Below are 47566 nucleotides of genomic sequence, written 5' to 3'. Positions count from 1 at the left end.
AAAGGGACCGTGGAACGGATCGGGCGTGGGCCAGTCGCGGGCCTGCAGCGCGCGCACGGCAGGCGCGATGATGTCGATCTCTTCACGGCCGCAGGTGCCGCCATCGCCGTTGTGCGGGTTGAAGCCCGCCACCGCCACCTTGGGGGCCGCCATGCCGCTGGCCAGCAGCGCGCGGTAGATCAGCTCGGCCGCCTGCGCGATGCGCTCCTGGCTCAGATAGCCGGCCACGTCCCTGAGCGGCACATGCGAAGAAATGCGCGAGGTCCACAGATCGCCCAGCGTATTGAATTCGCAGAAATAGCCAGTCACACCCAGGTGCTCGGCAAAGTGGTGCAGCTCGTCCTCATGGCGCAGGCCGCCCAGCTTCATGGCCTGCTTGTTGAGCGGCGCAAAGCAGATGGCGTCGATCTGGCCGGCCTGGGCCGCGTCCATGCACCGGTCCAGCACCTGCAGCACCGAGCGCCCGCCTGCGGCTTCGGCACGGCCCTGGTGCACGGCATCGGGGGCCACCGTGTCCAGGGCCAGGAAGGCGGGCAGGGCGGTATCGGTGCGGCCCCGTGCATGGGCCATGCTGGCGATGGGCGCGGTGGCCACCTGCAGGCCCGCGATGCGCTGGCCCTGCTGCCACAGCCAGGGGTCGCCGGCCAGCACGATGTTGGCCTTTTGCATGGCCTCGGGCCGCGCCAGCAGGCGTGCGATCAGTTCGGCGCCAATGCCGGCGGGATCGCCCAGGGTCAGGGCGACGACGGGAAGTTCGGATGCGGGCATGTGCGGCTCAGTCGATCTTGATGTGGTTCTTGCGGATGATTTCGCCAAAGCGCTGGTACTCGGCGTTGTGCAAGGCGATGAACTCGGCCTGGCCCATGGGCTGCAGTTCGGCGCCCACGGCCTCCAGGCGCGTGCGCGTCTCGGGCATGGCCAGCACCTTGTTGACCTCGTCGTGCACCCGGGCCTGCACGGCGCGGGGTGTGGCCGCTGGCATGTAGATGCCGTACCAGGCGCCTATCTCCACGCCGGGCAGGCCGGCCGCGTCCTTGAACATCTCGGCCGCGATGTGCTGGGTGCTGCCCGTGCCGCTGCTGGCGAAGTTGATCCTGCCGGGCTCCTTGCGGGCCAGGGCGACCAGTTCCTGCACCGAGTTCGCGGGCAGGTTGTTGCCCACCACCAGCACATTGGGCACTGCGCCCACATAGGCCACGGGCACCAGGTCGCGGTTGCTGTCGTAGCCCAGCTTGAGCAGGTGCGGGGCAATGGCATGGGCCGTGACCACGCCCATCACCATGGTGTGCCCGTCCGTGGACTTGGCCGTCATGTCCACGGCCAGGGTGTTGGAGACGCCGGGGCGGTTTTCCACGATCACCGGCTGGCGCAGCAGCGGCGCCAGCCGGTCGGCAACGGCGCGTGCCATGGCATCCGTGCCGCCGCCCGGGGCCGAGCCCACAAGCATGCGCACGGGCCGCGTGGGCCAGTCCGGCGGAGTTTGGGCCAGGGCGATGGCGGGCAGCAGGGCAGCTGCGGCCAGCAGCAGGGGGCGGCGTTGCATGTCTTGTCTCCGGTGCTTTTGTTGTGGACCCATGCTAGGCAGATGATTGATTGCCGTAAACTGAAAGTTGCTGATGAATCAATAACCTTGGGTAATCAATTCGCGGGATATTGCTATGGGCTCCATCGACCGCAGGGACAGCACGCCGCAACTGCTCAACCGCCTGCGCATGCGGCAGGTGGCGCTGATGCTGGCCATCGACCAGAAGGGCACGCTGCGCGGCGCCGCAGCCGAGCTGGGACTGAGCCAGCCGGCCGCCACCAAGATGCTGCATGAGCTGGAAAGCGCGCTGGGCCTGCCCCTGTTCGACCGCGTGGGGCGCGGTCTGCAACTGAATGCCGCCGGCGAGCGCGTGACGGGCTACTTCCGCCACCTGCGCGGCGGCATGGAGGCGCTGAACCGCGAGCTGCAGGAACTGCGCGAAGGCAGCGCGGGGCGGCTGGCCGTGGGCAGCATCATGGCGGCCTCGCCGGGGCGGCTGACACAGGCGCTGCTGGCGCTCAAGCGCCAGTGGCCGCTGCTGTCCATCGAGGTGGCCGTGGACACCAGCGACCGGCTGCTGGCGCAGTTGCAGGACGGCGTGCTGGAGGTGGTGGTGGGCCGGCAGACCGGGCAGGCCGATCCCGCCCATCTGTTCCGCACGATTGATGACGAGGCCCTGTCCATCATCGTGGGCTGCAGCCATCCGCTGGCGCGTGCCCGCAGCCTGGGCTTTGCGCAGCTGCAGGCCCATGGCTGGGTGCTGCAGCCGCCCGGCAGTCCCATGCGCGCACTGATCGACCAGGAATTCCAGGCCCATGGCCTGCCGCTGCCGCGCGGCCTGATCGAGACGGGCTCCATCCTCACCACCATGAACCTGGTGCGCAACTCCGACCTGATCGCCGTGATTCCGCAGGCCGTGGCCCGGGACAGCGCCGCGCACGGTATGGTCCGCATCCTGCCCTATCGCATGCGCCGCAACCTGCAGGCCTACGGCAGCCTGGTGCGCCGCGACCGGCCGCTGAGCCAGGCGGCCGCCAGCTTTCTGGCGCTGCTGCACGGGCAGGAGCCGCCACCGGCATCCGCGCCCTAGCCGATGTACCGCGCCAGATGCGGGCTGACCCGCTTGCAGTAGCTCTTGCAGACGCGGCGCAGCACTTGTGCGGTGTCGGTGACGCCGGGCGACGGGCTCTTGGGGTACCAGGTGGTGATGCGAAAGGAGGGCGGCGTGGGCAGTTCCAGCTCCACCAGCTCCCCGCTTTCGAGCTGCGGCGCCACCAGCATGCCGTGCATGATGGCGACGCCCAGGCCCTCGCGCACCAGCGAGACCAGGGCCGCCAGCGAGGGCGATCCCGAGATGCGCAGATCGCTGGAGACCATGCCGCTTTGCACGGCCAGCTGCTGTGCCATGGCCACGGCCTGCTCGTAGGGGCCGGTGCCGCGCATCTGGGTCAGCAATTGCTTGCCCAGCGCCTTGTGCAGTCCATCCTTCCTGGGCACCAGGCCCCGCCTGGCAATCCAGTGCACGGGCACTTCCAGCAGGTTCTCGACCACGGCGAACTGGGGGTCCACCCCGCTGCCGGTGCGCACGATCAGGTCCAGGTCGCGCCGCATCATCTGCTCCGACAGGTGGGTGCTCAGATCGACGGTCAGGTCCAGCTCGATGTGCGGCAGGCTGGCACCCATCGCCTTGACGAATTCGGGCAGGAAGGTGTGTACCGCCGTCTCCAGCACACCGACCCGCAGGCGGCAGCCGATGGCGTCGTCGGACCTGGCGGCACGCTCCAGGGTGCGTGTGGCTTCGATGACGGCTTCCGCATGCCGCAGCAAGCGGGCGCCGGCATCGGTGATCTGCAGCGTCTTGCGGTCCCAGTGGAACAGGGTCACGCCCAGGTCCGACTCCAGCCCGCGTATGCGCATGGAGACGGCGCCGGGGCTGGCATGCACCAGTTCGGCCACGCGGCGCACGCTGCCGATGCGTGCCAGCAGCACAAAGGTTTCAAGAAAACGGATGTTCATGGGGGGGCTGCGCGGGCTGCAGTGGCTGTTCAGTTTTCCTGGGGGAGGCTGCGCACAATTCCTGAATGGACCGGTGGCCTGCTGCTTTTTACATTGGGGGGCATCTCCATTCAATAGAGGCTCCCCCATGACGCATTGGACCCATCCGACCGAATTCCGCCAGGAGGTGCGCGCCGGACGCTTTCGCGGGCAGACGGCCGGGCAGTGCCCCGGCTACACCCAGGGCAACCTGGCGATACTGCCGCGCGAGTGCAGCGAGGAGTTCCTGCGCTTTGCCCGGCTGAATCCCAAGTCCTGCCCGCTGATCGGCGTGACCGAGCCCGGCAGCAGCCGCGTGCCCGAGCTCGGCGATATCGATCTGAAGACCGATCTGCCCTCGTACTGGGTGTTTCGCGATGGTCACAGGGCCGAGCAGGTGAATGACCTCACGGGCCTGTGGCGCGACGACCTGGTGGGCTTCGTCATCGGCTGCTCCTATTCCTTCGAGGACGCGCTGCGCGATGCCGGCGTGCCCGTGCGCCATATCGACGAGGGCCGGGGCGCTCCCATGTTCATCACCGACATTGCCAACGGCCAGGCGGGCCGGTTCGGTGGCCGGATGGTGGTCAGCATGCGGCCCATGACGGCCGCCCAGGCCATCCGTGCGATCCAGGTGACTTCGCGCTTTCCCAGCGTGCATGGGGCGCCCGTGCACCTGGGCGACCCCGCGCAGATAGGCATTGCCGATATCGAGCGGCCGGACTTCGGCGAGCCCATGGCGCTCAAACCCGGGGAGATCCCCGTGTTCTGGGCCTGCGGCGTGACGCCCCAGCAGGCCATACGCTCGGCGGCCCTGCCATTCGCCATCACGCACGAGCCGGGCCACATGCTGGTGACGGAGTTGCGCAACAGCCATCTGGCCGCGTTCTGACGGCCTGCCTGCCTGGCACGGGGCCCGCTTCGGCGGGCCTTTTTCTTTGCGTTGCCGGCCGGCAAGGGGCCGCTCCTGTTCAGTTTTCGTGAACAGAGGGGGCGAAAACTTCTCGATGGACGCGGTCCAGGGGCACTTTTAGATTGGACGCCAGTGGTGGGCACCGGCGGAGGGCCGTGCTCCAGGCCACGGTTTTCCTGACTTCAACTTCGAGACAAACGGGTTCCGACACCATGCAAGAACGCTCCACTTCCCATGACAGGCGCTGGCAATTCTGGATAGACCGCGGCGGCACTTTCACCGACATCGTGGGCAAGCGGCCCGATGGCAGCCTGGCCACGCACAAGCTGCTGTCGGAAAACCCCGAGCAGTACCGCGACGCGGCCGTGGCCGGCATCCGCCACCTGCTGGGCCTCAAGCCCGGCGAGCCGGTCACGCCGGACCTTGTGGAGTGCGTGAAGATGGGCACCACGGTGGCCACCAATGCGCTGCTGGAGCGCAAGGGCGAGCCCACGCTGCTGGTGACCACGCGGGGCTTTCGTGATGCGCTGCGCATTGCCTACCAGAACCGCCCGCGCCTGTTCGACCGGCATATCCAGCTGCCCGAGCTGCTGTACAGCGATGTGGTGGAGGCGCTTGAGCGCGTGGATGCCCGTGGGGAAGTGCAGCAGGAACTGGACGTGCTGCACCTGCACACCGCGCTGCTGCAGGCCCATGCACGGGGCCTGCGCAGCGTGGCCATCGTCTTCATGCATGGCTACCGCTACATGCGGCACGAGCAGATTGCGGCGCGCATTGCGCGGCAGGCGGGATTCACGCAGATCAGCACCTCGCACGAGACCAGCCCCCTGATGAAGTTCGTGAGCCGGGGCGACACCACGGTGGTCGATGCCTACCTCTCGCCCATCTTGCGCCGCTATGTACAGCAGGTGGCTGGCGAGATGCCGGGCGTGCGGCTGTTTTTCATGCAGTCCTCCGGCGGGTTGGCCGATGCGGGCAGCTTCCAGGGAAAGGATGCCATCCTGAGCGGGCCGGCCGGCGGCATCGTGGGCATGGCCCGCACGGCAGGGCTGGCCGGGCACGACAAGGTCATCGGCTTCGACATGGGCGGCACCTCCACCGATGTCAGCCACTACGCTGGCGCCTTCGAGCGCGAGTTCGAGACCCAGGTGGCCGGTGTGCGCATGCGCGCGCCGATGATGAGCATCCACACGGTGGCCGCCGGTGGCGGCTCGGTACTGGCCTATGACGGCTCGCGCTTTCGCGTGGGCCCGGAGAGCGCGGGCGCCAACCCCGGCCCCGTGAGCTACCGCCGTGGCGGGCCCCTGGCCGTGACCGATGCGAACGTGATGGTGGGCAAGGTCCAGCCCCGCTACTTCCCCAGCGTGTTCGGCCCGGCCGCCAACGAGCGGCTCGATGGCGAGGCCGTGCGGGCGCGCTTCGATGAACTGGCGGTGCAGACGGGGCGCAGGCCCGAGGAAGTGGCCGAAGGCTTCATCCGCATCGCCGTGCAGCAGATGGCCAACGCCATCAAGAAGATCAGCGTGGCGCGCGGCTATGACGTGACGCGCTACACGCTGCAGTGCTTTGGCGGCGCGGGCGGCCAGCATGCCTGCCTGGTGGCTGATGCGCTGGGCATGACCCGTGTGTTCGTGCATCCGCTGGCCGGCGTGCTCAGCGCCTACGGCATGGGCCTGGCGGACCAGACCGTCATCCGTGAACAGGCGATGGAGGTGGCGCTGTCTGCGGCGGCCTTGCCGCTGATCGCGGAGTCGCTGGATTCGCTGGGCGACGCGGCCAAGGCCGAGCTTGAGCGCCAGCAGGTCGGCGCCAGTCCTGTGCAGGTGCGCTACAACGTGCATGTGCGCTATGAGGGCACGGATTCCGCCCTGGCCGTGCCCTTCGGCGGGTTGGACGACATTCAGGCGGCCTTCGAGTCGGCCTATCGCCAGCGGTTCGCCTTCCTGATGGCGGGCAAGGGCCTGGTGGTGGAAGCCGTTTCCGTCGAAGCCGTGATTGCGGGCGATGCGCCCAGCGAGCCGGTGCTGCAGGAGCATCCGCCGCGCGAGCATCCGCGCCGCGAAACCGTGCGCATGTACTCCGACGGTGCCTGGCATGACGCGGCCCTGGTGGTGCGCGAGGACCTGCGGCCCGGCGACGCCATCCCCGGCCCGGCCATCATCGCCGAGCGCAATGCCACCACGGTGGTCGAGCCCGGCTGGCTGGCGCGGCTCACGGCGCTGGACCATCTGGTGCTGGACCGCGTGGTCGCGCGCAAGGTCGAGTACGCGGCCGGCACCTCGGTGGACCCGGTGCTGCTGGAGGTCTTCAACAACCTGTTCATGAACATCGCCGAGCAGATGGGCCTGCAGCTGCAGAACACGGCCTACTCGGTGAACATCAAGGAACGGCTGGACTTCAGCTGCGCGCTGTTCGACGCCGAGGGCCACCTCATCGCCAATGCGCCGCACATGCCCGTGCACCTGGGCTCCATGGGCGAGAGCATCCAGACGGTGATCCGCAAGAACGCCGGGCGCATGGCCCAGGGCGATGTCTATGTGCTCAACGACCCCTACCAGGGCGGCACCCACCTGCCCGACATCACGGTCATCACGCCCGTGTACGTGGCCGACGAGGCCTCCCCCACCTTCTACGTGGGCAGCCGGGGGCACCATGCCGACGTGGGCGGCATCACGCCCGGTTCCATGCCGCCGTTTTCCACGCGCATCGAGGAAGAGGGCGTGCAGATCGACAACTTCAAGCTGGTCGATCGCGGCGTGCTGCGCGGCCAGGAGATGGTCGAGCTGCTGCAAAGCGGCGAGTACCCGAGCCGCAACCCGCACCAGAACCTGGCCGACCTGAAGGCCCAGATCGCGGCCAATGAAAAAGGCGTGCAGGAGCTGCGCAAGATGGTGGCCCAGTTCGGCCTGCCCGTGGTGCAGGCCTATATGGGCCATGTGCAGGACAACGCCGAGGAGTCGGTGCGCCGCGTCATCACGCGGCTCAGGAACGGGCAGTTCACGCTGCCGCTGGACAACGGCGCGCAGATCCGCGTGGCCGTCACCGTGGATACGGCGGGCCGCAGCGCGGTCATCGACTTCTCGGGCACCAGCGCCCAGCAGACCAACAACTTCAATGCGCCGCGCGCCGTGTGCATGGCGGCCGTGCTGTACGTGTTCCGCACGCTGGTGGACGACGACATCCCGCTCAACGCGGGCTGCCTCAAGCCTTTGAAGGTCATCATTCCCCAGGGCTGCATGCTCAACCCCAATGCACCGGCCTCGGTGGTGGCGGGCAATGTGGAGACCTCCACCTGCATCACCAATGCGCTGTTCGGCGCGCTGGGCGTGATGGCGGGCAGCCAGCCCACCATGAACAACTTCACCTTCGGGAATGCGCGCCACCAGTACTACGAAACCATTGCCGGCGGCAGCGGCGCGGGCGCGGTGCTGGACGCCGAGGGCCGGGTGGAGCGCGGGTTCAACGGCACCAGCGTCGTCCAGACGCACATGACCAATTCGCGCCTGACAGATCCGGAGGTGCTGGAGTTCCGCTTCCCCGTCATGCTGGACAGCTATGCCATCCGCGAAGGCTCGGGCGGCAGCGGGCGCTGGCAGGGGGGCAGCGGCGGTGTGCGGCGCGTGCGTTTCCTGGAAGCCATGACGGCCAGCATCCTGTCCAACGGACGCCTGAACCCGGCCTTCGGCATGGCGGGCGGCCAGCCGGGGCAGCCGGGCATCAACCGTGTGCTGCGCGCCGATGGCCAGGTCGAGGCGCTGGAGCATATCGGCGCCGTGCAGATGCAGCCCGGCGATGTGTTCGAGGTCTGCACGCCGGGGGGCGGCGGCTACGGAACGGCGGCCTGACACGCCGCCTGCAGGGGTCTGTCCGGGTGGTGGATGAGGGCCGCCCGGCCAGGCCTGGTTCATCACCGATGCAATGCCATTGAAGGCAAGACGCTTCTGCATACCGAAGCGCAAGGAGACTGAAAAATGACAAGCCTTGACAATGCCAAGCCCCTGGCTGGCGAACAGTCGCAGGGCAGCTGGCTGGGCCAGCTCGAACCCCGGGAAAAACGTGCACTGACGGCCTCGTTCGGCGGCTACGCGGTCGATTCCTTCGACTACTACACGCTGCCCCTGGTCACGCCGATCCTTCTGTCGCTGTGGGGCATGAGCAAGACCGAGGTCGGCCTGATCGGCACCTCGACCCTGGTGGCCTCGGCCATCGGCGGCTGGATGGCCGGCATCCTGGCGGACCGCTACGGGCGTGTGCGCGTGCTGCAGTGGACCATTCTCGTGTTCGCCCTTTTCACCTTCGCCTGCGGCCTGGCGCAGACGCCGGGCCAGTTGCTGCTGGCCCGCACGCTGCAGGGGCTGGGCTTTGGCGGCGAATGGGCCGTGGGCTCGGTGCTGATCGCCGAGACCATACGGCCGGCTTTCCGTGGCAAGGCGGTGGGGCTGGTGCAAAGCAGCTGGGCCATAGGCTGGGGGGCGGCCGTGCTGGTGTCCATGGCGCTGTTCTCGTTTCTGCCGCCCGAGATTTCATGGCGGGCCATGTTCCTGCTGGGTTTGCTGCCGGCCTTGCTGATCCTGTTCATCCGCCGTTCCGTCAAGGACCCCGAGGTCTACCTGAAGACCCGCGCCGCCGTGGGCCGGGGCGAGCGCAGCGGGCACTTCCTGGACATCTTCAAGGGCGGCATGCTCAAGACCACGGTGCTGGCCAGCCTGATGTTCACGGGCATGCAGGGCGGCTACTACGCCATTGCCGTGTGGCTGCCCACCTTCCTGAAGAACGAGCGCCACCTGACGGTGCTGGGCTCGGGCGGCTACCAGTTCATGTTCATCTTTGGCGCCTTTGCAGGCTACCTGTGCGGTGCCTACGCTTCCGACCGGCTGGGCCGGCGCCTGGCCTTCACGCTGTTCGCCATCGGCGCAGGCAGCCTGGCCTATGCCTATACGCTGATGCCCATCACCGATGCCTGGATGCTGGTGCTGGGCTTTCCGCTGGGTTTTTTCATGTCGGGCATCTTCAGCGGCGCCGGAGCCTTCCTGGCCGAGCTGTTCCCCAACGAACTGCGCGGCTCCGGCCAGGGCTTTTGCTACAACTTCGGCCGCGGCATCGGGGCCACCTTCCCCGCGCTGGTGGGCGTGTTCAGCGACCGGCTGGGCCTGTCGCTGGGCACGGCCATCGGCATCTGCGCCACGGCCGGCTACGTGATGGTGGTGATGTTCGCCATGTGCCTGCCGGAGACGCGAGGCCGGGATCTGGCCGCGCAGTGAAGCGCTGGCCAGACCGGCCACGGCACGCTCAGTAGCTGCCCATGTAGTCGCGCTTGCCGACCTCGACACCGTTGTGGCGCAGCAGGGCATAGGCGGTGGTCACATGGAAGAAGAACTGCGGCAGGCCGTAGTGCAGCAGATAGGCGCTGGCGCTCAGCTTCTTCTCCTTGGGCGTGCCGGGGCGCAGCACGATCTCGCGGGACTCGCTTTGCGCGAACTGCTCGGGCGCGAATGAGCCCACATGGTCCAGCGCCTTGGTGATCAGCGCCTGCAGGTCGGCAAAGCTGGTCTGCGTGTCGGGCCACGAAGGTACCTCGGCGCCGGCCAGGCGCGAGGCGATGCCCTTGGCGAAGTCCGCAGCAATCTGCACCTGGCGCACCAGCGGGAACATGTCGGGGAACAGGCGGGCCTGCAGCAGGGCGTCGGGATCGATGTTCTTCTGCGCGGCGTGTTCCTCGGCCTTTTTGAGCACGTCGGACAGGGCCTTCAGCATCTGCTGCAGGACGGGAATGGAGGCGGTGTACAGGGGGCTGGTCATTGCGGGCTCGCTAAGAATTGTGAAGGGCTGGCAATCGCATGCATCTGCATCCATCGCCAGCCGGCACAGGCTAACAGCAACTGCTTTCACTTGCCGCCTGCGCTAGCATGCGCGCCATGCAAATCCCTGAAGCCGCTCCCTCGTTCGCAGGCCTTGGCCAGGCCGGATTCGGCGCCGCCATCTTCGACATGGACGGCCTGCTCATAGACTCCGAGCCCTTCTGGAAGCGTGCCGAACGCGAGTCCTTTGCCGAGGTCGGCATCGACATCACGGCCGAGATGTCCCGCGTGACGGCGCCCATGACCACGGCGCAGGTGGCCGCGCACTGGTATGCCCACCGGCCCTGGCAGGGGCCCAGCCAGCGCGAGCTGGAGAGCCGCGTGGTCGCGCGCGTGGCGGCCCTGGTCAGCGCGCATGGGCAGGCCCTGCCCGGCGTGCGCGAAACTCTGAGCGCCTGCCGCGCCCAGGGCTGGCGCGTGGCGCTGGCCTCGAACTCTCCTTTGTCTTTGTGCCACCACACCCTGGATGCGCTGGGCCTGCGGCCGGCGTTCGACGCCATCGTCTCGGCCGAGCAGGTGGTGCGCGGCAAGCCCGCGCCCGACATCTACCACTTCGCGGCGCAACGCCTGGGCGTGCCGGCCGGGCGCTGCCTGGTGTTCGAGGACTCCGTCTCGGGAACACATGCGGCGCGGCAGGCCGGCATGACCGTCATCGCCGTGCCGTCCGAGGACCAGTGCTTCGACGGGGCGCAGCCTGCGCCGCACTGGGTGGTGCCCACGCTGGTGGCGCTGCATGGGGCAGCGGGCCGGTAAGGCATCCGCAGCACCCGCATCGCATGGCGCGTGCCGGCCGCAAAGGTGTTGATGAGAACCATTCTCAGTACAATCGCCGCCCGTGCCGTTCTTCTTCGTCCTGTCCGTTTCCCATGCTGGCGTGCCTGCCCGCGTCCAGACCGCCGTGCCGGGAGCCTGCCCGTGAGCGCGCGCGTGCCAGGCGCGGACGATGATGCCGCTCCCTCTCTGCTGGCCCGCGTGTATGCGCGCTGGCACCAGCCTCTGCGCCGCCTGCTGGGCCGGCAGATGCGCAACCGCGAGGATGCCGAGGATGCGGTGCAGGAGGTCTTCGTGCGCTATGCGGCCTCGGGCAAGGCCCTGCCGCCCGAGGAGCAGGAACCCTATCTGCGCGTGATCGCCCGCCATGTCTCGCACGATGCCTGGCGCCGCTCGGCGGGCGCGCCGGGGCGCGAATCGGTCTCGCTGGATGAACACATGGAACTGGCGCAGCAACTGCCGGCCGGCGAGGGGTCGGACCCCCTGCAGGCGGCGCACCACCGCGAGCGGCTGGGCCGGCTGGAGCAGGCCATGGCCGAGCTGCCCGAGCGCCGCCGCGAGGCCTTCGTTCTGCACAGCATCGACGGGCTCACGCAGACCGAGGTGGCGCAGCGCATGGGCATTTCGCGCCGCATGGTGCACAACCATGTGACGCTGGCCATGGCCTATTGCGAACTGCGCGTGCAGTACGGCAGCGCCGAAGACATGCGCCTGATGCAGGGCTTGCTGGCGCAGGCCGCGACGGACGGGGAGGGCCGGGAATGACGCTGACCCCGAAACGCCTGCAACTGCACGCCCGCGCCGCCGACTACTTCGCCCGCCGCCGCGAAGCCGACTGGACCGGCGCCGACGAGCGCGAACTCGACGCCTGGCTGGCCGCCGACCCGCAGCACCGCAGCATCTTCGAGAGCTTGGGGCGCACGGTGCTGGACCTGCAGCAGTTGCGCAGGCCGGCGCTGGCCTGCGACGCGGCTGCTGCGCCGCAAGCCAGGGCGAGCGGGCCGCGTGCGCAGACACAGGCCCACTTGCCCGCGCCGGCACGTCAGCGCACACGCCGCGGCCTGATGCCTGCGTTGCTGTCGGTGGCTCTGGTCACGACGCTGGCCGTGGGCGGGGGCTGGTATGCCTGGGACAACCACGCAAGCCATGTGATCGAGATGGCCACCGGCCCCGGCGAGGTGCGCGAGGCCGAACTGCCCGATGGCACGCGGGTCACGCTGAATTTTTCCTCCAGGCTGCAGGTGCGCTACTACCCGCGCCGCCGCGAGACGGTGCTGGACCAGGGCGAGGCCTTCTTCCAGGTCGCCGCCGACCGCTCGCGGCCCTTCACCGTGGACAGCGGCGCCAGCCAGGTCCGGGTGGTGGGCACGGCCTTCAATGTGCGCGCCGGGCCGCCAGCGCTTGTGGTGAAGGTGCTGGAGGGCAAGGTGGAACTGCGGCCCGACCGCCATGCGGCGGACGGTAGGCGCCTGCTGCTGGGCGCGGGTGCCGGCATGTCCGTCGATGCCCGTGACGGCACGCAGCATCCGCTGGCGGCCGGCACGGACACGGTGGGCGACTGGCGCAGCGGCCAGATGGTGTTCCAGCAGGCAACGCTGGCCGAGGTCGCCGCCGATCTGTCGCGCTACCTGGGCCAGCCCGTACGGGTGGATGGCGATGCGCGGCTGGCCGCGCTGTCCGTGTCCGGCGTGGCGCTGACCGGCAAGCCCGAGGTGTTTCTGCGCTCGCTGCCGCACTTGTTGCCGGTGCGTGTGCAGGCCGATGCGCAGGGCGGCTGGCGAATCTCGGCGCATTGAGTGCCTTGTCTATTTGTAAATTAATGTAAACAACCCGCTTTCTCGGTTCGGCCACGTTCCCACTTTGGCGCGGTAGCGGGTTTTACCTTCATGGAGGCCGGGTTTTCTCGCGCCTCCATGGTTGCCAGCCAGGCCGCTGCCCAGTGCACAGCTCAGCCAACAACCGCGACGGCCGCGCACGCGCGTGGCGGGTGGACGCTCAACTGTCTGCCTGCCACCCACCGCGCACACCGCGACAGCGGGCAATGGACACAGTGCAGCAGGAGCAGGGATGCAAGCAGGAAAAGAACACGGCAGCGCCGCCATGGGCGCGGGCATTTGGGGAGGAGAGTTTCAGCACAGGGGCAGGCCATGGCAGCGGGCAAGGATGCCGTCGCTGGTGGCCGCAGCCCTGGTTGCGCTGGCGCAGCCTGCGGTGCAGGCGCAGCAGCCATCGTCCGTGCAGGCGGGGCAGGCGGGCCAGGCAGGGGAGCTGGCCTTCAGCATCGCGCCCCAGCCGCTGGCGGGCGCGCTGCGCCAGTTCACGCAGCAGGCCCAGCACCAGGTGCTGTTCGATCCGCAGATCGTTGCAGGCCGCACTTCGCCGGCCTTGCAGGGCCGCTTCACGCCGCGCCAGGCGCTGGACCGGCTGCTGGCCGGAACGGGCGTGACCGTGATCGACGCCGTGCCGGGCGCCTACACGCTGAAGGCGCCGCTCAGGGAGCCGTCGCCGGCAGCCGATGCTGCGCTGGGCACGGTGCTGGTCACGGCCCAGGCGCACGCTGGCGATACCACGGAGGGTTCGGGCTCCTATGCGGCCTCGCGCGTGTCGCTGGGCAAGGGGCAGAGCGTGCGCGAGACGCCGCAGTCCATCTCCGTGGTCACGCGCCAGCGCATCGAGGACCAGGGCCTGGTCTCCGTGGGCGACGTGATGCAGCAGACCACGGGCGTGACGGTGGACTACGCGGGCTCGGGTGGCCTGGGCGGCACGGCCAACAGCTTCTACGCGCGGGGCTTCCAGATCAGCAATGTCCAGATCGACGGAGCGGCGGTGGATGCCTTCAGCCAGGGCACCTTCGACCCCAACATGGCCATGTACGACAGCGTGCAGGTGATCCGCGGCGCGGACGGCCTGTACAGCGGCAATGGCGAGCCCGGCGGCTCCATCAACCTGGTGAGAAAGCGCCCCACGGCCCAGCCCCAGGTGCTGGCCTCGGCCTCGGTGGGCAGCTGGAACCAGCGCCGGGCCGAACTTGATGTGGCGGGTCCCCTGGCTGCCGATGGCCGGGTGCGCGGCCGCGCCGTGCTGGCGCACAGCGACCGCGAGTTCTTCTATGACTACGCCGATGCGCGCAACACCTTGCTCTACGGCATCGTGGAAGCCGATCTCACGCCGGCGACCAAGCTGACCCTGGGCGGCAGCTACGACAAGTCGGCCAGCCTGCCCTGGCGCGGTGGCCTGCCGCGCGCGGCCAATGGCGACGATCTGCACCTGCCGCGCCATACGGCACTCATGGCGGGCTGGGGCCATTACGACAGGACCAACAAGGAGCTGTTCGCCCAGCTGGAACAGAAGCTGGAGGGCGACTGGCGCGTCCGCGCCCATGCCAACTATGTCAAGGTGGACAGCGACAGCCGGTTGGCCGACGTCACCGGCGCGGTCGATCCGACGACGGGCCTGGGAGCCACGCTCAACGGCTTCTCCAACGACTTCTATTCCACCAAGAAGGCGTTGGATGCCAACGTCAGCGGAACGTTCTCCCTGCTGGGGCGCAGGCACCGGCTGCTTTTGGGCGCGGACTGGGCCAAGATCCGTGACACGCAGGACACCTTTCTGTCCGAGGTGGACATGCCGGGGGGCATCAACGTGTTCGGCTTCGACCCGGGCGCCATTCCCCTGCCCAGCTTCGTCTGGAAGACGCGCAGCTTCGCGGGCTATGGCGCCACGCAGAAGGGCCTGTACGGCCGGCTCAACCTGAGCCTGACGGACCGGCTGACGGCCATCGTCGGCGCACGCCGCGCCAGCTATGCAACGCAGACACCCTGGCTGCGCTTCGACCAGGCCGGCAATCTCACCAGCCGCATCGTGTCGTCCAATAGCGAGAGCGGTATCTTCACGCCCTATGGCGGCCTGGTCTACGACATCGACGACCGCTGGACGGCCTACGGCAGCGTCGCCGAGATCCACAAGTCCCAGGCCGACAAGCTGGGTGGGCCCTTGCCAGGCACGCCGCTGGACCCCATCAAGGGCCGCAATTTCGAGCTGGGCGCCAAGGGCGAGTTCAACGAAGGCCGGCTGATGGCCTCCATGGCGCTGTATCGCATAGAGCGCAATGGCGAGGCCGTGGCCGATCCCTCCTACCCCAACACCGACATCGGCGACGCGGGCCTGAACTGCTGCTGGCTGAGCAAGGGCAAGGTGGTCAGCCAGGGCGTGGAAGGCGAGATCTCGGGCGAGCTGGCGCGCGGCTGGCAGCTGTTTGCCGGCTACACCTTCAACCGCAACCACAACAAGACGCCGGGCATCGAAGGCATCTACCACTCCGTTACGCCCAAGCATCTGTTCAAGCTGTGGAGCACCTACCGCCTGCCCGGCGAGCTGTCGCAATGGACGATTGGCGGCGGCGCCAATATCCAGAGCGCGCATTTCGTCAGCGGCTCGGCCAAGGCCTTCAATCCTGACTCGGGCAAGTTCGATGGCGCGGCCGTGCCCTTCAAGTTCAGCCAGGGCGGCTATGCCGTGTGGAATGCCAGCGTGCAGTACCGCATCAACCGCAACTGGCAGGCCGTGCTCAACCTGAACAACCTGTTCGACAAGGTCTACTACCGCACGGTGGGCACCAGCGGTGGCAACAACTGGTATGGCGAGCCACGCAATGTGATGCTGACGCTGCGCGGTAGCTTTTGAAGACCCCCTGAGGCGCTGCGCGCCTTCCCCCTGAAGGGGGACGACACTCTCGGTGCGAGGCGGCTCTTCCTCGGTGTCTCTGGTTCTGGAGCGCGCCGGTTTGCGAAGGGGAGGGCATCAAGGCCTAATCCTTATAGAATGAGAATCTTTCTCATTCATGTGGCGCACGCCTGCACGTGCTGCCGCACCAGGAGCCTGTCTTGCCCGCCGCCCCCGCCGCTTTGCACCAAGAGGTCGATACGCTGTACCGCGTCCACCATGGCTGGCTCCAGGGCTGGCTGCGGCGGCGATTGGGCAATTCCACGGAGGCCGCCGATCTGGCGCAGGACACTTTCATGCGCCTGCTCACGCGCGGCGAGCCCATTGCCGCACGCGAGCCGCGTGCCTTTCTGACCACGGTGGCGCAGGGCGTGGTGGCCAATTTCATGCGGCGCAGGCAAATCGAAGAGGCGTACCTGGCCACGCTGGCGCATTTGCCCGAGCCGCAGGTGTCGGGCCCCGAGACGCGCGCCATCCTGCTGGAGACGCTGGTCGAGCTGGACCGCCGCCTGGACACGCTGGCGCTGCCCGTGCGCCGTGCCTTCCTGCTGTCGCAGCTCGACGGCATGAAGCAGGCCGACATCGCGGCCGAGCTGCAGCTGTCGCTGGCCACCGTGCAGCGCCATATCGCCAAGGCCGCGCACTGCTGCTTCTTCGGCGGCTGAGCGCCAGCCCATGACCGAATTCCGCCACGCATCCACCGGCCTGCCCGTTTTTGAAGGCCCACCCGTTTCAGAAGCCGTGAGCCTGCAGGCCGTGCAATGGCTGGTGGCCCTGCAGGCCTGCGATGCCGGCGAGGACACGCAGGCCTCGTGGCGGCGCTGGCGTGCCGATCATCCCGACCATGAGCGCGCCTGGCGGCACATCGAGGCCTGCGGCCTGCACCTGCGCGATCTGCCCGCACCGCTGGCGCATGGGGCGCTGCAGCCGCGCCGCAGCCGTGCGCGCGGCCGGCGCCAGGCCATGAAGCTGCTGGCCCTGGCCGCGTTCACGGGCAGCAGCGCCTGGTGGCTACAACGCGGCGATTGGCGCGAATGGTCGGCCGACCACCGCACGGCCACCGGCGAGCGCCAGGCACTGACCCTGGCCGATGGCACGCGCATCCACCTGAACACGGCCAGCGCCATCGACGTGCGCTTTGACGCCAGCCAGCGCCTGCTGCGGCTACTGGGCGGCGAGGTGCTGGTCACCACGGCCAGCGACCCGCAGGCCCGCCCCTTTCTGGTTGAAACCGCGCAAGGGCGGCTGCGTGCGCTGGGCACGCGCTTTGCGGTGCGCCAGCGCGATGGCGCCAGCCATGTGGCCGTCTATGAGGGCGCGGTCGAGGTGCGGCCGGCCGACGCCCCGCAGGCCGTGCGCATTCTGGCCGCGGGCGAGCAGGCCGGCTTTGACCGCCTTGCCGTGGACGCGCCCCAGCCCGCCGACGAACTGGCCGCCGCCTGGAGCACAGGCCTGCTGGCCGCGCGGGACATGCCGCTGACCGACTTCATTGCCGAGCTGGCGCGCCACCGCAGGGGCCGCCTGGCCTGCGATCCCGCGCTCGCCTCGCTGCGCGTCTCGGGCATGTATCCGCTGGACGAGACCGACCGCGTGCTCGACATGCTGGTGCGCACCCAGCCCATCGAGCTCACCGGCTTTGGCCGCTACTGGCTGACCGTGCGCGCCCGGCAGAACCGGACATGAGCCAAGACAGGTCGGATGGTTGTTGTTGCGAATTGTTGCAATTTGACTGATGCCTGGACCCGTTGGCATGAGGTGTTTTCTTTTCTCGCGTGGCAAGTCCTGAAGAAGCCACTTTTCAGGGAAGAGATATTTCATGGTCCAACGACTTGCTCACACTGCGGCACCGGCCTTCCGGCGCCATTCGCTGGCACTGGCTGCCAGCACCACGCTGGCGCTGTGCGCCGTCAGCGCAGCCCTTGCGCCGCAAACCGCGCAGGCCCAGGCCCAGTCACCCTCCGAAGTGCGCAGCTACGCCATACCGGCAGGCCCGCTGGAGGGCGCGCTGGCCCGCTTCGCCCAGGAAAGCCGCGTCATGCTGTCGTACACGGCGGCCGACATCACGGGCAGGCGCAGCGCGGGCCTGAGTGGAAACCATGCAGCGCCTGCGGCCCTGGATGCGCTGCTGGCCGGCACGGGGCTGGCCGCCCATGCGCAGCCCAATGGCGGCTATGCGCTGCGCCCCTTGCCCGAGGTGCGCACATCGCGCGGCCAGGCCGCCGCTGGGGCAGAGGCGGGCCTGCCGGCCGTCATGGTGACCGACACGCGCATCCGTGACGGCGTCACCGAAGGCTCGGACTCCTACACCAGTGGCACGGTCACGCTGGGCAAGACCGCGCAGGCGCTCAAGGACATTCCGCAATCGGTCAGCGTGCTCACGCGCCAGCGCATGGACGACCAGGGCATGACCAGCCTGCCCGACGCCATCCACAACGCCACCGGCATGGTGGCTGTGCAGGGCGTGGGCGCAGGCCTGGCCATCAATGCGCGCGGCTTTGCGGTGGACTCGCTGCAGTACGACGGCCTGCCGTTCACGCGCAATACCTACAGCCTGGGCAACTGGGAGCAGGAGTCGCTGGTGTTCTATGACCGCGTGGAAATCCTGCGCGGCGCGGCCGGCCTGCTGCAGGGTGCGGGCAGCCCCGGCGGCGCGATCAACCTGGTGCGCAAGCGCCCGGGCCGCGAGCGCTCCGTGGTCTTCACTGGCAAGCTCGGCTCCCATGACCACTACGGCCTGCAGATGGATGCCAGCACGCCGCTCAATGCCGAAGGCACGCTGCGCGGCCGCGTGGTGCTGGACGGGGACTACAGCCACGGGTTCACCGAATACACGCGCGACCGCACGCGCAACATCTACGCGGCGCTGGACTACGACATCAGCGCCAGCACCACGGTGGGCCTGGCCGTGGGGCAGCGCCACAGCCGCTCGCGCCCCATGATCGTGGGCCTGCCGCGCTTTGCCGACGGCAGCGACATCGGCCTGCCGCGCTCCACCTACACAGGCGCCATGTGGAACCGCGCAGGCAATGACCAGAACATGCTGTTCGCCGACCTGGAACACCGCTTCAATGCGGACTGGCGCTTCAAGATGGTGGGCATGGCCATGAACGAGAAGAACACCAACGTGCACCAGCGCGCCGTGGGCCCTATCAAGCCCGATGGCAGTGGCATGAGCTACGGCGATTTCGGCGTGGACTTCAACAACCAGCAGCGCGGCCTGGACATGTCGCTGTCGGGCCGTTTCAAGGCGCTGGGCATGGAGCAGGAAGTGCTGCTGGGCGCCAACTACGCTGGCTACACCACCAGCGACCGCTTCGTGCGCGCCTGGACCGCGGGCGGCAACATCTTCGATATAGACCACAACCGCCCCTGGCAGGACATGGAAAGCATCGCCGCGCGTGGCGCGGATGTGCGCAGCAACTACGACATCACGCAAAAGGGCCTGTACGGCACCTGGCGTGTCAGGCCCACGCAGGCGTTCACGCTGATCGCCGGGGGGCGCCTGGGCTGGAATGACTTCGCCTACCGCGCGCAATCGGGCGATTCTTCCACCAGCAAGACCACGGGGCGTTTCATCCCCTACGCGGGTGCCGTCTATGCGCTCAACGACACCTGGTCGCTGTACAGCAGCTACTCCACCGTCTTCGAGCCGCAGACCGCGCGCACCGTGCAGGGCGACCTCATCAAGCCGGTGCAGGGCCGCAACTACGAGGCCGGCATCAAGGGCGAGATGGCCGACGGCCGCCTGAACATGGCATTGGCCGTGTTCCGCTACGAGCACAAAAACCGCGCCGTCAACGACTACGACAGCGGCTTTGCATGCGATGACTGGTACTGCTCGCGCTCCTCGGGCAAGGTGCGCAGCCAGGGCCTGGAGGCCGAGGTCTCCGGCAAGGTCGCCACAGGCCTGGAACTGGCGGCCGGCTACACCTACAACACCACGCGCTACCTGTCCGACCCCGACTACCAGGGCCAGATCTTCAACACCTGGACGCCCCGGCACATGCTGCGCCTGTGGGGCAGCTACCGCCTGCCGGGCGAGCTGGGCCGCTGGACGGTGGGCACGGGCGTGAATGCGCAGACCGACACCCTCAGCTCCGACCGCGCCTTCCGCCTGGCAGGCTTTGCGCTGTGGAATGCACGCGTGGCCTACCAGGTCTCGCCCGAGCTGAGCGTGGCGCTCAACGTCAGCAACCTGCTGGACAAGCGCTACTACGTGCCTTCTTACAACACGGTGTCGGGCAACAACTACTACGGTGCGCCCAGGTCGCTGTTGCTGACGCTGCGCTACGCGCCGCGGATCTAGCGCGTGTTATGCGGCAGCGGCCGCCGTAACGCCAAACTCCTCGCTGTCCGCCTGGGCACCGTCGTCGAACACCAGGCGGCGCTCTGGCCAGCGCATGGCGGCGAGCTTGAAGCGCTGCTGCGGGTCCTCGCCGGCCAGGCGGGCGTTCCAGCGGCCGCCGACCGAGTAGTCCACGCAGAACACATTGCCGCGCCGGCCGTGCCAGGACAGCGGACCGGTCTGGCCGAACAGGTTCTCGGCCTGCGCGCCGTGGAAGGACGGGCCGCCCCGGTTCAGGCGCCGCCAGTAGTGGCCCACGACCACGGCCTGGGCATCCTCGTATTCGTTCCACCAGGCCACGCGCTCGACGAAGCGCCACTTGCCGCCCGCGTAGAAGGGATTGCGGCATTCGCGCTCCACGCCCGAGGTCAGCACCTTCAGCGGATTGACCATGGCCTTGGCCAGTTCGCTCTCGCTGTGCGCGGGCAGGAAGGGCGGCAGCCAGTTGCGGTCTTCCAGGTCATGCGGCCATTGCTGGCGTTCGGCACGCATGCGCTCGGCCACCTTGTTGACCTGGGCCTGCTGGGCGGCCAGGGCCTCGTAGTGGTCATAGGCGCTGCGTGCGCTGCCCAGCGGCAGCTCGCGCGCCATGGCGATCTGCTGCGGGCGCCAGGCCGCATGGACCACGCGCAGGTCCTCGCGCTCCATGGCAATGGGCAGGCGTTCCAGCAGGGCCAGGGTGTCAGGGATATCGCACAGCGGCATGCGCGCGAACGGCGCGTACTTGGGCGTATCGGAGGCCACGCGGCTGTCGAAGAACCAGCCGGAGCCGTCCTTGGCATCCTCGCGCAGCAGGTTGATTTCATGGTTGCCGAGCACGGCCAGCGCATGGCCCGACTCCAGCATGGGCACGACGCGGGCGAGCACGCCCGGGCTGTCGGGCCCCCGGTCGCAGAAGTCGCCGACGAAGACCAGGCGCCGACCCTGGGGATGGCGGCCCAGCGCGTCGTAGCCCAGGTGCCCCAGCAGCTGGTCCAGCGCCTCGGACTCTCCATGGATGTCGCCGACGATGTCGAGCGGACCGGGGGGCAAGGGCTGGACGAGGCTCATGGCGAAGAGGCGCGAAAGACGGCGAAGGCGTGGAAAAACGACATTATTTGCACAGACCCGCCGCGCCCGCCAGCCCCGTGTGCGACAGGGGTATGTCAGCGTCGTTGCAGGCGCACAAAGCTGTAGGGCAGCCCGTTGGCGGCCACATGGCGGCTGCGTGACGCTTCCTGCCACTCGGGGCCGAGCGTGGGGGCGAAGGCATCGCCTTCGTAGTCGCGCTCTATCTCGGTCACCTCGATGCTGTCGGCCAGCGGCAGGGCCTGGGCGTAGATCTGGGCACCGCCCATGACCCAGACGTCGGCCGATGCCTGGAGGCCCAGCGCCATGGCCTGCTCCAGGCTGGTGGCATGCAGCACGCCGGGGGCGGCCGGCTCGGGCGCCCAGTCCGCCTGTCGCGTGACGACGATGTTGGTGCGCCCGGGCAGCGGCCTGAAGCGGGCCGGCAGCGAGTCCCAGGTCTTGCGGCCCATGACCACGGCCGAGCCCTGGGTCAATTGCTTGAAGTGCGCCAGGTCCTCGGGCAGGTGCCAGGGCATGGCATTGTCCTTGCCGATGACGCCGTTGGCGGCGCGTGCGTAGATGAGATGGATGGCCATCGGACGGGTCTTTCTGCAGCCTCAGACGGCCACGGGGGCCTTGATGGGCTCGTGGTGCTGGTAGCCGACGACCTCGAAATCCTCGTACTCGTAGCCGAAGATGGAGTCGGGCCGGCGCTTGATCTGCAGCGTCGGGTAGGCGAAGGGCTGGCGGGCCAGCTGGGTCTCGACCTGGGTGAAGTGGTTGTTGTAGATATGGCAGTCGCCGCCGGTCCAGATGAAGTCGCCCACCTGCAGGTCGCATTGCTGGGCCAGCATGTGGGTCAGCAATGCGTAGCTGGCGATGTTGAAGGGAACACCCAGGAAGATGTCCGCGCTGCGCTGGTACAGCTGGCAACTGAGCTTGCCGTCGGCCACATAGAACTGGAAGAAGGCGTGGCAGGGCATGAGCGCCATCTGCGGCAGGTCGGCCACGTTCCAGGCGCTGACGATGATGCGGCGGCTGTCCGGGTTGCTCTTGAGCTGCTTGACCACTTCGGCGATCTGGTCGATGTGGCCGCCGTCCGGCGTGGGCCAGCTGCGCCATTGCACGCCGTAGACCGGGCCCAGGTCGCCGTCCTCGCGTGCCCATTCGTTCCAGATGGTGCAGCCGCGCTCCTGCAGCCAGCGCACGTTGCTGTCGCCGCGCAGGAACCACAGCAGTTCCAGGATGATGGATTTGAGGTGCACCTTCTTGGTGGTGACCAGCGGAAAGCCTTCGGACAGATCGAAGCGCATCTGGTGCCCGAACACGCTGCGCGTACCCGTTCCGGTACGGTCGGTCTTGGACACGCCATGTTCGTAGACATGGCGCATGAAATCTTCGTACTGTGAGCGGGCAGGGCGGGGCGCGGCAGTCATGTTCATGGCGGGGATTATCCCTTGATGAATACGGCGCCTTGTCCGACGGTATCCATGCCCCTCGAAACAAGGTTTGCAACCCCCGGTGCGAAAATGACTGCCGACGGGCGCCGGTGTCTTGCCTGGGCTTTCACACCGGCGCCATGGTTTTTTCGCATCCGCTTTGACAAGGAGCTTGCGCATGTCTTCCATGCTCTCCCCCTGGCAGGCCGGAATCGCACTGGGTGCCGCCATGCTGGCGCTGACAGCCTGTGATCCGCGCTCTCCCACCGTTCCCACTCCCAAGGCCGTGCAGTCCGTGGCACTCGATGTGGCCGCGCCCGCGCCCGCATTGACGCTGAACTTTCCCGAGCGCACGCGCCTGCCGTCCACCGCCAAGGCGGGGGAGCCCGGCCTGGACAGCCTGGCCGAGTACCTGGGCAAGTACCCCTATGACGGCACCAACTACCTGGAGCAAGGCGTGCTGGCCGAGCGGCTCAAGGCGCTGCTGGGCACCAGCTACCCTACCCTGCTGAGCAATATGCGCACCGTGGGCCCGCTGACCAAGGAAGGCGATGTGTGGAGCATCGTCGGCCTGCGCCCCCACCAGGGCGGCGAGGAGATGGGAGCCATCGTGATCGATCCCGCGCGCAACGCACTGCGCGTGTGGCTGCTGACCGATGGCAAGCAGACCGACTTCTCCGACGCGGCCGGTGCCGACATCGCCTGGCCCAGCCAGGTGCAGAAATCCTTTGCCGTGGTCGAGAGCAACAAGCCCGCTTCCTGATCTGCGCCTGGCCGCACCGGGCCGAGTTTGGCCGAGTTTGGCCGCACCTGACGGCGTTTGAATGCAAGAACGGGCAGCGCCGCGCTGCAGCCCTGCCCGTTCCTGAAAAGCCGGCGCTGCCCGATCAGGCGCGCGCCAGGATGCAGCCGGGATTCATCAGGCCTTGAGGATCCAATGCCTGCTTGATGGCGCGCATCATGCCCAGGGCCACGGGCGACTGGTACTTTTCCAGCTTGTCCACCTTGAGCGCGCCCACGCCGTGCTCGGCAGAGAACGAGCCGCCGAATTCGGCCACGGCCTCGTAGACCAGGTGGTTGACCAGGTGCTCGCGCTCATTGAGGAAGGCCTTGGCGTCGCCGCCCTCGGGCGCCTGCACGTTGTAGTGCAGGTTGCCGTCGCCCAGGTGCCCGAAGTTGACCAGGCGCACACCCGGGATCTCGCGCTGCAGCACGGCATCGGTGTGTTCGACGAAGGCGGGAATGCGCGATGCCGCAATGGAGATGTCGTGCTTGATGTTCAGGCCCTCCTCGGCCTGGGCCAGCGGAATGCTTTCGCGGATGTGCCACAGCTCATGGGCCTGCGACAGGCTTTCGGCCACCACGGCGTCAAGCACGCAGCCGTCCTCGAAGGCCAGCTCCAGCAGCGCCTCGAAACGCTCGCGCGCATGCTGCTCGGACTCGCTGTCCGAGTTCTCGACCAGCACGTAATAGGGCGGCGCGCCGTCCAGGCCCGCAAAGGGCACGCGCAGCTGGGGCATGTGCTTGATCACCAGGGACAGCGCGAACTGGCCCATGACCTCGAAGCCCGTCAGGCCCGCGCCCAGGTACTGGTGCGCCATGCCCAGCAGGCGCACGGCCGCTTCCATGGAGGGCACGGCGGCGAAGGCCGTGAGCTGGGCCGCAGGCTGGGGGAACAGCTTCATGGTGGCGGCGGTGATGATGCCCAGCGTGCCTTCGCTGCCGATGAACAGGTCGCGCAGGTCGTAGCCGGTGTTGTCCTTGCGCAGGCCCTTGAGGCCGTCCCAGATCTCGCCCTGCGGGGTGACCACTTCCAGGCCCAGGCACAGCTCGCGCGTGTTGCCGTAGCGCACCACCTGGGTGCCGCCCGCGTTCGTTCCCAGGTTGCCGCCAATGGTGCAGCTGCCTTCGGCGGCCAGCGACAGCGGGAACAGCAGGCCCTCTTTCTCGGCAAGCTCCTGCAGGCTTTGCAGGATGCAGCCTGCCTCGACGGTGAAGCTCAGGTTGTCGCGGTCGATGTTGCGCACGGCATTCATGCGCGTGAGGCTGAGCACCACCTGCGTGCCGCTGTCGTCCGGCGTGGAGCCCACCGACAGGCCGGTGTTTCCGCCCTGGGGAATGATGCTGGTGCCCGCGGCCGCGCATTCGCGCACCACGGCGGCCACCTCGGCCGTGCTGGCCGGGCGTACCACGGCCAGGGACTTGCCGCGCACGCGGCGGCGCCAGTCCTGTTCATAGGCCACGAGGTCGCCCTCGGTGAGGACATGGGCTTCGCCGACGATCTGGCGCAGGCGTTCAAGCAGTGCAGTCATGTTGCAACTTCTTTCAAAGACGTGAAGGCATGAAAACGGGGACTCAGCCGCCGGCCGCCTGGGCCGCGCGGCGCGCGCTGCGCTGGCGCCAGCGCACATGCAGGGCGCAGGCGGTGAACAGCATCAGGCACAGGAAAACTTCGAGCAGCGCCAGCCAGCGGCCGGGCGCCGGGTCGCTCCAGGCGCGCACCACGCCCTCGGTGAAATAGATCCACACCAGCAGGCTGACCCAGCGGTAGGTATACATGCGGTGCTTGAGCAGGCCGATCAGCGGAATCGCCAGCGGAAGGGCCTTGAGCACCAGCCAGGAGCCCCCTGGCCGCATGGGCGCCAGCCACAGTTCCCAGGCCAGGCTCAGCACGATCAGGCCCATGAGGCTGGAGACCGCCAGCCAGCGGGTGGCGGCGACATCGGCGCCGGGGCGAGAAATGGAATCAGTCATCGGGGTGGCATCATATCGGCCATGGTCTTGTCCTTTGAACATGTGATTGCTTGGATGGTCACGCGCGTTCCCGTTTCAGGCACGCGCGTTGCAGCGGAGATATGGCGATGAGCGGCGGCCCCGGGCAGGAGCCTGCCGGTGGCCTGGAGGACGGTGCCGTTGCACTGCCCGCGCCCGAACAGGAGCGCAGCCTTTCGCTGATGGAGCGGCCCGAGCCTGTGGTGCCCCCATCCTGGCGCGAGCGCCTGCGCTGCTTTCCCTGGCGCAATACCGCGCACACGCTGCGCGAACGCTTTCGAGAGGACCGGCTGGGCGTCACCGCCAGCAGCCTGACCTTCACCACGGTGCTGGCCCTGGTGCCGTTCTTCACGGTGGCGCTGGCGCTGTTCACGGCGTTTCCCATCTTCTCGCGCGTGCAGATCGTGCTGGAGCGCTGGCTGATCGACAGCCTGATCCCCGAGACCATTGCGCGCCAGGTGCTGGGCTATCTGACGCAGTTCGCCTCCAAGGCCAGCCAGCTGGGCATGGCCGGTTTTTCCATTCTGGTGATCACGGCGGTCGCGCTGATCCTCACCATAGACCGCACGCTCAACAACATCTGGCGCGTGCGCCAGCTGCGGCCGCTGGGCCAGCGCGTGCTGATCTACTGGGCCGCGATCACGCTGGGCCCGCTGGTGCTGGGCCTGAGCCTGGTGCTGTCGTCCTATGTGATGTCGGCCTCGCGCGGGCTGGTCAATGCGCTGCCCGAGGGGTTGCGCTTCATCTTCGATTCCATCGAGTATTTGGCGCTGGCCGCTGGCATGGCGGGCCTGTACCACTACGTGCCCAATACGGCGGTGCGCTGGCGCCATGCCTGGGTGGGCGGCCTGTTCGTGGCCACCTGCATGGAGCTGGCCAAGAAGGCGCTGGGCCTGTACCTGGCCTCGGTGCCTACCTATTCGGTCATCTACGGCACCTTTGCCACCTTGCCGATCCTGCTGATCTGGATCTACATGGCCTGGATCATCGTGCTGCTGGGCGCCGTGGTCACCGCGTATCTGCCCATCGTCATGGCCGGCGTGCAGCGCATGCCCGGACAGCAGGGCTGGCAGTTCGAGATGGCCGTGGAAATCCTGCAGTACCTGGAGCAGGAGCGCGAGTCGCCCGCCAAGGGCCTGTATGCCAGCGATCTGGCACGACGCCTGCATGTGGACTGGCAGCAGATCGATCCGGTGCTGCAGGCGCTGTCCGTGCTCGACTGGGTGGGAACGGTGCAGGCGCCTGGCGTTGCGGCGGGCAGCGAGGGCACCGAGCCCCGCTACATGCTGCTGGTGGACCCGCAACACACGCCCTTGGCCCCCCTGGTCGAACGCCTGCTGCTGGCGCCTTCCGCGGCCGTGCAGCCGCTGTGGGAGCGCACGGGCCTGGCGGGCATGACGCTGGCCAGCCTGCTGGAGAGCCGGCCCCGGCCGTAGTGCCCGGCGCGGCGCTTTAGAGTGCAATGCGTCCGGTGAGGATGTCGCGCCACATCACCCAGTCGCCGCGAAAGCTGTACAGCGGGCGCTTGAAGCTGGCGGGCCGGTTTTTCTCGAAGCCGAAGTGCCCTATCCAGGCAAAGCCGTAGCCGAACAGCAGGCCGCCGAGCAGGAACCCGAAATTGCCGGTCAGGAACAGCGCGAACAGGCACAGCAGCGCCAGCGTGGAGCCGACGAAGTGCAGGCGCCGGCAGGTACGGTTGCTGTGTTCCTGAAGGTAGAACGGATAGAACTCGGCAAAGCTCTTGAACTGGCGCGGGTCCACGGCAGCCTGTGCGGCGCCGGGCAGGGGAGCGGAAGCGTGTGACATGGCAGGCCTTCGCGTGCGTGGGGTGGCTTCAACTTATACGCCGCTGCCTGGCCTTTCACCATCGGAGGAACCCGCGCGCCCGGGTTCGCAAAAGCTGCCCCGAGAGAGACAAAAGCTGCCGCATTTCGCCCAGCGCGTCGCCACGGTGTCGCCCTCTGGCGGCATGCAGGCGCATGATGTCTGCCGGGCCGGCGCCGACCGGCATGGAGTTTTTTTCGATGCCTTCCTCGTGCATGACCGACATCCCCGCATCCTTGAACGAAATCCGCATTCCCACACCGCAGGGCAGCATCTACGTCAGGCGCTGGCAGGCGCCGGCGGCCGGCGAAGGCGAACAAGGCCCGGCGCGCGCGCCCATCGTGCTGTTGCACGACTCGCTGGGCTCGGTGGCGCTGTGGCGCGATTTCCCGCAGCAATTGGCCGAGGCCACGCGCCGCGATGTGCTGGCCTATGACCGGCTGGGCTTTGGCCAGTCCGATCCCTATCCGGGCACGCTGGGGCCGGGCTTTGTGGCCCGGGAGGCAGAGACCGTGTTCCCGGCCGTGCACCAGGGGCTGGGCCTTGGGGATTTCATTGTGCTGGGCCACAGCGTGGGCGGCGGCATGGCCGCCATGGTGGCGGCCCGATATGGCGCGCAGTGCAAGGCGGTGATCACGGAGTCCGCCCAGGCCTTTGTGGAAGATCGCACCTTGCAGGGCATTCGCGCGGCCCAACAGGATTTCGCCCGGCCCGGCCAGCTTGCGCGCCTGGAGAAATACCACGGCGACAAGGCCGCCTGGGTGCTGTCTGCCTGGGTCGATACCTGGCTGTCCCCGCCTTTTGCAGACTACCGGCTGGACGAGGCGCTGGAGCGCGTGCGCTGCCCGGTGCTGGCCATCCATGGAGAGCTCGACGAGTTCGGCTCCCTGGTCCATCCCGAGCGCATCCGCGACCGCGCCAGCGGCCCGGTGGAGGTGGAGATCGTGGCCGGCGGCGGCCACGTCCCCCACCGCGAGCAGCCCGAGCGCATTGCCCAACGCATCGCGCGTTTCCTGGCACGGGTCTGATCCCGGGCGGGCTTCATGGGCCCGCCTGGGCGGACGCCGAGAGTTCCGGCGGAAACAGCGCCTTCTTGATCACGGCGTGCACGCCCCAGTTGCCGTCCACCACCTGCGTCACGGCGAAGTCCACGGCCACGGAGATCAGCGATACGGCCTCGTCCTCGTCCAGCCCGTGGGCCAGCATCAGATAGCGCCTTGCCTTGTGGAAGGCGTCACGCATGGCGCCTTCCAGCGATGACTTGCGATAGACCTGGGACTGCGCCTGGCTGCCCAGTTCGGCCAGGTGGTCGGTGAAGCTGAAGCCCTGTATCACCCATTCGGAGCCGGTCTCCAGGAAAGGGTGGTCCAGCTCTGCAAGGAAGCGGTTGTCCAGCGCGGCGCGCTTGTGCACCCGCAGCTCGAAGCTGCCGGTCAGCGAACATTCGATGGCCGTGCCGCACAGTTCCGAGTCGCCTTGGGATGCATGCGGGTCTCCCACCGAAAACAGCGCGCCTGGCACCGATACGGGCAGGAAGAGCGTCGCGCCCTTGCCGGCGCGCCAGTTGTCCAGGTTGCCGCCGAAGTAGCTCGGCGGTATGGAGTCGATCAGGCCGGCCTCTCGCGGTGCCACGGCCAGCATGCCGAAATGCGGACGCAGCGGCACGCGTGCCTTGTCCAGCACACCAAAGCGCCGGGTGATGGTGGCGGGGTCCACGGGCACGCCCGGGTAGTCGATGGTCGGATGGACCACGCCGAACGGGTCGGTCTGCGGCGTCCAGCGGTAGTTGTAGACAGCGCGGGCCGTGGGCTCCTCGGGCAGTGCGTGGTCGATTTCGTAGATGGTGACCACTTCGCGCTGGCGGGGCTCCGTGATCTGGTCGCGGTAGTGAAAGCCCCACCAGGCGGCGGCGTTGCTGCCGAAGACACGGCCGTGGTGGGCGGGGCTGCAGCTGGGGCGTGGCTGCACGTCGAGGATGCGTATCTCCAGCAGGTCGCCGGGTTCGGCCTCATGCACATAGATGGGGCCGGTGCAGATGTGCACGCCGAAGCCCTCGCCCGCGCCGCGGCCGTAGATCGAGGCGTCCATCGGGCCCGCGCCGCGCCGGTCCACGGCCTTCTGGGCCGCGGTCCAGTGGAACACGCTTTCGGCGCCCGGATCGCCCTCGATCATGCGTTCCCAGTCGTCCGAGGCATGCTGGGTCAGCGTCTCCATGGTCACCACGTCACCCGAGCGCACCGAAAGCACGGGCTTGAGCGAACGGCTCAGGTAGCCCCAGTGCACGGTCTTGTCGGAGACCGGAAGGTAGTAATGCTGGGGCGACGCACCGCCATTGTCTGCGTGCGCCGAGCGCTTGGGCACAAGGGCCAGCGCCTGGGCGTAGCGTGCATGGTCGCGCAGCAGGGCCTGGAACGGGCTGTGTGCCAGGCGCGCTGCGGCCGGTTCTGCACCCTGCGCAGCGCTCTCGGCGGGCGAGGGGCGTCCGCGCTGGCCGGGCGGCGCATCCTGCACGCGCGCCGGACTGGCGCGATAGGCCTTGGGGGACAGACCATAGCGGGCCGTGAAAGCGCGGCTGAAGTTGGCGGCATCGCCAAAGCCCCAGCGAAAGCACAGCTCGGCAATGGAGAAATGCTGCAGCGAGCGGTTGCTCAGGTCCATGCGGCAGCGCTCCAGCCGGCGTTCGCGCAGGTAGGTGCTGAAGCTGGTGGCCGCCCCCTTGAACAGCTTTTGCAGATAGCGTGTGGACAGCCCCTCGGCGTCGGCGATGGCATCGATGGACAGCTCGGCATCGCCCAGCCGGGTTTCGATGGCGCGGCAGATGCGGCGCAGATGGCCAAGCTGCACGGCGCTTGGCGGCTCGGTCGCCTCGGCCTGCTCCTGGTCGGGATTGCCGGCGCGCGGTGTCAGGCAGGTGACCAGCATGTCGGTGAGCGTGGCCTCCACCGACAGCAGATCGTCCTGTGCCAGTGTGTCGATCTGCTCTGCCAGTGAGGCCGCCATTGCCATGCACATGGCCCCCACACCGCCTGTCCCGCCGATGTGCCTGGCCTCGGGCGGGCACGAGCGCAGCAGGCGCAACAGAAAGCTCGAGGACTCCAGCCGCGCAAGCAGCAGGCGGCCGTCGCCGGGCAACTGCAGCTGCCAGTCCCGGTCTGACTCCAGCAGCAGGGCCGAGCCGGCCTTGATCGGGAACGCGGCGTCCTCGATCACCGCATCGGCGCTGCCTTGCAGCAAGGCGCACAGCAGCAGGCCCGGGCCGCGCAGCCGCTTGGCCACGGCCTGCAGCGTCAGCGGCGAGGTGGCCAGCGTGATGAACACCGATCCCAGTGACGAGCTGCGCAGCGCCAGGTGGGTGGCCGGTGGCGTGGGCGCTTCGCCATGGATGTCTGCCCTGGACAGCGCCTCATTGAGCGCAGCCTGCCGCAAGGCATCGGGAAATGCGTGGGTGGAAAAGCGTCTTGGATCGTCGTGCATCAGGGGCGAACTATGAACGCCCGCGTACAGCCTGTCCAAGCCCGGCGCACCGGATGGCAGTCGCGACAAGTTTTTGTGCGCGCAGGAACAACCGGCCTGGACATGCTCGCCTGGACACTGGCGCTGCCGGCACCGATCCACAACAGCAGGAGTATTTTCGATGACCATCCCCCACCAAGAACATATCTGCGGCCCGGGCTGCCAGCACGGTGCCTCGCCAGCCGATGAGAAGCTGATCCGCGAGGAATTCCAGGTTGCACGCCGTTCCTTCCTGCGCGACGCCATGGTGGTCGGTGGCGGCGCGGTCTCGGCCGGCGCCATCAGCGGCGCGATGGCACCGTCCCGGGCCTTTGCCCAGGGCGCGCCTGGCGCCCGGGCCGGCCAGGGCATGGCCAGCCACTACTACATTCCCGCCTCTGCCAGCACCGTGCTCTGGGGCTACTTCAGCAGATCGGCCAAGCCGGTGGTCGAAGTCGAATCGGGTGACTACGTGACCATGGAGACGCTGACCCACCATGCCAATGACGATGCCGAACGCATGGTCCGGGGCGACCCTGGCGCCGAGAGCGTGTTCCACTGGGACAGCCAGCGCAAGAACGTCGATCGCCGGGGCGCCGGTCCCATGGATGCCAAGAACGGCGCAGGCGGAGGCCAGGGCGTGCACATCTGCACGGGGCCGGTACGCATCAAGGGCGCCCAGCCCGGCGATGTGCTGGAAGTGCGCATCATTGATGTGGTGCCACGCCCCTCGGGCAACCCGCAATTCAAGGGCCGGACCTTCGGCAGCAATGCGGCGGCGAACTGGGGCTTTCACTATGGCGACACGCTCACCGAGCCCCGAAAGCGCGAGGTGGTCACCATCTACGAGGTGGATGCGACCGGCGAGCGCAACTGGGCCCGCGCCGTCTACAACTACCGCTGGACGCCGCAGACCGACCCCTTCGGCGTGGTCCACCCGACCATCGACTATCCGGGCGTGCCCGTGGACCACCGCACGATCAGCAAGAACGAAAACGTGCTGCGCAATATCCGCGTTCCCGTGCGCCCGCACTTCGGCACCATCGGCGTGGCGCCGGCCGAGGTGGAGATGGCCAGCTCCATTCCACCCAACCACACGGGCGGCAACATCGACAACTGGCGCATCGGCAAGGGGGCGACCATGTATTTCCCCGTGGCCGTGCCAGGGGCCAACTTCACCGTGGGCGATCCGCATGCCTCGCAGGGGGACTCCGAGCTGTGCGGCACGGCCATCGAGTGCTCGCTGACCGGCACCTTCCAGCTGGTCCTGCACAAGAAGGCGGACCTGCCTGGAACGCCGCTGGCCGAACTGGCCTATCCGCTGCTCGAAACCCAGGACGAATGGCTGCTGCATGGCTTCAGCTACGCCAACTACCTGGCGGAGCTGGGGCCTGATGCGCAAAACCAGATCTTCAAGAAGTCTTCCGTGGACCTGGCGCTGCGCGACGCCTATCACAAGATGCGTCACTTCCTCATGACCACCCAGGGATTGGGAGAGGACGAGGCCATCTCGCTGATGTCGATTGCCGTGGACTTCGGCATCACCCAGGTGGTGGATGGCAACTGGGGCGTGCACGCGCTCGTGAAAAAGAGCATCTTCCCCGCGCGCGGCGCGTGAGTGCGTCCGGGCCCTGCGGGCAGGACCCGGCCGGGCTCAGCGTGCCAGGAAATCCCGGATGGCGAACAGCGTCTGGTCGGGCGCCTCGGTCATCTGGTTGTGGCCGCTGGGCAGGTGCACGATGCTGACCTGGCGCTGCGCGCCCCGGGCCGCCTCGATCAGGCCCTTGGCGGCCTTGGGCGGCGTCATCTGGTCCTGCTCGCCCAGGGCGAACAGGACCGGGCATTGCAGCGCCGCCATGGCCGCCTCGCCGCCCGCGTAGCTGTCGCAGGCCTTGAAGCCGGTGTGCAGCAGGTTGGTGCGGTCATTGCTGGCCAGCACGCGCCGGCCCAGCGCCATGCCGGCGCCGAATACCCAACTGCCTGCGCCGCTGGGTGGCGCCAGCGTGGCGCGCGAGAACACATTGACCATGCGGATGGCCTGCTCTGGCGTGCTCAGTGCGGAGTCCAGCAGGGCGGGCGAGACCTTCATCGGATAGGCCGTGCCCACCAGCGCCAGGTGGCTGACGCGCGCGCCCAGCCGCGCGGCCGCTTCCATGGCGATCAGGCTGCCCCAGCTGTGGCCGACCAGCGCGGCCTTCCCGATGCCTGCCGCATCCATGAGCTGGCCGATGAAATCCGCCGCTGCCTCCACGCTGGCGGGCGCGTCACCTGCGCTGCGGCAGTGGCCGGGCAGATCTATGGCCAGCACGTTCCAGCCGTGGTTGGCCAGGTAACGGCTTTGCAGGGCCCAGACGCTGTGGTCGCACAGCACGCCGTGGATGAGGATGGCCGTAGGCTGGGCGGGGTTGAAGGCCTTGCCGCCGGTATAGGCGTAGATGGCGTGGCCCTGAACATCAATCTTCATTGTTGGTGTCTCCCTTGTCGGCTCACGCTGCCTTTTCAGCGGCCTTGAGGGCGCGCTTGAGGTCATCGATCAGGTCGTCGGCATCCTCCAGTCCGATGGACAGGCGTATCGTGCCCTGGCCGATGCCGGCCTGGGCCAGTGCTTCGTCGCTCATGCGGAAATGCGTGGTGCTGGCCGGATGGATCACCAGGCTGCGGCAGTCGCCCACGTTGGCCAGGTGGCTGAAGACCTTGAGCGTCTCGATGAACTTGCGCCCCTGGTTGCGGTTGCCCTTGATGTCGAAACTGAACACCGAGCCCGCGCCGCGCGGCAGCAGCTTCTTGGCGAGCTGGTGCGAGGGATGGGTCTCCAGCAGCGGGTGGCCCACGCGGCCCACCAGCGGATGGCTGGCCAGGAATTGCACCACCTTCTCGGTATTGCGGATGTGGCGCTCCATGCGCAGCGGCAGCGTCTCTATGCCCTGCAGGATCAGCCAGGCCGTATGCGGGCTCATGCAGGCGCCGAAGTCGCGCAGGCCTTCGCGCCGCGCGCGCAGCAGGAAGGCGCCGGTGCTGCTTTCCTCGCTGAACACCATGTTGTGGAAGCCGTCGTAGGGCTCGGTCAGCTCCGGGAAGCGCCCCGACTTTTCCCAGTCGAAGCTGCCGCCATCCACCACGATGCCGCCGACCACGGTGCCGTGGCCCGACAGGAACTTGGTGGCCGAGTGGTAGACGATGTCCGCGCCATGCTCCAGCGGCTTCATCAGCCAGGGCGAGGTCAGCGTGGAGTCCACCAGCAGCGGCACGCCGGCTTCATGGGCTATGGCGCTGATGGTGGGGATGTCCAGCACATCCAGGCCCGGGTTGCCCACCGTCTCGCCGAAGAACAGCTTGGTGTTGGGGCGCACCGCGGCGCGCCAGCCGTCGATGTCGCCGGGCTTGACGAAGGTGGTCTCTATGCCGAAGCGCGCCAGCGTGTAGTGCAGCAGGTTCTGCGAGCCGCCGTACAGCGCCGTGCTGGCCACGATATGGCTGCCCGCGCCCATGAGCGTGGCCACCGACAGGTGCAGCGCCGCCTGCCCACTGGCCACGGCGATGGCGCCCACGCCGCCTTCCAGGGCTGAGACGCGCTGCTCCAGTACGGCGTTCGTGGGATTGGAGATGCGGCTGTAGACGTGCCCTGGGCGCTCCAGGTTGAACAGCGAGGCCGCATGGTCGCTGGACTCGAACACGAACGAGGTCGTGAGGTGGATGGGCGTCGCGCGCGCTCCGGTGGCGGGGTCGGGCTGTGCGCCCGCGTGCAGCGCCAGGGTGTCAAAGCCGGGGTCCGAGTAGCCGGGCATTCCTGTCTCCATGGTTGTCAAGGCAAGCGGGCATTGTGGGCTATATTTCCTGTCAGACACGGGCTTGCCGCAACCACGGCGACACAGACAAATTTGGAGATACGGCATGAAAGTAAGTGACATCCTGCGCGTCAAGGGCAACACCCTCTACACGGTGTCGCCGGACGAAAGCCTGGCCAGCGCGGTGCAGGTGATGTCGGAGCGCGATATCGGCTCCCTCGTGGTCATGGAGCATGGCGACGTGGTCGGCATGCTGACCTTCCGCGAAGTGATCCAGGGCTTCGTCAAGCACGGCGGGGTGGGCGAGACGCTGGTGCGCTCGGCCATGGACGACGCTCCCATGACCTGCACCATGGAAACCGACATGGATGAGGTGCGCCGCATGATGCTGGACCGCCATGCACGCTACATGCCGGTGATGGACAAGCGCATGCTCATGGGCGTGATCAGCCTGTACGACGTGGCCAAGGCCGTGGTGGACAGCCAGAACTTCGAGAACCGCATGCTCAAGGCCTACATCCGCGACTGGCCCGAGGGCGAGCGCCAGGGCGCGGACTGATCGTCGGGGCGATATCGACCTTTCGTCCGTTTCACCTTGGGCAGCAAGGCCTCCGAACGCAAAATGCGGCGGAGGCCTTTGTCTTTGCGCGCAGGGCGCAAAGCAGACAGTCGCGTGAACAGCGAATGGATGGGCCGCAGGACCTGTCAGTGCACGCGGCGGCGTTTGGGCTTGAGCAAGGCGCTGGGCGGCACGTCATAGGCCTGTCTGAAGACACGGCTGAAGTGCGAGAAGCTGGTGAAGCCACAGGCCAGCGCCACATCGGTCACGCGCCGCGCATTGTCTGCCCGAAGCAGCAGGTGCGCCTGGGCCAGCCGTTCGTTCCAGAGCCAGCGGCTCGGGGTCAGCCCTTCGGTGGCAAACAGCCGCGCCAGGCTGCGCAGCGACATGCCCATGTCCCGAGCCACCTGCAAGGGCTTGAGCTCGGGGTCGTCGAGCCGGGCCCGCATGTACTGCTTGGCCTGGGCAAGCCTGTTGCGGGTTCTGAAATCGCCAGGGCTGGACGATGTCAGCAGCACATTCAGCAGCGAGGGGCGAAGGTCCTGCTCCTCGTCCTTGGGCTGAAGGCCTGGCGATGCCGGTGGAGTGCTGCCCGCATGGTCGCCGTGATCCTGGATTTGCGTTGAGTCGTAAGAGGCCTGCATTTCACGAACCTCCCGCAGTTTGCGGCTGGTGCCAGCGTGGTGATTCGCAGGCGGTTGAAAAAGGGTGGATTGCAATTTTAACTATGAATATTTGCAATCCAATAGCTATTTTTATTCTCGCTGGGCGATGGCTGTCTGCGCAATGCACCGCCGCCGCGGGCACGGCGCTTGCGGGCTACCCGGGCATAATCGTCGGCCTATGAGCGGCAACACCTTCGGCACCCTATTCACTGTCACCAACTTCGGCGAATCGCATGGCCCGGCCATAGGCTGCGTCATCGACGGCTGTCCGCCCGGCATGGCGCTGAAAGAAGCGGATATCCAGCAAGAACTGGATCGCCGCCGTCCCGGCACCAGCAAGTTCGTGACCCAGCGCAACGAGCCCGATGCGGTGGAAATCCTCTCGGGCGTCTACGAAGGCCGCACCACGGGCACGCCGATCGCGCTGCTGATCCGCAATACCGACCAGCGCAGCAAGGACTACTCCAACATTGCGCAGAGCTTTCGTCCCGGCCATGCCGACTACGCCTACTTCCAGAAATACGGCATCCGTGATCCGCGCGGCGGCGGCCGTTCCTCGGCACGGCTGACGGCCCCCACGGTGGCCGCTGGTGCCGTGGCCAGGAAGTGGCTCAAGGAAAAGTTCGGCACCGAGTTCCGCGCCTGCATGACCCAGGTGGGCGAGTTGTCCCTGCCCTTCGAGAGCTGGGAGCATGTGCGCAACAACCCCTTCTTTGCGCCGGTGGCCGATGTGTCCCAATACGAGGAATACATGGATGCGCTGCGCAAGTCGGGCGACTCCTGCGGCGCTGCGCTGCGTGTGCAGGCCAGCGGCATGCCGGTGGGCCTGGGCCAGCCGCTGTATGACCGCCTGGATGCCGACGTCGCCTACGCCATGATGGGCCTGAACGCGGTCAAGGCCGTGGAGATCGGTGCCGGTTTCGACAGCGTGGTCCAGCGCGGCACCACGCACGGCGACTCGCTGAGTCCCGAAGGCTTTCGCAGCAACAACGCCGGTGGCATCGTCGGCGGCATCAGCACGGGCCAGGACCTGGAAGTGCGCATAGGCATCAAGCCCACCAGTTCCATCATCACGCCGCGCGAATCCATCGACGTGCAGGGCCAGAGCACCGAGGTCATCACCAAGGGCCGCCACGACCCCTGCGTCGGCATCCGCGCAGCGCCCATCGCCGAGGCGCTGCTGGCCCTGGTGGTGATGGACCATGCGCTGCGCCACCGTGCCCAGTGCGGTGACGTGGATTCGGGCCTGGCTCCCATCCCTGCCGCCGCGCCCTGAAACACTGCCAGGCCACCAAAGAAAAAGCCGCCCAAGGGCGGCTTTCTTGCGTCCTGCCGGCCTGATCAGCCGGGATTGCGCACCTCATCCATGACGTTCTTGAAATCGTCCACATCCTCGAAGCTGCGGTAGACGCTGGCGTAGCGGATGTAGCCGACCTTGTCGAGCAGCTTGAGCTCGCGCATCACCATCTCGCCCAGGCGGCTGGAGAGCACTTCGCGCTCGCCCAGGTTGCGCAGCCGCTCCTCGATGCGCTCGATGGCGGCATCGATCTGCTCTGTGCTCACGGGGCGCTTGCGCAGCGCGATCTTGAACGAGCCCAGCAGCTTGGCGCGCTCGTACTCGATGCGCCGCCCGTCCTTCTTGACGATGGCGGGAAAGCTGACCTCGGGCCGCTCGTAGGTGGTGAAGCGCTTGTCGCAGCCGCCGCACTGGCGGCGGCGGCGGATGAAGCCCCCATCCTCGGCCTCACGGGTCTCCACGACCTGGGTGTCCGGATGGCTGCAGAACGGGCACTTCATGGCAGGCCTCTATGCGTGCAACTCAGGCGCCGTAGACCGGGAAGCGGGCCGTCAGCTCGGCCACCTGGGCGCGTACGCGGGCCAGGTTGGCTTCGTCGGCGGGGTTCTCCAGCACGTCTGCCAGCAGGTTGGCTGTCAGGCGGGCTTCCTCTTCCTTGAAGCCGCGCGTGGTCATGGCGGGCGTGCCCACGCGAATGCCGCTGGTCACCATCGGCTTTTCGGGATCGTTGGGGATGGAGTTCTTGTTGATCGTCATGTGGGCGGCACCCAGCGCGGCTTCGGCCGCCTTACCGGTGATGCCCTTGGCGCGCAGGTCCACCAGCATGACGTGGCTTTCCGTGCGGCCGGAGACGATGCGCAGACCGCGTGCCGTCAGCGTTTCCGCGACAACCTTGGCGTTCTTCACGACCTGTTCCTGGTAGGTCTTGAACTCGGGCGACAGCGCTTCCTTGAAGGCCACGGCCTTGCCGGCAATGACATGCATCAGCGGGCCGCCTTGCAGGCCGGGGAAGATGGCGCTGTTGATGGCCTTCTCGTGCTCGGCCTTCATCAGGATCACGCCGCCGCGCGGGCCGCGCAGGCTCTTGTGCGTGGTAGTGGTGACCACGTCGGCGTGGGGCACGGGGTTGGGGTACACGCCCGCGGCGATCAGACCGGCGTAGTGGGCCATGTCCACCCAGAAAATGGCGCCGACTTCCCGGGCGATCTTGGCGAAGCGCTCGAAGTCGATGGCCAGGGCGTAGGCCGATGCGCCGGCCACGATGATGCGGGGCTTGTGCTCGCGCGCCAGCGCTTCCATCTTGTCGTAGTCGATGGCTTCTTCGGCATTCAGGCCGTAGGAGACCACGTTGAACCACTTGCCCGACATGTTCAGCGGCATGCCGTGCGTCAGGTGGCCGCCTTCGGCCAGGCTCATGCCCATGATGGTGTCGCCGGGCTTGGCAAAGGCCATCAGCACTGCCTGGTTGGCCTGGGAGCCGGAGTTGGGCTGCACGTTGGCGGCTTCGGCGCCGAACAGCTTCTTGACGCGGTCGATGGCGAGTTGCTCGACCACATCGACGTTCTCGCAGCCGCCGTAGTAGCGCTTGCCCGGATAGCCTTCGGCGTACTTGTTGGTGAGCTGGGAGCCCTGGGCTTCCATGACGGCAGGCGAGCAATAGTTCTCGCTGGCGATCAGCTCGATATGTTCTTGTTGACGCAGGTTCTCGGCCTGGATGGCGGCAAAGACTTCGGCGTCGACCTTCTCGACGGTATTGGTGCGTTGAAACATGGCAGTCCTGTGAACTTGAAATTCCCTTGAGGCCAAGGGCTGCCCAGGCGAACGGCGGAACACTCCAGATCCCGCGTGCGCATGGAGGCTGGGCGGTACGCTCCCCGGTGGTTCACAGAAGGTGGTCCTTCTCGGGCCTTCTGCTGGTTTCCACGTCAGCGGCAGCGGTGCGTGAAGCGGCTGCGCCTATCGCCAGTTGCGTACCCCGCTAGTGTAGCTGAGCCGGTGGCGCCGAAGACCTGGCAGGGGCGTTGCAGAAGGCGTTTGCGTGGGCCACCTGCAGTTGGATCGGGCATGAAAAAAGCTGGCCTTGGCCAGCTGTGCATTCACTGTGCCGGGAAGTCAGGCTACAGCGCCGGCTCCTGGGACTGAAGGGCCACTTGCTCGGAGCGGGCAGAGGTGTTGCTCGAGCTGACCGGCACGGCTGCAGGCGCAGCCGCTGCTGCCGGGCCCGAGGCCTCGGCCACGGGGGTGGCCGGCTTGGTGGAGGCGATCTGTACGGCCTGCCGGGGCTGATCTACCTTGGCGGTCATCAAAGGCACGGCACGCAGGCCGGCAGCCATGCGCAGGCGCTGGTGCTCGGCCAGCACCTTGGCGGCGTAGCCACCATCGGTGGGCAGGTTGGCCGCGCCCACGTAGTAGCGCAGGCCTCCTTCGATGGAGCCGGCGCGCTCGATGCATTCCTTGAGCACGCGCACGCCCACGCGCAGATTGCTGACCGGGTCGAAGGCAGCATTCTGGCCACCGAAGTTCTCATACTTGTCGGTATGCACCGTGGTCATCACCTGCATCAGGCCCTGCGCGCCGACAGCGCTTTGCGCAAACGGGTTGAAGCTGGACTCGATGGCCATGATGGCCAGGATCAGCGTCGGGTCCAGGCGGTTGACCTTGCCCAGGTCGTAGGCCTCGCTGACCAGTGCCGCGATGGGCTCGGGCGCCACGCGGTACTTCTTGCTGAGCCAGAAGGCCACGGCCGCCTGCTCCTTGGGCAGGTTCTTGGGGTTGGTCGCCGTCGCCCGATCGCTGGCAGCGAGTTCGACGGGAACACCCAGCTCGGCCATCTGGCGAGCGGTCAGCCAGGAGCGCAGCTGGCTCTCTCCGGCATCGCGCAGGTCAGGGCGGGCGAACAAAGTGATGGCCATGAAGGCCACAGCCAAGCCCAGAAGGGCGAAGCTGTTGTGGATGATGGCAAGAAAACCGTTGGCCACATCGATGGCGAACGTTCGCGCGGCGGCGAAAAATTTTCCTGACGCTGGCATAGCTTTTTCCTTTCTAGGGGCACCAACCCGAAACGGCCTTCGCCGAAGCGAAGGCCGGTGAGGCTGACACCCTGGATTGGGTGCTGCGGATCCGGGAGGCTGGCGCTTGGTGCGCCATTGCGTTGTATGCCTGCGGGATCTGCTCAGTCGTGAGGCAGCAGAAACAAAAAACGCTCTATTCGAGCGCTGGCGGATTCTAGGAGTTCACCAAATACACGGTCAACACTATGAAATCAACTTTTTAGATCAATGAATAATAACAAACCATGGATGCAAACACAGTTTTGAGATCTTGAAGAGCGGGTGGCGTGCTACCGATGTACGCCGCTTCCGCCGTTTTCAGAGTGCGTCATGAAATTGCAATGAAATGCAAAAGCACTGGCAGGCCGACCCTGCGTCCTTCTATATTGGAGGCGACTGCTCCTGCAGTCGTCTCGCCAAGGTGGAAGACAGGTAAAAGTGGTGTTCGATAGTGCGGACACCGTGGTTCAAGTCTTCTTCCGCGGCCTTCCTGGAAGCAATCTCTTGCTTCCAAGCAGCAAGGACCATCCTCTCCTTGACTGCGGAAAACGGTCGGGACTTGTGCCCGCCGTAAAGCCCGGAAGCCGGTTCACGGCTTCCGGGCTTTGTCGTTCAAGGATGGCTGCAACGTCAAGAAATGTGCCGTGGTGCGGACCCAGCCGTTGCTGTCGCCCCAATTTCTGGTGCAATGCAGCGTTGCCCTGTCCTGTGTCCCAGGATGGGGCTGTACTAGTTACCAGAGCCCCATGCAATCTCTCTTCAAGCACCGCTGGCTGCGCAGGCTGGCCATCGCCCTTGTGGCGTTCCTTTTGCTGTGGCTGCTGCTGTGGGCGCTGGTGCCCGTTGTGGCCAAGAGTCAACTGGAAAAGCAGGCATCGGCCAAGCTGGGCCGTCAGGTCCGTGTGGGTGCAGTGGAGTTCCGGCCCTGGTCGCTGGAGCTGACCCTGCGGGATCTGAGCATTGCCAGGAGCCAGGCGGAAGGCGCGGCACCGGAGTCCGTGCCGTCTGCATCTTCGTCCCCCCAGCTTCAGATCGACCGCATCTATGTCAATGCCAGTATCCAGTCGCTGTTTCGGCTGGCGCCGGTGCTGGATGCCATCGAGGTCGATGCGCCGGTGCTGCGCCTGACCCAGCAGAGCCTGGGGCATTTCGATGTGGACGATGTGCTGGCCAGGCTGGCCGAACCCGGCGACACGCCGCCCTCCAGGCCCGTGGGCTTTGCGCTGTACAACATTGCGCTGCGCGACGGCCGCGTGGAATTGCAGGACGAGGTCCAGCAGCGCCAGCACATGCTCGAGCAGTTGCAGCTGCGCCTGCCTTTCATCAGCAACCTGGAGTCCAAGCGCGAGATCAAGGTGCTCCCGCACCTGTCCTTTGCGCTCAACGGCAGCCGGTTTGAATCCAGCGCCCAGAGCACGCCCTTCACCGAGCAGCGCCAGACCGCTGTCGATCTGAACTGGCAGGGCGTGGACCTGACACCTTATTTGGGCTATGTGCCCGTCACCGCGCCTGTCAAGCCGCGTTCCGGCGTGCTCGATGCCAACCTGCACATCTCCTTTGAGCAGGCCGAGCAGGCCGTGGTCCGCATCACCGGGGAGGTCAGCCTGTCCGGCGCCGAGCTGCACGACCGCGACGGCACCCCCCTGCTGCGCTTCAAGCGCCTGGCCGCCGTGCTCAAGAACGTGCAGCCGCTGCAATCGGTTGCAGAGCTGGAGTCCGTGCAGTGGAGCGCCCCCGAGATTTTTGCGGCCCGCGATGCGCAAGGCCGCATCAATTGGATGGCGATGGGGGGGGCTACCTCCCCGGATGCCAGGCCGGCAGCGGAAAAGCCTGCCTCCGACGCGCCCCAGCCGTGGAAGGTCAGCCTGGACAGGCTGTCCGTTGCCAATGCCACGGTGCACTGGCGCGATGCCGCTCCCGACGCTGGAAAGTCGGGCGCTGCGCTGCAGGCGCGCGAGCTGTCGTTGCAGGTGCGCGATATCCGCTGGCCCCTGGAGCAACCGCTGCAGCTTGCTGCCAGCATGCAGGTGCAGCCCGAATCGGCGGGGGAGGGGGCGAAACCTGCCGAGTTGCAGCTGAGCGGGGCCTTGACCGACAAGCAGGGCCAACTGGCCATCTCCGCGCGGCAATTGCCGCTGCAACTGGCGGCGCCGTACCTGTCTGCCCATATCAGACCCGAGCTGACGGGTCTGTTGAGCACCGACGCAGGCCTGGGCTGGAACGGTTCCGCCATGGTGGTTCAGGTGGCCGGGCTGGGCGTGGAGCAGTTGAGCCTCAAGGACAAGGCCGCGCCCGTCGATATCGCGCACCTGCAGCTGGAGCAGGTGCAGGTCAATCTGGCCAGTCAGCAGGTCTCCGTTGGCCGCTTGGCATTGCAAAAGCCGCAGCTGGCCGTGTTGCGCGATGCCCAGGGCCGGTGGATGTACGAGCAATGGCTGCCGCCCGCCTCCTCGGCGTCCGAATCGCAGGACGCCGGCAAGGACAAGACCCGGCCCTGGGGCCTGAAGCTGCAGGCGGTGGAGGTCGATGGCGGCGCCATTGCGCTGCGTGACGAAGCGCCCGTGCGCAACGCGGATTCGGCGCGCACCGTGTCGCTGGACCTGGGTTCACTGCGCCTTCGCATGGGCGCCATCGAGCCGCTGGCCGCAAAATCCGCGCCCACGCCGCTGGAGCTGTCCGCCCAGGTCGGCTCGGGCCGGCGTGTCCAGGCGGGCTCGCTGAGCCTGCGGGGGGACCTGGGGCTGGCGCCGCTGTCGCTTCAGGGCAAGTTGCAGGCGCGCAGCCTGCCGCTGCATGCGCTGGAGCCCTACTTTGCCGACATGCTCAATGTGGAGTTGGTGCGTGCCGACGGCAATTTCCTCGGACAACTGCGCTTTGTCAGCCAACCGGCCGGCCCCGAGCTGGCGGTGCAGGGGGATGTCGAGCTCGTGGATCTGCGCATGCGCTCCGCGCTGGCCTCTCCCGTGCAAGCGGCGGGCGAGGCCGCAGGGCAGGGCGCGCCACGCACGGCGGCAGGCGCCGTGGCTGCCGTGCTCAGCGAGTCCACGGCCGACCGGGCCAAGGCCCAGTCGGTTGCCTTGGGTCTCGGCCTGCGCGATGAACTGGTGGCCTGGAAGACGCTGGCCGTGCGCGGGCTGGACCTGCAGATGCAGCCCGCCCAGCCGCTGCGCCTGAGCGTGCGCGAGACGGCGCTCAGCGACTTCTTTGCGCGCGTCATCGTGCAGCGCAACGGGCGCATCAACCTGCAGGACATCGTCAAATCGGCGAAGTCCCAGCAGTCCCTGGAGCAGAACGCCGCGCCGGCCGCGGATGGCACGGCGGCTTCCGCCGAACCGGCGCCACCGCAGGCCACCTCCGGGCCTGGGCCCGTCATCAAGATCGGGCCGATTGTGCTGACGGGCGGCAGGGTGCAGTTCTCCGACTACTTCATCCAGCCCAACTACTCGGCCGACCTCAGCGAGCTGGCGGGTCGCCTGAGCGCCTTCTCGTCCGAGCAGCCTGCCAGCCAGCAGGCGCCGCAACTGGCGGATGTGGAACTGCGCGGCCGCGCCCAGGGCACGGCTTCGCTTGAGATCACCGGCCAGGTCAATCCCCTGGCCAAGCCGCTGGCCCTGGACATACGTGCCCAGATGCGCGACCTGGAACTGCCCCCGCTGTCGCCGTACTCCATCAAGTACGCGGGCCACGGGATCGAGCGCGGCAAGCTCAGCATGGACGTCAACTACAAGATCGAGCCCGATGGCCAGCTCACGGCGCGCAACAAGCTGGTGCTGCATCAGCTCACCTTCGGCGAAGCCGTCGAAGGCGCGCCCGCCTCGCTGCCCGTGCGCCTGGCGGTGGCGCTGTTGGCTGACCGCAACGGAGTCATCGACCTGGACCTGCCGGTCAGCGGCTCGCTCAACGACCCGCAATTCAGGCTGGCGCCGGTCATCTTCAAGATCATTGGCAACCTGATCATGAAGGCCATCACCTCGCCGTTCTCGCTGCTGTCGGGCGCTTTTGGGGGCAGCAGCGAATCGGGCGTGGTGGCCTTTGCGCCGGGGCGTGCCCAGATCGACGGCAAGGCCCGCGAGAGCCTGGACAAGGTGGTTGCCTCCCTCAAGGATCGCCCGGCCCTCAAGCTCACCGTGATCGGCGAGGCGCGCGAGGCGCAGGACAAAGAGGCCTGGAAGCAGGCGGAGCTCGATCGCCTGCTGCTCGCCCAGAAACGCCGCCAGGTGCTGCGCGATGGCAAGTCGGCAGAGTCCGTGACCGAGTTGCCTGCCTCCGAAGTGCCGGCCTTGACCAAGGCGCTGTACAGTCGCGCCGACTTTGCCAAGCCACGCAATGTCATCGGCATGGCCAAGGACCTGCCCACCGACCAGATGCGAAATCTGCTGCTGGAGCAGATTGCCGTGCCCGACGACGCCATGCGCGAACTGGCGCTGGCCCGCGCCGTGGCCGTGCGCGACTACCTTGCCCAGCAGCAGTTGCCGCTTGAACGCCTGTTTCTGGGGGCTCCAAAACTGGACTCCGACGACCAGGAATGGAGTCCGCGCGCCCAGCTCAGCCTGTCCACGCAGTAGCCCGGTTTTGGCTCCGCTTCAAATAACGGCGAGAATATGGTTTTCCCGGTCCGGCTAGCATGCCCGCATGCGGCCTGGCCGGCCGCGTCTGGCGGCCCGCGGCAGCCAGACATTCAACGATTGATTCATGTCTTCTCTTTCCCCCCGCAGCACCATGTCCGATGCACCTGAAGTGAGCCCTGCTTCTGCCAAGAATCCCGAACAACACCCCTTGGATGTGCTCACGGGCGGTGCCTTCTCCGCCGAAACCTCGGGTGATCGCGCCGCGCGCATCCGCGACTGGCTGGCAACCCAGCCTTCGGTCGAGCAATTGCAGGACGTCCTCAAGGAACTGAGCGCGCGCGACAAGGGCGCGGCCCGTGCCGTGCGTGAGCGCCTGGACGAGATCCGCCGCACCAAGGACCAGGAAAAGATCGCAGTGGAGTGGGCTGAAAAGGCCCAGGCGCTGCTGGTCGCATCGCCCTTCAATGCCGCCGACGCCATCGCCTGGCAGCGCGACGCCGCCAAGGCGGGCGCACCGCTGTCGCGTGAACCTCTGTCGCAGCACAAGGCCCAGCTGGCCGAGCGTGTCAAGGCCATCGAGGAGCTGCAGCACCGCGTGCAGGTCCAGCGCGAAGTGGCCGTTTTGCTGGCCCAGCGCATCGAGGTCCTGTCCACCAAGCCCTGGCGCGATGCCCAGGCTGTGCTCGACAACCTGCGCGCCGACGTGGCCCGTTGGCAGGAGCAGGCCGGCGAACTGACTGGCGATGACAACTGGGCCAGCGTGGACGGACGTTTCCCGCCCCAGCTGGAAGCCGCCAGCGCACAGCTGATCCTGGTCTGGGATGCCTTCCAGTCTGCACTGGCGCTGACCGAAGCTGCCGCCGCCGACGAAGCCGCTCCGCTGCCCACCGTGCCCGTGTGGGCCGATGAGCTGCGCGTGGCGCGTGGCCTGCCTCCCGAGGCAGCGGCCGCCGAGCCGTCCAAGCCGGCTCCCGCTGCCCGCAGCGCAGCCCAGCCCAAGGCGAAGACATCGCCTGAGCAAGTGGCTGCCGCCAGCAGTGCACTGACCCAGGCGCTGGAGCAGCTCCAGGCTGAGACGGTTGCCGGCGAAAGCAAGGCGGGTTCCGCCGCCGTGCAGGCCGTGCGCGCCGCCATCAAGGCCCATGGCCGCCTGGTGGACGATGTACTGGTCACCAAGGTGCATGAGGCCCTTCTGGCCGCTGGCGAGTCCGAAGGCTGGCCGCGCCAGAACGCCGACAAGCTGCGCGAGGAACTGGTTGCCAAGGCGGAAGCCCTGCTGAACCGCCCTGAAGGCCAGGCGCTGGGTGGCCGCAAGATCCAGGAATCGCTGCGCAGCCTGCGCGAGCAATGGAAGCTGGCCGACCAGGGCAGCGCAGCCAACCACGCACTGTGGAAGAAGTTTGACGAAGCCTGCAACACGGCCCACAAGGTGGTCGAATCCTGGCACGACAAGCTGCGCACCGAAACCACCCAGTCCAAGGCACAGCGCCTGGCGCTGATCGAAGAGATCAAGGCGTGGGCAGCACAGCAGTCCGCCAGCGAAGATCTCAAGGGCGCGGCGCGCGCACTGCGCCAGTTCGCTGAACGTTGGCGTGAAAGCGGGCACATCGGCGAGAAGCTGTTTGCCGAACTGCAACCCCAGTTCAAGCAGGCCATGGCCCTGGCCGAGGCTCCGTTGCATGCCGCGCAAAAGGCCAGCCTGCAGCGTCGCCACGCCATGATCGACGAAGCCACCGCTCTGGGCGCAGCGCCCAACCTGCGCATCGACGCCGTCAAGGCCCTGCAGCAGCGCTGGCAGGCCGAGGCGCAGGCCGTGCCTCTGGACCGCAAGCATGAGCAAAAGCTCTGGGATGCCTTCCGCAAGCCACTGGACGAAGCCTTCAACCGCAAGGGCACCGAGCGGGGCCCCCGCGCCGCAGCCGTGGCACTCAGCGACCATGATCGCCGCGTGCTGGAAGCGTCGCAGGCCGTGGAAGCTGCCAATACCTCGGGTGACGTGCAGCAAATCCGCGCTGCGGTGGAGGCTCTGGAGCAAGCGCTGCGTGGCCGTGCCGATGCTTCCGTGAATGCGGCCCAGCCAGCACAGGAGCCTGCCGCTGCTGCAGCGGGTTCGGAAGAGTCCGAAGCCAAGCCGGTGCCGGTGCGCCCCGTGGTTGCCGTGCGCGGCGATGATCGTCCTGGCATGAAGAAGGAAGAGGGCGGTGCACGTGCTGCCCGTCCTGGCGACCGCCGCGATGGTGGCCGTGGTCGCGACGGCCGGGATGGCCGAGACAGCCGCGACAGTGGCCGTTTCAGCCGCGAGCCGCGCGAAGAGCGCGGACCGCGCCTGGCGGACCCCGCCTTCCGCGCCCAGCGTGAAGCCATGGAGCATGCCCAGGACGCCCTGCGCAAGCTCGCGGCCCAGGCCCATGGTGAGGCACTGACCCAGTTGATGGCGGCGTGGGAGTCGCGTGATGCTGCCCAGATGCCGGCTGCACAACAGCTTGGCGGCCGCGTGTCTGCACAAGTGCGCAGCGCCTGGTCGCAGGCCTTGGGTCAGGCACCCAAGGGAGACGCGGGCGAAGCCCTGCTGCGCCTTGAAATGGCCGCCGACGTTCCCACGCCTGCGGAACATCTGAGCGCCCGCCGTGCCCTGCAGCTGCAGCTGCTGACGCGCCGCAACGATCCTGCTCCGCAGGAAACCTGGGGCAACGATGCCGCCCGGGTGCTGGCATCGCCGCGCGATGATGCCAGCGCGCGCCGTCTGCAGAACGTGCTCAAGCAACTGCTGCGCAAGTGATGCGTGGGAGGTGATCCTCTCATCCAGGAAGGGAGCCGCTGGCTCCCTTTTTTTGCGCCATGGATGCGACCTTCTGGGGTCGATGCGTCTGCAGCGCCCAAGAAAAAAGGCCGTTGCA

The 47566-nt window shown here is 67.5% G+C and carries 37 protein-coding genes and 1 riboswitch; of the genes, 19 read left to right on the top strand and 18 right to left on the bottom strand.

Annotated features, from left to right (window positions below):
* Both DA1_RS26245 and DA1_RS26240 read right to left on the bottom strand, forming a co-directional pair.
* Positions 1-768 (bottom strand): 4-hydroxythreonine-4-phosphate dehydrogenase PdxA (locus DA1_RS26245; protein ID WP_062794182.1); only part of this gene is annotated, 768 nt, incomplete at its 3' end.
* A gap of 7 nt (positions 769-775) precedes the next feature.
* Positions 776-1543: a Bug family tripartite tricarboxylate transporter substrate binding protein gene (locus DA1_RS26240; RefSeq protein ID WP_034396236.1), complete on the bottom strand. Its 768-nt coding sequence runs from the start codon at positions 1541-1543 to the stop codon at positions 776-778.
* A 115-nt stretch (positions 1544-1658) separates the two neighbouring features.
* Between DA1_RS26240 and DA1_RS26235 the strand changes: the two genes are divergently transcribed.
* Positions 1659-2615, top strand: a complete 957-nt coding sequence (locus DA1_RS26235) for a LysR family transcriptional regulator (RefSeq protein WP_034396234.1) — start codon at positions 1659-1661, stop codon at positions 2613-2615.
* Here DA1_RS26235 and DA1_RS26230 read toward each other — a convergent pair.
* Complete coding sequence (locus DA1_RS26230) at positions 2612-3541, bottom strand: LysR family transcriptional regulator (RefSeq protein ID WP_034396231.1); 930 nt, start codon at positions 3539-3541, stop codon at positions 2612-2614. The two genes, DA1_RS26235 and DA1_RS26230, sit on opposite strands and share 4 nt — an antisense overlap.
* A gap of 127 nt (positions 3542-3668) precedes the next feature.
* On the opposite strand from DA1_RS26230, the gene DA1_RS26225 reads away from it, so the two are divergent.
* From DA1_RS26225 to DA1_RS26215, 3 genes are all read left to right on the top strand, one after another.
* The gene (locus tag DA1_RS26225) at positions 3669-4451 is read left to right on the top strand and encodes a putative hydro-lyase (RefSeq protein WP_013801417.1); all 783 of its coding nucleotides are present in this window, start codon (positions 3669-3671) and stop codon (positions 4449-4451) included.
* 233 nt (positions 4452-4684) lie between these two features.
* A complete protein-coding gene (locus DA1_RS26220; RefSeq protein ID WP_034396228.1) occupies positions 4685-8317 on the top strand; it encodes a hydantoinase B/oxoprolinase family protein in 3633 nt (1210 codons plus the stop codon).
* A gap of 126 nt (positions 8318-8443) precedes the next feature.
* Entirely contained in the window at positions 8444-9733 is a 1290-nt protein-coding gene (locus DA1_RS26215) for an MFS transporter (RefSeq protein WP_034396225.1), read from the top strand.
* A gap of 28 nt (positions 9734-9761) precedes the next feature.
* Here the strand turns inward: DA1_RS26215 and DA1_RS26210 are convergent, their stop codons facing one another.
* Positions 9762-10271 (bottom strand): DUF1993 domain-containing protein, encoded by a 510-nt coding sequence (locus tag DA1_RS26210; RefSeq protein ID WP_012206773.1) that lies wholly within the window; start codon positions 10269-10271, stop codon positions 9762-9764.
* A gap of 116 nt (positions 10272-10387) precedes the next feature.
* Here DA1_RS26210 and hxpB point away from each other — a divergent pair, with 116 nt between their 5' ends.
* From hxpB to DA1_RS26175, 7 genes are all read left to right on the top strand, one after another.
* Positions 10388-11083 (top strand): hexitol phosphatase HxpB, encoded by a 696-nt coding sequence (gene hxpB, locus DA1_RS26205; RefSeq protein ID WP_230590922.1) that lies wholly within the window; start codon positions 10388-10390, stop codon positions 11081-11083.
* Between the two features lie 162 nt (positions 11084-11245).
* On the top strand, positions 11246-11866 hold the full coding sequence (locus DA1_RS26200; RefSeq protein ID WP_013801422.1) for an RNA polymerase sigma factor: 621 nt from the start codon (positions 11246-11248) through the stop codon (positions 11864-11866).
* Positions 11863-12897 carry a FecR family protein gene (locus tag DA1_RS26195; protein ID WP_034396220.1) on the top strand — a complete coding sequence of 345 codons (1035 nt, stop codon included), beginning with the start codon at positions 11863-11865 and terminating at the stop codon, positions 12895-12897. The genes DA1_RS26200 and DA1_RS26195 overlap by 4 nt, the downstream gene beginning before the upstream one ends.
* A 271-nt stretch (positions 12898-13168) precedes the next feature.
* Complete coding sequence (locus DA1_RS26190) at positions 13169-15784, top strand: TonB-dependent siderophore receptor (protein ID WP_034396217.1); 2616 nt, start codon at positions 13169-13171, stop codon at positions 15782-15784.
* Between the two features lie 200 nt (positions 15785-15984).
* Positions 15985-16488 carry a sigma-70 family RNA polymerase sigma factor gene (locus DA1_RS26185; RefSeq protein ID WP_034398850.1) on the top strand — a complete coding sequence of 168 codons (504 nt, stop codon included), beginning with the start codon at positions 15985-15987 and terminating at the stop codon, positions 16486-16488.
* Between the two features lie 10 nt (positions 16489-16498).
* Positions 16499-17506, top strand: a complete 1008-nt coding sequence (locus tag DA1_RS26180; RefSeq protein WP_034396214.1) for a FecR domain-containing protein — start codon at positions 16499-16501, stop codon at positions 17504-17506.
* A gap of 133 nt (positions 17507-17639) precedes the next feature.
* The gene (locus tag DA1_RS26175) at positions 17640-20129 is read left to right on the top strand and encodes a TonB-dependent siderophore receptor (protein ID WP_051940939.1); all 2490 of its coding nucleotides are present in this window, start codon (positions 17640-17642) and stop codon (positions 20127-20129) included.
* A 6-nt stretch (positions 20130-20135) separates the two neighbouring features.
* On the opposite strand, the gene DA1_RS26170 is transcribed toward DA1_RS26175, so the two are convergent.
* The 3 genes from DA1_RS26170 to DA1_RS26160 form a co-directional block, all read right to left on the bottom strand.
* Complete coding sequence (locus DA1_RS26170) at positions 20136-21218, bottom strand: metallophosphoesterase (RefSeq protein ID WP_034396211.1); 1083 nt, start codon at positions 21216-21218, stop codon at positions 20136-20138.
* Between the two features lie 95 nt (positions 21219-21313).
* On the bottom strand, positions 21314-21814 hold the full coding sequence (locus DA1_RS26165) for a dihydrofolate reductase (protein ID WP_034396210.1): 501 nt from the start codon (positions 21812-21814) through the stop codon (positions 21314-21316).
* Between the two features lie 21 nt (positions 21815-21835).
* Positions 21836-22654, bottom strand: a complete 819-nt coding sequence (locus DA1_RS26160; protein ID WP_505538461.1) for a thymidylate synthase — start codon at positions 22652-22654, stop codon at positions 21836-21838.
* A 181-nt stretch (positions 22655-22835) separates the two neighbouring features.
* On the opposite strand from DA1_RS26160, the gene DA1_RS26155 reads away from it, so the two are divergent.
* Positions 22836-23420: an Ivy family c-type lysozyme inhibitor gene (locus DA1_RS26155; protein WP_034396206.1), complete on the top strand. Its 585-nt coding sequence runs from the start codon at positions 22836-22838 to the stop codon at positions 23418-23420.
* 124 nt (positions 23421-23544) lie between these two features.
* Here the strand turns inward: DA1_RS26155 and DA1_RS26150 are convergent, their stop codons facing one another.
* Together DA1_RS26150 and DA1_RS26145 are read right to left on the bottom strand one after the other, a co-directional pair.
* Positions 23545-24969, bottom strand: a complete 1425-nt coding sequence (locus DA1_RS26150; protein WP_034396203.1) for an FAD-binding oxidoreductase — start codon at positions 24967-24969, stop codon at positions 23545-23547.
* A 43-nt stretch (positions 24970-25012) separates the two neighbouring features.
* Positions 25013-25411: a DUF2069 domain-containing protein gene (locus DA1_RS26145; RefSeq protein ID WP_016451330.1), complete on the bottom strand. Its 399-nt coding sequence runs from the start codon at positions 25409-25411 to the stop codon at positions 25013-25015.
* Between the two features lie 107 nt (positions 25412-25518).
* On the opposite strand from DA1_RS26145, the gene DA1_RS26140 reads away from it, so the two are divergent.
* Positions 25519-26865 (top strand): YihY family inner membrane protein, encoded by a 1347-nt coding sequence (locus tag DA1_RS26140; RefSeq protein WP_013801433.1) that lies wholly within the window; start codon positions 25519-25521, stop codon positions 26863-26865.
* A 16-nt stretch (positions 26866-26881) separates the two neighbouring features.
* Here DA1_RS26140 and DA1_RS26135 read toward each other — a convergent pair whose 3' ends face one another.
* Positions 26882-27235, bottom strand: coding sequence for an Mpo1-like protein (locus DA1_RS26135; RefSeq protein WP_034396202.1), 354 nt, complete (start codon positions 27233-27235; stop codon positions 26882-26884).
* A gap of 55 nt (positions 27236-27290) precedes the next feature.
* Positions 27291-27479, bottom strand: coding sequence for a hypothetical protein (locus DA1_RS30925; RefSeq protein ID WP_162269889.1), 189 nt, complete (start codon positions 27477-27479; stop codon positions 27291-27293).
* Between DA1_RS30925 and DA1_RS26130 the strand changes: the two genes are divergently transcribed.
* On the top strand, positions 27454-28281 hold the full coding sequence (locus DA1_RS26130; RefSeq protein WP_034398846.1) for an alpha/beta fold hydrolase: 828 nt from the start codon (positions 27454-27456) through the stop codon (positions 28279-28281). The two genes, DA1_RS30925 and DA1_RS26130, sit on opposite strands and share 26 nt — an antisense overlap.
* A 13-nt stretch (positions 28282-28294) precedes the next feature.
* On the opposite strand, the gene DA1_RS26125 is transcribed toward DA1_RS26130, so the two are convergent.
* A complete protein-coding gene (locus DA1_RS26125; protein ID WP_034396200.1) occupies positions 28295-30727 on the bottom strand; it encodes an acetamidase/formamidase family protein in 2433 nt (810 codons plus the stop codon).
* Between the two features lie 160 nt (positions 30728-30887).
* Here DA1_RS26125 and DA1_RS26120 point away from each other — a divergent pair, with 160 nt between their 5' ends.
* A complete protein-coding gene (locus DA1_RS26120; RefSeq protein ID WP_013801436.1) occupies positions 30888-32363 on the top strand; it encodes an acetamidase/formamidase family protein in 1476 nt (491 codons plus the stop codon).
* A 36-nt stretch (positions 32364-32399) separates the two neighbouring features.
* Here the strand turns inward: DA1_RS26120 and DA1_RS26115 are convergent, their stop codons facing one another.
* Both DA1_RS26115 and DA1_RS26110 read right to left on the bottom strand, forming a co-directional pair.
* The gene (locus DA1_RS26115; protein ID WP_034396198.1) at positions 32400-33209 is read right to left on the bottom strand and encodes an alpha/beta fold hydrolase; all 810 of its coding nucleotides are present in this window, start codon (positions 33207-33209) and stop codon (positions 32400-32402) included.
* Positions 33210-33231: 22 nt separating this feature from the next.
* Positions 33232-34530 carry an O-acetylhomoserine aminocarboxypropyltransferase gene (locus DA1_RS26110; protein WP_012206759.1) on the bottom strand — a complete coding sequence of 433 codons (1299 nt, stop codon included), beginning with the start codon at positions 34528-34530 and terminating at the stop codon, positions 33232-33234.
* 106 nt (positions 34531-34636) lie between these two features.
* Between DA1_RS26110 and DA1_RS26105 the strand changes: the two genes are divergently transcribed.
* On the top strand, positions 34637-35089 hold the full coding sequence (locus DA1_RS26105; RefSeq protein ID WP_012206758.1) for a CBS domain-containing protein: 453 nt from the start codon (positions 34637-34639) through the stop codon (positions 35087-35089).
* 146 nt (positions 35090-35235) lie between these two features.
* On the opposite strand, the gene DA1_RS26100 is transcribed toward DA1_RS26105, so the two are convergent.
* Positions 35236-35733 (bottom strand): helix-turn-helix domain-containing protein, encoded by a 498-nt coding sequence (locus tag DA1_RS26100; RefSeq protein ID WP_034396196.1) that lies wholly within the window; start codon positions 35731-35733, stop codon positions 35236-35238.
* Between the two features lie 199 nt (positions 35734-35932).
* On the opposite strand from DA1_RS26100, the gene aroC reads away from it, so the two are divergent.
* Positions 35933-37030: a chorismate synthase gene (aroC, locus tag DA1_RS26095; protein ID WP_034396194.1), complete on the top strand. Its 1098-nt coding sequence runs from the start codon at positions 35933-35935 to the stop codon at positions 37028-37030.
* A gap of 65 nt (positions 37031-37095) precedes the next feature.
* On the opposite strand, the gene nrdR is transcribed toward aroC, so the two are convergent.
* The 3 genes from nrdR to DA1_RS26080 form a co-directional block, all read right to left on the bottom strand.
* Entirely contained in the window at positions 37096-37551 is a 456-nt protein-coding gene (gene nrdR / locus DA1_RS26090) for a transcriptional regulator NrdR (protein ID WP_012206755.1), read from the bottom strand.
* A 22-nt stretch (positions 37552-37573) separates the two neighbouring features.
* Positions 37574-38821: a serine hydroxymethyltransferase gene (gene glyA, locus DA1_RS26085; RefSeq protein WP_034396192.1), complete on the bottom strand. Its 1248-nt coding sequence runs from the start codon at positions 38819-38821 to the stop codon at positions 37574-37576.
* Positions 38822-38855: 34 nt separating this feature from the next.
* Positions 38856-39031: riboswitch (ZMP/ZTP riboswitch) on the bottom strand.
* Between the two features lie 137 nt (positions 39032-39168).
* The gene (locus tag DA1_RS26080; RefSeq protein WP_034396191.1) at positions 39169-40080 is read right to left on the bottom strand and encodes a lytic transglycosylase domain-containing protein; all 912 of its coding nucleotides are present in this window, start codon (positions 40078-40080) and stop codon (positions 39169-39171) included.
* A 767-nt stretch (positions 40081-40847) separates the two neighbouring features.
* On the opposite strand from DA1_RS26080, the gene DA1_RS26075 reads away from it, so the two are divergent.
* Positions 40848-44666 (top strand): DUF748 domain-containing protein, encoded by a 3819-nt coding sequence (locus DA1_RS26075; RefSeq protein ID WP_062794181.1) that lies wholly within the window; start codon positions 40848-40850, stop codon positions 44664-44666.
* A gap of 154 nt (positions 44667-44820) precedes the next feature.
* Positions 44821-47448, top strand: a complete 2628-nt coding sequence (locus tag DA1_RS26070; RefSeq protein WP_034396188.1) for a DUF349 domain-containing protein — start codon at positions 44821-44823, stop codon at positions 47446-47448.
* The last annotated feature ends 118 nt before the right edge of the window (positions 47449-47566 follow it).

This window comes from Delftia acidovorans NBRC 14950, assembly GCF_001598795.1.
GTDB lineage: Bacteria > Pseudomonadota > Gammaproteobacteria > Burkholderiales > Burkholderiaceae_C > Comamonas > Comamonas acidovorans.
This window is presented reverse-complemented; position numbering and strand designations above follow the sequence as displayed.

Coding starts and splice junctions, on each gene's coding strand:
- DA1_RS26130 (WP_034398846.1), top strand. CDS start 27,454: ATGCCTTCCTCGTGCATGACCGACATCCCCGCATCCTTGAACGAAATC.
- DA1_RS26075 (WP_062794181.1), top strand. CDS start 40,848: ATGCAATCTCTCTTCAAGCACCGCTGGCTGCGCAGGCTGGCCATCGCC.
- DA1_RS26135 (WP_034396202.1), bottom strand. CDS start 27,235: ATGTCACACGCTTCCGCTCCCCTGCCCGGCGCCGCACAGGCTGCCGTG.
- DA1_RS26140 (WP_013801433.1), top strand. CDS start 25,519: ATGAGCGGCGGCCCCGGGCAGGAGCCTGCCGGTGGCCTGGAGGACGGT.
- DA1_RS26105 (WP_012206758.1), top strand. CDS start 34,637: ATGAAAGTAAGTGACATCCTGCGCGTCAAGGGCAACACCCTCTACACG.
- DA1_RS26235 (WP_034396234.1), top strand. CDS start 1,659: ATGGGCTCCATCGACCGCAGGGACAGCACGCCGCAACTGCTCAACCGC.
- DA1_RS30925 (WP_162269889.1), bottom strand. CDS start 27,479: ATGTCGGTCATGCACGAGGAAGGCATCGAAAAAAACTCCATGCCGGTC.
- aroC (WP_034396194.1), top strand. CDS start 35,933: ATGAGCGGCAACACCTTCGGCACCCTATTCACTGTCACCAACTTCGGC.
- DA1_RS26100 (WP_034396196.1), bottom strand. CDS start 35,733: ATGCAGGCCTCTTACGACTCAACGCAAATCCAGGATCACGGCGACCAT.
- nrdR (WP_012206755.1), bottom strand. CDS start 37,551: ATGAAGTGCCCGTTCTGCAGCCATCCGGACACCCAGGTCGTGGAGACC.
- DA1_RS26110 (WP_012206759.1), bottom strand. CDS start 34,530: ATGCCCGGCTACTCGGACCCCGGCTTTGACACCCTGGCGCTGCACGCG.
- DA1_RS26220 (WP_034396228.1), top strand. CDS start 4,685: ATGCAAGAACGCTCCACTTCCCATGACAGGCGCTGGCAATTCTGGATA.
- DA1_RS26120 (WP_013801436.1), top strand. CDS start 30,888: ATGACCATCCCCCACCAAGAACATATCTGCGGCCCGGGCTGCCAGCAC.
- DA1_RS26150 (WP_034396203.1), bottom strand. CDS start 24,969: ATGACTGCACTGCTTGAACGCCTGCGCCAGATCGTCGGCGAAGCCCAT.
- DA1_RS26175 (WP_051940939.1), top strand. CDS start 17,640: ATGGTCCAACGACTTGCTCACACTGCGGCACCGGCCTTCCGGCGCCAT.
- DA1_RS26115 (WP_034396198.1), bottom strand. CDS start 33,209: ATGAAGATTGATGTTCAGGGCCACGCCATCTACGCCTATACCGGCGGC.
- glyA (WP_034396192.1), bottom strand. CDS start 38,821: ATGTTTCAACGCACCAATACCGTCGAGAAGGTCGACGCCGAAGTCTTT.
- DA1_RS26145 (WP_016451330.1), bottom strand. CDS start 25,411: ATGACTGATTCCATTTCTCGCCCCGGCGCCGATGTCGCCGCCACCCGC.
- DA1_RS26240 (WP_034396236.1), bottom strand. CDS start 1,543: ATGCAACGCCGCCCCCTGCTGCTGGCCGCAGCTGCCCTGCTGCCCGCC.
- DA1_RS26215 (WP_034396225.1), top strand. CDS start 8,444: ATGACAAGCCTTGACAATGCCAAGCCCCTGGCTGGCGAACAGTCGCAG.
- DA1_RS26165 (WP_034396210.1), bottom strand. CDS start 21,814: ATGGCCATCCATCTCATCTACGCACGCGCCGCCAACGGCGTCATCGGC.
- DA1_RS26160 (WP_505538461.1), bottom strand. CDS start 22,654: ATGACTGCCGCGCCCCGCCCTGCCCGCTCACAGTACGAAGATTTCATG.
- DA1_RS26155 (WP_034396206.1), top strand. CDS start 22,836: ATGTCTTCCATGCTCTCCCCCTGGCAGGCCGGAATCGCACTGGGTGCC.
- DA1_RS26195 (WP_034396220.1), top strand. CDS start 11,863: ATGACGCTGACCCCGAAACGCCTGCAACTGCACGCCCGCGCCGCCGAC.
- DA1_RS26125 (WP_034396200.1), bottom strand. CDS start 30,727: ATGCACGACGATCCAAGACGCTTTTCCACCCACGCATTTCCCGATGCC.
- DA1_RS26225 (WP_013801417.1), top strand. CDS start 3,669: ATGACGCATTGGACCCATCCGACCGAATTCCGCCAGGAGGTGCGCGCC.
- DA1_RS26170 (WP_034396211.1), bottom strand. CDS start 21,218: ATGAGCCTCGTCCAGCCCTTGCCCCCCGGTCCGCTCGACATCGTCGGC.
- DA1_RS26080 (WP_034396191.1), bottom strand. CDS start 40,080: ATGCCAGCGTCAGGAAAATTTTTCGCCGCCGCGCGAACGTTCGCCATC.
- DA1_RS26180 (WP_034396214.1), top strand. CDS start 16,499: ATGACCGAATTCCGCCACGCATCCACCGGCCTGCCCGTTTTTGAAGGC.
- DA1_RS26070 (WP_034396188.1), top strand. CDS start 44,821: ATGTCCGATGCACCTGAAGTGAGCCCTGCTTCTGCCAAGAATCCCGAA.
- DA1_RS26210 (WP_012206773.1), bottom strand. CDS start 10,271: ATGACCAGCCCCCTGTACACCGCCTCCATTCCCGTCCTGCAGCAGATG.
- DA1_RS26230 (WP_034396231.1), bottom strand. CDS start 3,541: ATGAACATCCGTTTTCTTGAAACCTTTGTGCTGCTGGCACGCATCGGC.
- DA1_RS26190 (WP_034396217.1), top strand. CDS start 13,169: ATGCAAGCAGGAAAAGAACACGGCAGCGCCGCCATGGGCGCGGGCATT.
- hxpB (WP_230590922.1), top strand. CDS start 10,388: ATGCAAATCCCTGAAGCCGCTCCCTCGTTCGCAGGCCTTGGCCAGGCC.